The organism is Microbacterium sp. BE35, assembly GCF_031457705.1.
Lineage (GTDB): Bacteria > Actinomycetota > Actinomycetes > Actinomycetales > Microbacteriaceae > Microbacterium > Microbacterium trichothecenolyticum.
Map to the genome: position 1 here is coordinate 1 of NZ_JAVDXD010000007.1, position 56,973 is coordinate 56,973.

53 protein-coding genes and 1 pseudogene (1 of these 54 only partly in view) are annotated in these 56,973 nt (G+C 69.8%); 31 read left to right on the forward strand and 23 right to left on the reverse strand.

Annotated elements, in window-relative coordinates; genetic code table 11:
- Positions 1-132: 132 nt before the first annotated feature.
- Positions 133-588, reverse strand: a complete 456-nt coding sequence (locus J2Y46_RS19520) for an aldo/keto reductase (protein ID WP_310244715.1) — start codon at positions 586-588, stop codon at positions 133-135.
- Between the two features lie 232 nt (positions 589-820).
- Between J2Y46_RS19520 and J2Y46_RS19525 the strand changes: the two genes are divergently transcribed.
- The 13 genes from J2Y46_RS19525 to J2Y46_RS19585 all read left to right on the forward strand — a co-directional run bounded on the left by J2Y46_RS19525 (position 821) and on the right by J2Y46_RS19585 (position 15,741).
- Positions 821-1,492, forward strand: a complete 672-nt coding sequence (locus tag J2Y46_RS19525) for a GntR family transcriptional regulator (RefSeq protein WP_084695408.1) — start codon at positions 821-823, stop codon at positions 1,490-1,492.
- Between the two features lie 119 nt (positions 1,493-1,611).
- Entirely contained in the window at positions 1,612-2,904 is a 1,293-nt protein-coding gene (locus tag J2Y46_RS19530) for an amidohydrolase (RefSeq protein WP_310244717.1), read from the forward strand.
- A 47-nt stretch (positions 2,905-2,951) separates the two neighbouring features.
- Entirely contained in the window at positions 2,952-4,520 is a 1,569-nt protein-coding gene (locus J2Y46_RS19535) for an ABC transporter substrate-binding protein (protein ID WP_310244719.1), read from the forward strand.
- A gap of 73 nt (positions 4,521-4,593) precedes the next feature.
- The gene (locus J2Y46_RS19540; protein WP_310244721.1) at positions 4,594-5,619 is read left to right on the forward strand and encodes an ABC transporter permease; all 1,026 of its coding nucleotides are present in this window, start codon (positions 4,594-4,596) and stop codon (positions 5,617-5,619) included.
- On the forward strand, positions 5,616-6,578 hold the full coding sequence (locus J2Y46_RS19545) for an ABC transporter permease (protein WP_310244723.1): 963 nt from the start codon (positions 5,616-5,618) through the stop codon (positions 6,576-6,578). Before J2Y46_RS19540 ends, J2Y46_RS19545 begins: the two co-directional genes overlap by 4 nt.
- Positions 6,575-7,468, forward strand: coding sequence for an ABC transporter ATP-binding protein (locus tag J2Y46_RS19550; RefSeq protein WP_310244725.1), 894 nt, complete (start codon positions 6,575-6,577; stop codon positions 7,466-7,468). The genes J2Y46_RS19545 and J2Y46_RS19550 overlap by 4 nt, the downstream gene beginning before the upstream one ends.
- Positions 7,465-8,331 (forward strand): ATP-binding cassette domain-containing protein, encoded by an 867-nt coding sequence (locus tag J2Y46_RS19555; RefSeq protein ID WP_310244727.1) that lies wholly within the window; start codon positions 7,465-7,467, stop codon positions 8,329-8,331. Before J2Y46_RS19550 ends, J2Y46_RS19555 begins: the two co-directional genes overlap by 4 nt.
- The gene (locus J2Y46_RS19560; protein ID WP_310244729.1) at positions 8,328-9,395 is read left to right on the forward strand and encodes a TIM barrel protein; all 1,068 of its coding nucleotides are present in this window, start codon (positions 8,328-8,330) and stop codon (positions 9,393-9,395) included. Before J2Y46_RS19555 ends, J2Y46_RS19560 begins: the two co-directional genes overlap by 4 nt.
- Before the next feature lie 15 nt (positions 9,396-9,410).
- Entirely contained in the window at positions 9,411-10,856 is a 1,446-nt protein-coding gene (locus J2Y46_RS19565) for an FAD-binding oxidoreductase (protein WP_310244730.1), read from the forward strand.
- The gene (locus tag J2Y46_RS19570; protein ID WP_310244732.1) at positions 10,853-11,911 is read left to right on the forward strand and encodes a TIM barrel protein; all 1,059 of its coding nucleotides are present in this window, start codon (positions 10,853-10,855) and stop codon (positions 11,909-11,911) included. Before J2Y46_RS19565 ends, J2Y46_RS19570 begins: the two co-directional genes overlap by 4 nt.
- A 25-nt stretch (positions 11,912-11,936) precedes the next feature.
- Entirely contained in the window at positions 11,937-13,202 is a 1,266-nt protein-coding gene (locus J2Y46_RS19575) for a M24 family metallopeptidase (protein WP_310244734.1), read from the forward strand.
- Complete coding sequence (locus J2Y46_RS19580; RefSeq protein ID WP_310244736.1) at positions 13,199-14,449, forward strand: amidase; 1,251 nt, start codon at positions 13,199-13,201, stop codon at positions 14,447-14,449. The genes J2Y46_RS19575 and J2Y46_RS19580 overlap by 4 nt, the downstream gene beginning before the upstream one ends.
- The gene (locus J2Y46_RS19585; protein WP_310244738.1) at positions 14,446-15,741 is read left to right on the forward strand and encodes an amidohydrolase family protein; all 1,296 of its coding nucleotides are present in this window, start codon (positions 14,446-14,448) and stop codon (positions 15,739-15,741) included. The genes J2Y46_RS19580 and J2Y46_RS19585 overlap by 4 nt, the downstream gene beginning before the upstream one ends.
- A gap of 77 nt (positions 15,742-15,818) precedes the next feature.
- On the opposite strand, the gene J2Y46_RS19590 is transcribed toward J2Y46_RS19585, so the two are convergent.
- The 9 genes from J2Y46_RS19590 to J2Y46_RS19630 all read right to left on the reverse strand — a co-directional run bounded on the left by J2Y46_RS19590 (position 15,819) and on the right by J2Y46_RS19630 (position 23,917).
- A complete protein-coding gene (locus tag J2Y46_RS19590; RefSeq protein ID WP_310244739.1) occupies positions 15,819-16,922 on the reverse strand; it encodes an acetamidase/formamidase family protein in 1,104 nt (367 codons plus the stop codon).
- Complete coding sequence (locus J2Y46_RS19595) at positions 16,915-18,090, reverse strand: AtzH-like domain-containing protein (protein WP_310244740.1); 1,176 nt, start codon at positions 18,088-18,090, stop codon at positions 16,915-16,917. Before J2Y46_RS19595 ends, J2Y46_RS19590 begins: the two co-directional genes overlap by 8 nt.
- A gap of 262 nt (positions 18,091-18,352) precedes the next feature.
- Positions 18,353-19,354, reverse strand: a complete 1,002-nt coding sequence (locus J2Y46_RS19600) for a HoxN/HupN/NixA family nickel/cobalt transporter (protein ID WP_310244742.1) — start codon at positions 19,352-19,354, stop codon at positions 18,353-18,355.
- A 21-nt stretch (positions 19,355-19,375) separates the two neighbouring features.
- Positions 19,376-20,107, reverse strand: a complete 732-nt coding sequence (locus tag J2Y46_RS19605) for an urease accessory protein UreD (RefSeq protein ID WP_310244744.1) — start codon at positions 20,105-20,107, stop codon at positions 19,376-19,378.
- Positions 20,108-20,119: 12 nt separating this feature from the next.
- Entirely contained in the window at positions 20,120-20,902 is a 783-nt protein-coding gene (ureG, locus tag J2Y46_RS19610) for an urease accessory protein UreG (protein WP_310244746.1), read from the reverse strand.
- The gene (locus tag J2Y46_RS19615) at positions 20,895-21,539 is read right to left on the reverse strand and encodes an urease accessory UreF family protein (RefSeq protein ID WP_310244748.1); all 645 of its coding nucleotides are present in this window, start codon (positions 21,537-21,539) and stop codon (positions 20,895-20,897) included. The genes ureG and J2Y46_RS19615 overlap by 8 nt, the downstream gene beginning before the upstream one ends.
- A 29-nt stretch (positions 21,540-21,568) precedes the next feature.
- Positions 21,569-23,272, reverse strand: coding sequence for an urease subunit alpha (locus J2Y46_RS19620; RefSeq protein ID WP_310244750.1), 1,704 nt, complete (start codon positions 23,270-23,272; stop codon positions 21,569-21,571).
- Positions 23,272-23,604: an urease subunit beta gene (gene ureB, locus J2Y46_RS19625; protein WP_310244752.1), complete on the reverse strand. Its 333-nt coding sequence runs from the start codon at positions 23,602-23,604 to the stop codon at positions 23,272-23,274. The genes J2Y46_RS19620 and ureB overlap by 1 nt, the downstream gene beginning before the upstream one ends.
- Before the next feature lie 10 nt (positions 23,605-23,614).
- Positions 23,615-23,917, reverse strand: a complete 303-nt coding sequence (locus tag J2Y46_RS19630) for an urease subunit gamma (protein WP_310244753.1) — start codon at positions 23,915-23,917, stop codon at positions 23,615-23,617.
- Positions 23,918-24,192: 275 nt separating this feature from the next.
- On the opposite strand from J2Y46_RS19630, the gene urtA reads away from it, so the two are divergent.
- From urtA to J2Y46_RS19670, 8 genes are all read left to right on the forward strand, one after another.
- On the forward strand, positions 24,193-25,494 hold the full coding sequence (urtA, locus tag J2Y46_RS19635) for an urea ABC transporter substrate-binding protein (protein ID WP_310244755.1): 1,302 nt from the start codon (positions 24,193-24,195) through the stop codon (positions 25,492-25,494).
- Between the two features lie 101 nt (positions 25,495-25,595).
- Positions 25,596-26,480: an urea ABC transporter permease subunit UrtB gene (gene urtB, locus J2Y46_RS19640; RefSeq protein WP_310244757.1), complete on the forward strand. Its 885-nt coding sequence runs from the start codon at positions 25,596-25,598 to the stop codon at positions 26,478-26,480.
- Positions 26,477-27,613, forward strand: coding sequence for an urea ABC transporter permease subunit UrtC (urtC, locus tag J2Y46_RS19645; RefSeq protein ID WP_310244760.1), 1,137 nt, complete (start codon positions 26,477-26,479; stop codon positions 27,611-27,613). The genes urtB and urtC overlap by 4 nt, the downstream gene beginning before the upstream one ends.
- Complete coding sequence (locus J2Y46_RS19650; protein WP_310244762.1) at positions 27,610-28,431, forward strand: ATP-binding cassette domain-containing protein; 822 nt, start codon at positions 27,610-27,612, stop codon at positions 28,429-28,431. The genes urtC and J2Y46_RS19650 overlap by 4 nt, the downstream gene beginning before the upstream one ends.
- The gene (gene urtE / locus J2Y46_RS19655) at positions 28,431-29,111 is read left to right on the forward strand and encodes an urea ABC transporter ATP-binding subunit UrtE (protein WP_310244763.1); all 681 of its coding nucleotides are present in this window, start codon (positions 28,431-28,433) and stop codon (positions 29,109-29,111) included. Before J2Y46_RS19650 ends, urtE begins: the two co-directional genes overlap by 1 nt.
- A gap of 60 nt (positions 29,112-29,171) precedes the next feature.
- Positions 29,172-30,890 carry a hypothetical protein gene (locus J2Y46_RS19660; protein WP_310244765.1) on the forward strand — a complete coding sequence of 573 codons (1,719 nt, stop codon included), beginning with the start codon at positions 29,172-29,174 and terminating at the stop codon, positions 30,888-30,890.
- Positions 30,890-31,453, forward strand: coding sequence for a helix-turn-helix domain-containing protein (locus J2Y46_RS19665; protein ID WP_310244767.1), 564 nt, complete (start codon positions 30,890-30,892; stop codon positions 31,451-31,453). Before J2Y46_RS19660 ends, J2Y46_RS19665 begins: the two co-directional genes overlap by 1 nt.
- A complete protein-coding gene (locus J2Y46_RS19670) occupies positions 31,453-32,043 on the forward strand; it encodes a helix-turn-helix domain-containing protein (RefSeq protein ID WP_310244769.1) in 591 nt (196 codons plus the stop codon). The genes J2Y46_RS19665 and J2Y46_RS19670 overlap by 1 nt, the downstream gene beginning before the upstream one ends.
- A 173-nt stretch (positions 32,044-32,216) precedes the next feature.
- Here the strand turns inward: J2Y46_RS19670 and J2Y46_RS19675 are convergent, their stop codons facing one another.
- Complete coding sequence (locus J2Y46_RS19675; protein ID WP_045296593.1) at positions 32,217-32,897, reverse strand: DUF2461 domain-containing protein; 681 nt, start codon at positions 32,895-32,897, stop codon at positions 32,217-32,219.
- 229 nt (positions 32,898-33,126) lie between these two features.
- Here J2Y46_RS19675 and J2Y46_RS19680 point away from each other — a divergent pair, with 229 nt between their 5' ends.
- Together J2Y46_RS19680 and J2Y46_RS19685 are read left to right on the forward strand one after the other, a co-directional pair.
- Entirely contained in the window at positions 33,127-33,951 is an 825-nt protein-coding gene (locus tag J2Y46_RS19680) for a sugar phosphate isomerase/epimerase (protein ID WP_157005297.1), read from the forward strand.
- Positions 33,948-35,072, forward strand: coding sequence for a Gfo/Idh/MocA family oxidoreductase (locus J2Y46_RS19685; protein ID WP_310244775.1), 1,125 nt, complete (start codon positions 33,948-33,950; stop codon positions 35,070-35,072). Before J2Y46_RS19680 ends, J2Y46_RS19685 begins: the two co-directional genes overlap by 4 nt.
- Before the next feature lie 117 nt (positions 35,073-35,189).
- On the opposite strand, the gene J2Y46_RS19690 is transcribed toward J2Y46_RS19685, so the two are convergent.
- From J2Y46_RS19690 to J2Y46_RS19700, 3 genes are all read right to left on the reverse strand, one after another.
- On the reverse strand, positions 35,190-38,348 hold the full coding sequence (locus J2Y46_RS19690) for a M14 family metallopeptidase (RefSeq protein ID WP_045296596.1): 3,159 nt from the start codon (positions 38,346-38,348) through the stop codon (positions 35,190-35,192).
- Between the two features lie 201 nt (positions 38,349-38,549).
- Entirely contained in the window at positions 38,550-39,455 is a 906-nt protein-coding gene (gene ppk2 / locus J2Y46_RS19695) for a polyphosphate kinase 2 (protein WP_045296597.1), read from the reverse strand.
- 49 nt (positions 39,456-39,504) lie between these two features.
- Positions 39,505-40,698, reverse strand: a complete 1,194-nt coding sequence (locus J2Y46_RS19700) for an MFS transporter (RefSeq protein ID WP_045296599.1) — start codon at positions 40,696-40,698, stop codon at positions 39,505-39,507.
- 40 nt (positions 40,699-40,738) lie between these two features.
- Between J2Y46_RS19700 and J2Y46_RS19705 the strand changes: the two genes are divergently transcribed.
- The gene (locus J2Y46_RS19705; protein ID WP_045296601.1) at positions 40,739-41,359 is read left to right on the forward strand and encodes a hypothetical protein; all 621 of its coding nucleotides are present in this window, start codon (positions 40,739-40,741) and stop codon (positions 41,357-41,359) included.
- Between the two features lie 95 nt (positions 41,360-41,454).
- Here the strand turns inward: J2Y46_RS19705 and J2Y46_RS19710 are convergent, their stop codons facing one another.
- On the reverse strand, positions 41,455-42,669 hold the full coding sequence (locus tag J2Y46_RS19710) for an MFS transporter (protein WP_045296602.1): 1,215 nt from the start codon (positions 42,667-42,669) through the stop codon (positions 41,455-41,457).
- 622 nt (positions 42,670-43,291) lie between these two features.
- Here J2Y46_RS19710 and J2Y46_RS19715 point away from each other — a divergent pair.
- Positions 43,292-43,495 (forward strand): cold-shock protein, encoded by a 204-nt coding sequence (locus tag J2Y46_RS19715; RefSeq protein ID WP_045296627.1) that lies wholly within the window; start codon positions 43,292-43,294, stop codon positions 43,493-43,495.
- Between the two features lie 188 nt (positions 43,496-43,683).
- Positions 43,684-44,790 (forward strand): acyl-CoA desaturase, encoded by a 1,107-nt coding sequence (locus J2Y46_RS19720; protein WP_045296604.1) that lies wholly within the window; start codon positions 43,684-43,686, stop codon positions 44,788-44,790.
- On the opposite strand, the gene J2Y46_RS19725 is transcribed toward J2Y46_RS19720, so the two are convergent.
- Together J2Y46_RS19725 and J2Y46_RS19730 are read right to left on the reverse strand one after the other, a co-directional pair.
- Complete coding sequence (locus J2Y46_RS19725) at positions 44,775-45,923, reverse strand: RNA polymerase sigma factor (RefSeq protein ID WP_045296605.1); 1,149 nt, start codon at positions 45,921-45,923, stop codon at positions 44,775-44,777. The two genes, J2Y46_RS19720 and J2Y46_RS19725, sit on opposite strands and share 16 nt — an antisense overlap.
- Positions 45,920-46,327, reverse strand: a complete 408-nt coding sequence (locus tag J2Y46_RS19730; RefSeq protein ID WP_045296628.1) for a YciI family protein — start codon at positions 46,325-46,327, stop codon at positions 45,920-45,922. The genes J2Y46_RS19725 and J2Y46_RS19730 overlap by 4 nt, the downstream gene beginning before the upstream one ends.
- A 150-nt stretch (positions 46,328-46,477) precedes the next feature.
- Here J2Y46_RS19730 and J2Y46_RS19735 point away from each other — a divergent pair, with 150 nt between their 5' ends.
- A complete protein-coding gene (locus J2Y46_RS19735; RefSeq protein ID WP_310244780.1) occupies positions 46,478-47,647 on the forward strand; it encodes an MFS transporter in 1,170 nt (389 codons plus the stop codon).
- Between the two features lie 174 nt (positions 47,648-47,821).
- Here the strand turns inward: J2Y46_RS19735 and J2Y46_RS19740 are convergent, their stop codons facing one another.
- Positions 47,822-48,973, reverse strand: a complete 1,152-nt coding sequence (locus J2Y46_RS19740; RefSeq protein ID WP_310244782.1) for a hypothetical protein — start codon at positions 48,971-48,973, stop codon at positions 47,822-47,824.
- Positions 48,974-49,131: 158 nt separating this feature from the next.
- Here J2Y46_RS19740 and J2Y46_RS19745 point away from each other — a divergent pair, with 158 nt between their 5' ends.
- Positions 49,132-49,875 carry a hypothetical protein gene (locus J2Y46_RS19745; RefSeq protein WP_310244783.1) on the forward strand — a complete coding sequence of 248 codons (744 nt, stop codon included), beginning with the start codon at positions 49,132-49,134 and terminating at the stop codon, positions 49,873-49,875.
- A gap of 6 nt (positions 49,876-49,881) precedes the next feature.
- Here J2Y46_RS19745 and J2Y46_RS19750 read toward each other — a convergent pair whose 3' ends face one another.
- Positions 49,882-50,130: a hypothetical protein gene (locus J2Y46_RS19750; protein ID WP_310244785.1), complete on the reverse strand. Its 249-nt coding sequence runs from the start codon at positions 50,128-50,130 to the stop codon at positions 49,882-49,884.
- Positions 50,131-50,133: 3 nt separating this feature from the next.
- Between J2Y46_RS19750 and J2Y46_RS19755 the strand changes: the two genes are divergently transcribed.
- Complete coding sequence (locus J2Y46_RS19755) at positions 50,134-50,937, forward strand: hypothetical protein (protein WP_052676654.1); 804 nt, start codon at positions 50,134-50,136, stop codon at positions 50,935-50,937.
- A 6-nt stretch (positions 50,938-50,943) separates the two neighbouring features.
- On the opposite strand, the gene J2Y46_RS19760 is transcribed toward J2Y46_RS19755, so the two are convergent.
- From J2Y46_RS19760 to J2Y46_RS20705, 3 genes and pseudogenes are all read right to left on the reverse strand, one after another.
- Positions 50,944-52,026, reverse strand: a complete 1,083-nt coding sequence (locus tag J2Y46_RS19760) for a DUF998 domain-containing protein (RefSeq protein ID WP_310244787.1) — start codon at positions 52,024-52,026, stop codon at positions 50,944-50,946.
- Between the two features lie 68 nt (positions 52,027-52,094).
- A complete protein-coding gene (locus J2Y46_RS19765) occupies positions 52,095-52,724 on the reverse strand; it encodes an antibiotic biosynthesis monooxygenase (protein WP_084695413.1) in 630 nt (209 codons plus the stop codon).
- A gap of 134 nt (positions 52,725-52,858) precedes the next feature.
- Positions 52,859-53,611: pseudogene (locus tag J2Y46_RS20705) on the reverse strand (hypothetical protein); the annotation flags it as partial.
- Positions 53,612-53,888: 277 nt separating this feature from the next.
- Here J2Y46_RS20705 and J2Y46_RS19770 point away from each other — a divergent pair.
- Entirely contained in the window at positions 53,889-55,559 is a 1,671-nt protein-coding gene (locus tag J2Y46_RS19770; protein WP_310244790.1) for a DEAD/DEAH box helicase, read from the forward strand.
- Between the two features lie 199 nt (positions 55,560-55,758).
- Here the strand turns inward: J2Y46_RS19770 and J2Y46_RS19775 are convergent, their stop codons facing one another.
- Entirely contained in the window at positions 55,759-56,421 is a 663-nt protein-coding gene (locus J2Y46_RS19775; RefSeq protein ID WP_045296612.1) for a TetR/AcrR family transcriptional regulator, read from the reverse strand.
- A 70-nt stretch (positions 56,422-56,491) separates the two neighbouring features.
- Here J2Y46_RS19775 and J2Y46_RS19780 point away from each other — a divergent pair, with 70 nt between their 5' ends.
- Positions 56,492-56,973: the 5' portion of an alpha/beta hydrolase gene (locus tag J2Y46_RS19780; RefSeq protein WP_310244794.1), read on the forward strand. The gene runs 445 nt beyond the window's last position; 482 of the gene's 927 nt are visible here — the first part of the coding sequence; the start codon lies at positions 56,492-56,494; its stop codon lies off the right edge, out of view.

Genomic DNA, 56,973 nt, shown 5'->3' on the forward strand with positions numbered 1-56,973 from the left:
GGGCCCGGCCCGCCCCGGGCCCCCCCCCACCCCCCGCGCGGGGGGCGGGGGTTTGGGGGGGCGCGCCCCCGGGCGGGGGGGGGGGGCCGGGGGCGGGCGCCCGGCCCCCGCCGACCCGGGGCTGTTCGTTCCCTACGCCTCGGGGATGATGCGACCGAAGGCTTCGAGCGTGATCGCCTCGGGTTGCGGGCCACCGCGCTTGACGGTGTCGAGGGCGTCGATCTGCGAGAGTTCGTCGAGCGTGAGGTCGAAGTCGAACACATCGAAGTTCTCCGCGATGCGTTCGGGCCGGATCGACCTGGGGATGACTTGGATGCCCTTCTGGATGTGCCAGCGGAGCATGACCTGCGCGGCGGACTTGCCGTGCTTCTCACCGATGGCCAGCAGCACCGGGTCATCGAAGCTGCGTCTGGCGGAGTCCCGGTACGACGTGATCCAGCCGATCGGCGACCATGCCTGGGTGAGGATGCCGTGTTCCCGGTCGAGAGCCTGCAGCTGCGTCTGCTGGAAGTACGGGTGCACCTCGATCTGGTTCACGACCGGAACCACGGACACCTCGTCGAGCAGTCGGGAGAGATGCTCAAGCATGAAGTTGCTCCCAGGCGTGCAGCGTCTGGTCGTACCCGTAGTCGCTGATCCAGACCTTCGTCTCGATGAAGACGTCCTCCCGCTTCACCCCCGATTCTCGGATGCCCGGCACCGACACTCATCCTCTGGCTGAGGCACGCAGCGACACCTTCGTCGATCGGTGGAAACAAAAGGCGCAGGCGTGGTTGGCATACTGTAGGCACTCTTCGCTCACCGCCCTGAAAGGTTGCTCATGACGTCGGACATTCCGCTCGGTCTGGCTGATCAGCCGCTATCGGCCAAGATCTACGAACTTCTGCGTGAACGGATCATCGAAGGGGTTCTACGGCCGGGGGAACGGATTCGTGAACGCGAGCTCGCCGCGGAGCTGAACGTCTCCCGCATCCCGATCCGGGAGGCGATGCCTCGGCTGGAGGCGGAGGGCTTCATCAGAACCCTTCCGCGGCGGGGCGCCGTCGTCACGGAGATGACCCTCAACGATGTCGAGGAGCTGTTCGCGGTGCGGTCGAGCCTCGAAGTGCTCGCCGCGAAGCTGGCTGCGCAGGCATGCGCCGCGGGACGCTCGCCGGAAGAGCTGTTCGATCGACTGGCTGCCTCCGAAGCGGCGTTGGAGGGTGCTGACGACGCGGCGATCGCTGCCGCGAACTCCGCGCTGCACGAAGAGATCCTGAACCTGTCGTCGAACTCGTTGCTCATAGGCCTGATGGGGCCCATCAATGGGCGCGTGCGACGGCTGTTCCGACTCGAGGCGGAGCGGGATCAGCGAGTTCTCTGCGCCGAGCACAAGAAGCTGTGCGACGCCATCGCGGAGGGCAACGTGGAATGGGCCGGCGCTCTCGCCTACGCACATGTGGAGCACAGCCGCGTCGATTCGCTCCGGCTCATCCGCGAGCGCCTGGAGTAGCTCGTGAAAGCGGTTTGGTCTACCAGATAGGCGAAACATTCAATTTACGTCCGCGCTGATCCGGCGAAACACGGGAATGGAATCTTGTATACCAAGTTCCTCCTCCCGAAGGGTCACCGGTGTACGAATTGCTCCACCTCCTCGACGGCACGCTGCCGGACGGCTCCCGCGTCGATCTGACGATCGCTGACGGCCGCATCCGCTGCGTCGCACAGGCGAAGGAGCCGTCCGAGCGCGGGTCCCTCGCTGTCGCGTCGGCCGGTTTCGAGGATGCGGTGCGAACCGGCGCGGTGTCACGCGAGACCACCATCGACCTCGGGGGGCGGCTCGTCCTCCCGGCGCTGGTCAACGGCCACGCCCACCTCGACAAGACGTTCGTCGGATCGGGATGGCAGCCGCATCGCCCGGGGACGACGGTGGGGGAGCGCGTCACCGCCGAGCGGGCGATCCGCGACGAGCTCGACGTGCCGGTAGCGGAGCGGGCCGATGCCCTCGCTGCCGCCATGATCGGCTTCGGCACCGGCACGGTGCGCACGCACGTCGACATCGATCCGGCCGTCGGGCTCGCATCGCTGGAGGCGATCCTCGATCTTCAGGATCGCCTGCGCGACACCCTCCGCGTTCAGGTCGTCGCGTTTCCGCAGAGCGGGATCATCGCGTCCCCCGGGGTGGGCGCCCTCCTCGAAGAGGCGCTGCGCGCTGGTGCGGATGCGATCGGCGGCCTCGACCCGCTGGGCTTCGACCAGGACGCAGAGGGCCACCTCGACACCGTGTTCGATCTCGCCGCGCGCTACGACGTCGGCGTCGACATCCACCTGCACGACCTCGGTGAGCCGGCGCGGCGCCAGTACGCCATGATCGCCGAGCGGACGCGACGTCATGGCCGGGCGGGACGGGTGGCCGTGAGCCACGCGTACGGGCTCGGATCGATCGGTGTCGACCAGGCCCGACGCGTCGGTGCCGAGTTCGCAGCCACCGGTATCGCCGTCATGACGAACGGCCCGGCCGGGCCGATGCCGCCGGTTCTGGCGATGCGCGCCGAGGGCGCGACGGTGTTCTCGGGCTCCGACAACATCCGCGATGCCTGGTGGCCCTACGGCGACGGCGACATGCTCGCCGTCGCCCGCCAGGTCGCCTACCAGTCCAACTTCCGCACCGACGAGGAGCTCGGCGTCGCACTGGATCTGGTCACTGCGTCCGCCGCGCGGGCCCTCGGTGTGCACGACTACGGCGTGCACGAAGGGGCCGTCGCCGATCTTCTCGTCATCGACAGTCCGTCTCCGGCCGCCGCTGTCGCCGCCCACCCCGCATCCCGGCTCGTGCTGCACGGCGGACGCATCGTCGCCGCCCAGCTCGCGTCGGCCCACGTACTCGCGCCGATCACGCTCGACGCGATGGCCACCCGGCCCTGATCCACCCCGTTCCTGCAGCACCCGACCATCCACAACCCGGAGTGAACATGAGAACCAACAGGACCCGAGTACTCGGCGCCATCACGGCAGGACTCGCCGTGGGTGCGCTCGTCACCGCCTGCGCGAGCGGCTCGGCGACCCCCTCGTCGTCGAGCGACCGAGACGACACCGTCATCATCGGCACAGGAGCCACGCCGCAGACGCTCGACCCGATCCTCGCCTCAGACGTGCAGACCGACTTCACGGTCGGCGGCGCCTACGACAAGCTCATCGACTACGACGACGACGGCGCGATCGTGCCGCTGGTCGCCACGGAGTGGACGTACAACGGCGACGCGACCGCCGTCACCCTCACCCTTCGCGACGACGTGGTGTTCCACAGCGGGAATCCGCTCACGGCAGCCGATGTCGTGTACACGCTCGACCGCATCGCTTCCCTGGGGATCGGGGTGTCATCTTTCCTCTCGTCGTATGCCTCGAGCACCGCGGTCGACGACACGACGGTGGAAATCGCGCTGAACGGCACCAACACGACCTTCGTCGGAGCCCTGAGCAAGGTGTACATCCTCGACTCGGCGCTCGTCTCCGAGAACGAGGGCAGCGACCAGGGTCAGGCGTGGCTCGCCACCAACGACGCCGGCTCCGGGCCGTACGTCATCACCGACTACACCGCCAACCAGCAGGCCACACTCGAGCGCTTCGAGGATTCGTGGCGCTTCGACGAGCACCGTCCCGACAGCCTCGTCTACCGCTACATCACCGAGAGCTCCACCCTGCGCGACGAGCTCAAGTCCGGCGGCGTGGACGTGGTGACCGGGCTCACCGGCACCGACCTCGACGCCCTCGCCTCGCAGGACGGCGTCTACCCGCAGGAGCTGTCGAGCATGCTCCAGCTGTTCGTCATGATGAACACGCAGGACGGCATCACGGCCGACCCGAAGGTACGTGAGGCGATCCAGCTCGCCTACGACTACGACGGGCACATCTCGTCGATCCTGAGCGGGCGTGGCCAGGTCGCCACAGGCCTCACCGCCCCGAGTGTGTCGTGTCGCGTCGACACCGGTGCCGCGAAGCAGGACGTCGCGGCGGCGAAGGCGCTGATCGCCGATGCCGGCGCCGAGGGCCAGACGCTGACGCTCGCGTACCAGTCGCAGATTCCCGAGCACCAGAAGGCGGCGACGCTGCTGCAGTCGAACCTCAAGGACATCGGGATCACGCTGGAACTCAAGACGGTCACGTACCCGGAGTACGTGGCGATGATCGAGTCGCCTGAGACGACCCCCGACCTGGCGCTGCTGTGGGACTTCCCCTACTACCCGGAGATCGGTCCCATGCTCTACCGGGTCTACGACTCGCAGTTCATCGGCCAGACGAACTACGCGCAGTACTCCAACCCGAATGTCGACGCGCTGCTCGAGCAGGGGATCGCGACCGTCGACCCCGACGCCGCATGCGACCTCTTCACTCAGGCGCAGGAGTTGATCCTCGCCGACGACGTCAGCGTGAACATCTCCAACCCGACCACGACGGTCATGCTGCGGGACGGCATCGAGGGCCTCGAGTACGCCCCGACCTACCAGCTCTTCGACCCGAAGATGCTCGTCCTGGCCGACTGACACGCCAGGTGGCTCCGTCCGTCGACCGATGGACGGAGCCACCCCCCCGACAACCCGAACCGAGGAGGCCCGCATGGCGACGTACATCGCGAAGCGGCTGGGGCTCGCCCTGCTGAGCGTGTGGGGCATCATCACGATCGTCTTCTTCATGACCAAGCTCATCCCGGGCGACGCCGCGCGCGTGGCGGCGGGTCGCACGGCCACAGCCGAGCAGATCGAGCAGGCGCGCCAGCGCCTGGGGCTGGATCTCCCGGTGATCGAGCAGTACTTCCTGTTCCTCGGCAAGGCGCTCCGCGGCGATCTCGGCCAGTCCGCGTCGACCCACCAGAGCGTGGTCGGCGATCTGGCCAACACCGTTCCCACGACGCTCCAGCTGGTGGTCGTCACCATGTTCGTGACCATCGTCGTGGCCGTGCCGCTGGGTGCGCTGTCGGCGGCGCTGCGCGATCGGGCGCCGGACGTCTCGGCGCGCATCCTCTTCGTCCTGGCCGGCGGTGTTCCCGTCTTCTGGCTGGCGATCCTCCTGCAGTGGGTGTTCGCGTCGAATCTCGGCTGGTTCCCGATCTCCGGAGCGAACTCGTTCGGGATGGCGCCACCGGACGTCACCGGCTTCACCCTGGTCGATTCGCTCATCGCGGGCAGCCCGGCGATGTTCTTCGACTCCCTCGCCCACGTGATCCTGCCCGCGCTCGCCCTCAGCGCGCCGTTCATGTCGACGATCGCCCGCAACGTCCGTTCCAACCTGATCGGCGCACTCGACACCGACTACGTGTCGTTCGCGATCTCGAAGGGCGCGGGCCCGTACCGCGTCGTCGTCCACCACGGACTCCGCTCCACGATGGGATCGACGCTCACCCTGCTCGGCATGCAGTTCGGCTGGATGATGGGCGCCGCGCTGCTGGTGGAGAGCGTCTTCGCGCTCCCCGGCATCGGCACCTACCTGAATCAGGCGGTGCTCAACCAGGACACCTTCGCGGTGCTCGGGTGCGTACTCGTCATCGGCATCGTCTTCACCGTCGCCAGCCTGGCCGTCGAGCTGCTGCAGATCTGGACCGATCCCCGGGTTCGCGAGTCCCACCTGACGGGAGCACAGGCATGACACTGACATCGACCCCGCCCGAAACGGAAGCGCCCGACCTCGACGGAGCCACACCGGCGTCCCGCGCGACCCGGGCCTCCGAGTGGCTCTCGCCCGCCGGCCTCGGCGGCGGCATCTCACGCGGACTCCGCGGTCTGTTCGGGCACCGCGCGGCGGCGCTCGATCGGGTGGCCGTCGTCGTGTCGATCCTCCTCGTGGTGATCGCCGTCATCGGACCGTTCATCGCCCCGTACGACCCCTACCTCGCCAACCCGGCCGACGCGCTGCTGCCGCCGAGCGCCGCGCACTGGATGGGCACCGACGACGCCGGCCGGGATGTGCTCTCGCGGCTCTTGGTCGGGGCCGCCACGACTCTGCTCGCGGCGGTCGCGGTCGTCCTCATCTCGACCGTCGTCGGGGTCCTCATCGCCTGCGCGGCGGTGCTCTCCCCGCGCGGCGTGGACGCGACGATCATGCGCATCTGCGACATCTTCATGGCGCTGCCTGCGATGGTCCTGGCGCTCGGGATCGCGGCGGCGCTCGGTCCCTCGCTCGGCTCCGTGGTGCTGGCCATGGTCATCGCCATGTGGCCGGGCACGACCCGTCTGGTCCGCGGCATCCTCCGCGTCACGATGAATGCCGCCTACGTCGAGTCGGCCCGCGTGAACGGCATCAGCCGGTTCTGGACGCTCGTCCGTCACGTGCTGCCGAACTCGCTCGACTCCGTCTACGTGCAGGCGAGCATGGAGATCTCGGGCGCCGTCGTGCTCATGGCGGGCCTCGCGTATCTCGGCGTCGGCGCCCCTCCCCCCAGTGCCGACTGGGGCGCGATGGTCGCCCAGGGACGCGAGTACATCACCACCGCATGGTGGGTGGCGACGTTCCCCGGCCTGGCCATCACCGTCGCGGCGATCGCCTTCGGACTGCTCGGCGACGCCATCCGCGTCCGGCTGGACCCGAGCCTTCGGAGGAAGCGATGACCCCGCCTGTTCTCGAGATCACCGGCCTGACGGTGAGCGTCCCCGACTCGACGCGTACCGACGGCGGTCGCGGCGCCTTGACCCTGGTCGACGGCGTGAGCCTCACCCTCGAGCGGGGCGAGCGCGTGGCCCTCGTGGGCGAGTCGGGGTCGGGCAAGTCCATGACCGCGAAGGCCGTGATGCGACTCGACCCCACGGTGGACCTCGCGGGCTCGATCCGCGTCGCCGGTCACGAGGTGATCGGCGCACCCGAGCGCACCGTGCGGCGGCTGCGCGGCTCCGCGGTGTCGATGGTGTTCCAGGACCCGATGACCGCGCTCAACCCGGTGCTCACGATCGGCGATCAGGTGACCGAGCCGCTTCGTCTGCGGGGAGTGCCGCGCCGCGAGGCGCGGGCGAGAGCCATCGCGATGCTGGACCGCCTCGGCGTGCCCTCGGCCGCTTCCCGCATGGACGCGTACCCGTACGAGTTCTCAGGCGGCATGAGGCAACGCGTCGTGATGGCCGCGGCCCTCATCGGCGGCCCCGACGTCCTCATCGCCGATGAGCCGACCACCGCGCTGGACGTGCGCGTGCAGGAACAGGTTCTCGACCTGCTCGAGGAGCAGTCGCGCGAGCTGGGTCTCGCGGTACTCCTCATCACCCATGACCTCGCGATCGTCGCCGGCTTCGCGCATCGCGTCGCCGTCATGCGTCACGGGCGCATCGTCGAGGACCGCACGGTCGACGACCTGTACGCCGCGCCGCAGCATCCCTACACCCGCGGTCTGCTCGCTTCGATCCCGAGCGTCGACGACGACCCGACGGCTCGCCTTCGGACGGTGGACGACGTGATGAAGGAGGATGCTGCGCTCGCGGCGTCCGCGACCGCTCTGGAGGTGCGGCGATGACCAGCCCTGTTCTGCCGGTCGACGGCGTCGACCTGCGCGTCGAGGACCTGACCAAACGATTCGGGCGCGGCGCGCGCGAGTTCACCGCGGTGGATCGCGTGTCGTTCCGGCTCGGCACCGGTGAGACCCTCGGCCTGGTCGGCGAATCCGGCTCGGGCAAGTCGACCACCGTGCGATGCCTCATGGGCCTCGAACGGCCGCAGGCCGGCACCCTCACGTACAACGGGCTCAATCTGCGCCGCATGACCTTCAAGGCCGAGCGAATCTTCCGTTCGCAGGTGCAGATGGTCTTCCAGGATCCGTACTCGAGCCTCGACCCCCGCATGACCATCGGGCAGATCGTGGCCGAGCCGCTGCGGGTGCACACCGACCTGGACGTCGCGCAGCGTCGTGCCCGCGTGGGGGAGATCCTCGAGCGGGTGGGGCTCGAGCCCGCCCACATGAAGCGGTTCCCGCGCAGCTTCTCGGGTGGCCAGCGCCAGCGCATCGCCATCGCCCGCGCGCTGGTCGTGCGACCCCGCGTGCTCGTGTGCGATGAGCCCGTCTCGGCGCTGGACGTGTCCGTCCAGGCGCAGGTGCTCAACCTCATCAAGGACATGCAGCAGGAGTTCGCGCTCTCGGTGCTCTTCATCGCGCACGACCTGGCCGTGGTCCGGTACCTCTGCGACCGACTCGTGATCCTCGAGAAGGGTCGCGCGGTCGAGCAGGGCACCCGCGACCAGGTGTACGGCGATCCGCAGCACCCGTACACCCGATCCCTGCTGGAGGCCGTCCCGCGGGCCGATCCCGCCGGCGAAAGGGAGCGCCGCCTGCGGCGCCGCGAATCCACCATCACCCCATCAGAAACGGAGACCGCCGCATGACGCGCATCGGAACCGACGTCAAGTTCATCGACGGGGCGACCCATTTCGGGGGACCGCTCGAAACCCTCCGCGACGTCGCCGCGCTCGGCCTCGAGGGCGTCAACGTGCGCACCCTCGACGAGATCGCGCCGACGCTGGACCGGGCGTTCCTGACCGACTTCGCCCAGCTCGCAGCCGAGCTCGAGCTGTACGTGGAGATGGGCGTCGGCAAGGTCAACCCGTATATGACCGCTGAGCTGCCGCGCGTGCGCGCCCTCGGCGACGGCAGCTACCTCGCCGGCATGGAGCGACTGCTCACCACGTGCGCCGAATTCGGCTGGACCGAGACGTGGACGGCGGTCGGCGGCTTCAAGCCGTACCCGGGCATCTTCTTCACCGACCGGTTCCGGACGGATGCTGCGTGGGAAGACCAGCTCGCCGCGATCGAGCGCTTCCTGCACCGCCTCGCACCCGTGCTCCGCGACACCGGCGTGCGCCTGAACCTCGAGACGCACGAGGAGATCACGACCTTCGAGCTGCTCCGGCTCATCGAGTCCGTCGGCGACGACGTGCTGGGCGTGTGCCTCGACCCTGCCAACCTCGCGGTCCGGGCCGAGGTGCCGCTGGAGGCGATCGCGCGGATCGCGCCGTACGTGCGTACGACGCAGTTGCGGGATGCCGCGCTGTGGCGCACCGACGTCGGCCTGTCGCGCTTCATCGCGCCGTGCGGCGAAGGGGTGATCGACTGGCCGGCGGCGCTCGGCCTGGTGCTGGAACACCACCCCGCCCTGAACCTCACGATCGAGCCCATCGGGCGCGTCCGCGCCGAGATGGCCCTGCACACGTCCGACCCGACCTGGCAGGCGGGCCATCCCGATCTGACCGATGCGGCGCTCGGCGAGCTGTTCGCGCTCGCCGAGGCCTACGAGGCCCGCGCGGCGCGCGGCGAGGCCGAGACCCTCGCGCAGTTGCGCGCACTCCGGCCGGACGCGGAGCTGGTCTCGTTCCTGCTGGCATCCGCCGACCACCTGCGCGCGGTGCTCGCCGAGCTTCCGGTGGCTGCGGCCGTCGGCATCCCGAACTGACAGAAGGAGAACCTCATGACACTCACCCAGCCCGCCGAGACCGTCGTGCTCGACGAACTCGCCACCGCCGTCGCCTGCGACGTCGTGCTGCCCGGCGACGAGGGATACGACCTCCTCCGCCGCGTCTGGAACGCCGACATCGACCGTCACCCCGCGGCGATCGTCCGCGTCCGCACCGCGCAGGACGTGTCGGACGCGCTGCAGTGGTGCGTCAGCCGGGGCCTGGCCGTGACGGTGCGGGGCGGCGGCCACAACCTCGCCGGCACAGCAGTCGCCGACGCCGCGGTGCTCATCGACACCGCGCTCCTGAACGACGTGGTGTTCGACTTCGAGGCCGGTACCGTCTCGGTCGGAGCAGGATGCCGGTGGGGCGACGTCGATCGGGCGGCCCAGCCGTACGATCTCGCGGTGCCGGCGGGGGTCGTCTCGCACACCGGAGTCGCGGGGCTCACGCTCGGCGGCGGCTTCGGCTACCTCGCCCGAGTCCACGGCGCGACGGTGGATCACGTGGTCGAGATCGAGGTGGTCGTCGCCGACGGCCGCATCCTCACCGCGAACGCCGAGCAGAACCCCGAGCTGTTCTGGGCGCTGAAGGGCGCCGGGCACAACTACGGCATCGCGACGCGCTTCACCTACCGCACGGTTGCGCTTCCTGGACTCGCCACGGTACGGCAGGCGCTGTATCCGGCGTCGGATCGCAAGGGCATCCTGCAGTTCTTCCGGCAGTGGGGTCCTGACGCTCCGGGCAACATCGGCACCTACATCCGCCTGCTGCGCGCGCCCGAGTACTGGACCCAGATCCCCGCGGAGCACCGCGGAGAGCCGATCATCTCGGTCGCCACCGTCTACTACGGAGACCCCGTCGACGAGCCCGCCGAGACGGCCGCCATGTTCGCGCACGGCACGGCGATCTACGAGAGCCTGCGCACGATGCACCACGCGACGCTGCAGCACGCCACCGACGATGAGTTCCGCTACGGCGTCGCGCACTACTGGAAGCACCTGTTCCTGCAGGACCTCTCCGACGACGCCATCGACACCGTCATCGAGCACAGCGACGCCTACACCGGCCGCGCCCTCAACTCGAGCGCCCATATCGCGCACCAGCTGATGTGCCCGTTCGAGATCCTCGCCGGCCGCCGCGAGCCGCGCGACTCGTCGAACGACTCGACCGCGGGCGTGGGATCGCCGTTCGCCGCGAACATCGGCGCCGACTGGGAGTACCCGGGCGAGAAGGCGCCGCTGGTCGCCTGGGCGAAGGCCTTCGACCGGGCGCTGGCGCCGCACAAGGCGGGCACGTACATCAACTTCACATCTGTCGCCGGCGACGAGTCCGTCGCGCGCGCCGTCTACGGCGACAAGTACGACCGTCTGGTCGCGGTGAAGACCGAGTACGACCCGGCCAACGTCTTCTCGCGCGGGCTCGTCGACCTCAGCGACAACGCCGGAGAGCTCGCGTGACCCGCAGGGTCGGCACCGACACGAGCAAGTTCCCCGGTGCCGCGGAGCTGGGCGCGATCGGCACGCTGGAGAGGATCGCCGCGCTGGGACTGGAAGGCGCGTTCTTCCGCAGCGCGTTCGAGCTCAGCCCGACGCTGGACGCGGGGGAGCTGTCGGCGGTGGCGGATGCTGCGGCCGACCTGGACCTCTACCTCGAGGTCGGCGTCGCGAAAGTGAACCCGTTCGCGACGCCGGAGGCGCCGCAGATCCGGGCGCTCGGCGAGGGGGACTATCTCCTCGGAATGGCGCGGATCATCCGCGCCGTGACGGCGGTGGGCATCAGCGAGCTGTGGACGGCGACTGCCAACTACCAGTTCCGCATCCGCGGGATCTACGCGTGCGACCGGTTCCGCACCGACGTCGACTGGGCGGACCAGCTCGCCGCGACGGCCAAGGTGCTCGACCGTCTGGCGCCGCTGCTGCGCGAGACCGGGGCCCACCTCAACATCGAGACGCACGAGGAGATCAGCTCGTTCGAGGTGGTGCGGCTCGTGGAGGGCGCGGGTCCGGACGCGTTCGGCATCACGTTCGACACCGCGAACGTGCTCGTCCGCGGCGAGGACCCCATCGCGGCCGCGCGCAGGGTCGCTCCGTACACGCGCTCGACGCACGTGCGCGACGTCGCACTCCATCGCACTGATGACGGCATCGGCCGTTTCCTCGCCCCGGTCGGGCGCGGAGTCATCGACTGGGACGCGCTGCTGGGCGAGCTCGACCGCGGAGGCGCCATCAGCAACCTGTCGATCGAGGGCGTGATCGGGATGAACGCCGAGATGCCGCTGTTCGTGGACGACCCACGGTGGTGGGCCGCTCACCCCGATCTCACGCGCGCGGAGTTCTCGGTCGTCGAGTCGCTCACCGCCGACTACGAGCAGCGTGCGGGGGCGGGCGACGTGCCCTCGCTCGCCGAGCTGCGCGGGCCGGTCGATTCGCGCCAGGCGCTCGCCTTCATCACCGACAGTGCCGCCGGGCTGCGCGCCGCGCTCGCCGCACGACAGCCGGCGATCGCCGGCTGACCGCTTCACACCCCCGAGGAGAGAAATGACCCTGACCATCGTCCCCAACTCCGTCGCTGTCGACAGCGACTACTTCCCGACCCTGAGCCTGGCCGAGCGCGATCGCCGCTGGGCGAACGTGCGGGCGTTCCTGTCGGACAACGGCCTGGACGCGCTCGTCGTGTTCGGGCAGGGCCGCAACGCCAACGACTCGTACCTCACGAACGAGGACGCCCACGCCACCGTCGTGTTCACGCCGACCGACGAGCCGCTGTCGCTGCTCGGTGACGTGCCGATCAACCGCTACGACGGCGCCGGCGCCCGATACGAGCGCTGGACCGACAGCTGGCTGCACGGCAACCCCATCGCCAACCTGACAGCGGTGCTCAAGGAGCGCTCGCTCGACGCCGCCACCATCGGGGTCGTCGGGCTGACCAGCCGTGCCGTCGGCCAGTGGAACGGCGTCATCCCGTTCCGGACCTGGAGCGCCGTGCTCACCGCCCTTCCGTCGGTGGTCTGGGTCGACGTCTCGGATGCCTTCGAGACGCTCACGCAGTTCAAGAGCGAGGAGGAGCAGGAGATGATCCGCAAGGCCGCCGCCCTCGGCGAGGCGGCCTGCGCGGCTTATGTCGACGCCGTTCGGGTGGGGGTGCGCGAGAGCGTGCCGACGGCGGCCGCGGTCAACGCGATCATCGCGGGAGGCGGCTGGATCCGCGCCCCGTTCATCCTTGAGCGCGCGGGCTCGCACCGGTTCGGCTGGGGCCAGCCCGAGTGGTTCGGCATGGGCGGTGCTCCCTACGCCCTGCAGAAGGGCGACAGCATCGCCTCCGAGATCTTCGCCTACTACGGCGGCTTCGAGTCGCAGCAGCAGATCGACGTCGTGCTCGGCGAGCCCGACAAGCTGCTGCGCGAGCTCGAGGACGTGTGCCTGGAGTCGTACCACGCGGGGCTCGCGGCGCTCCGCCCTGGGCTCCGGTTCGCCGAGCTCGCCGCGATCATGGACGAGCCGCTCAAGCGCTCCAAGACGTGGAACACCGGCCCGATGGTGCAGACGGTGTCGGGGGTGCTCTACAACTCCGCCACCCGGATCGACCCCAGCGTCGACCCCGCACTCTCGCACCTGCCGAAGCTGCCGTCGGGCGTGGGGCTGGACGGCGACTTCGAGATCGGCGAAGGCGTCGTGTTCGCGATCGAGCCCAACGCGCTGCGCGATGGCAAGCGCGTCTGCATCGGAGGCACCGTGATGCTGAGCAGCCGCGGCGTCGAGGAGCTCAACACGATCCCCAACCGCCTCGTGGTGGTGGACGCGTGAGCACCGTGAACCTTCCGTCCGCCGATGACGCGGCGGCGACCGGCGCCCTGCGGGTGGGCCCGGCGGTCCTGGCCGCGGGCGCCGCGACGGGTCCGCTGGCCGGAACCGTCACGGTCACGAAGGACCTCTTCGACGTCGCCGGCCAGCGCATCGCGGCTGGAAACCCCGACTGGCTCGAGGACGCCGAGCCGGCGGCTGCGAACGCGGTGGCCGTGCAGCGCTGGGTCGATGCCGGTGCCACCGTCGTCGGCATCTCCCACACCGACGAGCTGGCGTTCAGTCTTTCCGGCACGAACGTGCATTACGGCACTCCGCGCAATCCCCACGATCCCGAACGGATCCCGGGCGGTTCGTCGAGCGGATCCGTGGCGGCCGTCGCCGGCGGCCTCGTCGACTACGCCCTCGCCACCGACACGGGCGGATCGACCCGCGTGCCGGCGTCGTACAGCGGTGTCTTCGGCATCCGCACGACGCACGGCCGCGTGCCGATGGCTGGTGTGGTGCCGCTGGCGCCGCGCTTCGACACGGTAGGCGTGCTCGCGAGCACGGGCGCGATGCTCGAGCGGGCGACGCGTGTGCTGCTCGGCACCCCGGCTGCGCAGACGGATGCCTCCACCGCCGCCCCGGTGACGCGCATCGTGCTCGCCGACGACGTGCTCGCCCTGGCCGATCCCGACACGGCCGACGCCGTCGCGGCGGCGGTGCGGCGACTCGGGGAGGATCTGGACGTCGACGTCGCGAACACCGAGCTCGCCGGACCGCAGCTGCTCGGCGACTGGCGCGCGGCATTCATGGCGCGGCAGATGCCCGAGATCTGGCAGACGCACGGCGCGTGGGTCACGCGGCGGAATCCGTCGTTCGGCCCCGGAGTCGCCACGCGCATGAACGATGCCCGCAACGCGTCGCGCGACGGCATGCATCTCGCCGACGACGCACGCGTCGAGGTGCTCGCGGGCCTGGACGCCGCGCTCCCCGAAGGTGCCGTGCTCGCGTTCGCCGCAGCATCCGGTCCCGCCCCTCGCGTGGATCTCGACGCGGCGGCCAAGGGATCCCTCCGCGGCCGCACCATCGCGATGACCTGCATCGCAGGTCTCGGGGGACTGCCCGCCGTATCGCTGCCGCTGGCCGAGGTCGACGGTCTTCCCGTGGGGGTCTGCCTGGTCGCGCGACCCGGGGAGGACGAACTGCTCCTCGCCGTGGCCCGCGCGGTCGACGCCCTCGTCGCGCACGCCGAGTACGCGGCATGACCCGGATCGGCGATCTCGCCGCGGCCTCCGCGAGCATCGTGCTCACGGATGCCGCGGCGCCGGGCATCAGCGGACGCGTCGACGTCCGCATCACCGGCAGCGTGATCGCCGACGTCTCGCCGGCCGGCGCGACGGTGCCTCCTGCCGACGCGACGGTCGTCCCGCTCGACGGACGCGTCGTGGCCCCTGCGTTCGTCGAACCGCACCTGCACCTCGACAAGGCGCTGCTCGGCACGCCGGCCGAGGGTGGCGACCTCGGCGCGGCCATCGCGTTCACGGCGGAGCGCAAGCGCGCGTTCACGCACGCCGACGTCGAGGCTCGCGCGGAGCGCGTCCTCGCCGCGGCACTCCGCGCCGGAACGACCGCGATCCGGGCGCAGACCGAGGTCGATCCGACAGTGGGGCTCTTGAGCATCCAGGTGATGCGCGAGCTCGCCCAGCGCCATCGAGCGTGGCTCGAACTGCAGATCGCGGTGTTCCCGCAGGAGGGCATCCGCGCACGCCCGGGAACGCTCGCGCTGATGCGGGAAGCCCTGACGCTGCCGGGCACGATCGTGGGCGGCTGCCCCTACACCGAGTCCGACGCGGCGGACGCGCGCGCACACGTCGACCAGGTCCTCGATCTCGCCGCCGAGTTCGGCACGCACGCCGACCTGCACCTCGACCTCGCCGACGACACGAGCGACGAGCGTTTCGCTCTCGCCGGGTACGTCGCACGGGCCACGCGCGAGCGCGGTCTCGAGGGCCGCGTCGCGATAGGGCACGTCACGACGCTGGCGGCCATGGAGCCGGGCGAGCGCGGGCGGGTGCTCGACGACCTCGCGAGTGCGGCCGTTTCGGTCGTGGTGCTTCCCGCGACCGACCTGTATCTGATGGGGCGGTCGGATGCCGCGAATGTGCGACGCGGCATCGCCCCGGTGTCCGACCTCTGGGCGCACGGCGTGCGCACCGCACTGTCGTCGAACAACCTTCGCAACGCGTTCACCCCGACGGGCCGCGCCGATCCGCTCGACATCGCGCTCCTTGCCGGCCGGGTCGGTTTCGCGTCGAGCCGCGAGGACTTCCTCCGCCTCCACCGGGCAGTGACGACGGATGCCGCTGCGGTGCTGGGCTCCGAGCGGGCTCGCGGTCTCACCGCCGGGGCGCCTGCCGACCTCGTCGTCTTCGACAGCACCGAGCCCGACACCGTGGTGCTCGACCAGCCCGCGCGGCTGCTCGTCCTCGCCGGAGGCCGGCCCGCTTACTCCGCGACGCTCGAGGAGTCGTTCCACGACGTGCCGCTGCCCGCGTAGTGGCCGCGGGCTCGCTGAGAGGCCGTGGCCGTGGCCGCCTTCGGAGCCTGTGCGTCCCCGGCCGTGGCGAGTCGTCGCTAGCTCCGCCGCACGCGCGCGAAATCCGAGGTGCGGATGCGGGCGTGCACCCCGGAGACGAGGTCGACGACCTGTGTGACCTCGAAGTCGGTGGCCGCACTGAGATAGGCGAGCGCGAGCTGCGGGGCCATGCCGTAGCGCGAGCCCAGGAGGGCCACGGCGGCGCGGACGCACTCCCGCATGGCCTCGTCGAGGTCGGCATCCAAGCCCATGGGCACCAGGTGCTCGGCGGTCTCGGCGACCGGAGCGACCAGCTCGCCGAAGTCGCGCAGTGCGGTCTCGGCGGGGATCGCCGTGATCTCGAGCGTGACACGCAGCGATGCCTCGAGCGCCGTGAGCGCCACCTCGCCGCCGCCCTGCGCGAAGTGGGGATCGCCGACGTACGCCCCGGCACCCTTCACCTGCACGGGGAGGTACAGCGAGGCGCCTTCGACGAGCAGGTTGAGATCGATGTTGCCGCCGTGCCGCCCCGGGGGAACGCTGTGGGGGCGCGTGTCGGTGTCGGAGGCGACGCCCATGATGCCGAGGAACGGAGCGAGCGGGAACCGGACGTCACGGTCGCCGCCCTCGACGAGGGGGAGTCGCCCCGTCCAGATGCCCTGTTCGTCGCGTGCGATCGGCGTGAACACGCTCACGTTGCCTGGTGCGAGCGGGAACTCGCCGGCCAGGGCGCCGCGCCCGTGCCTGTTGGAGATCACGCCGTAAGGCACACGGGGAGTCGTGTCGAGCACCGTGATGCGCAGCAGATCGCCGGGTCGCGTGTCGGCCACATCGATCGGCCCCGACACGATGTGCGGGCCATGCCGGGACGGATCGCGCTCGTCACGTGAGCCCGCGAGTGCGACCGCTTCGTCGAGCAGGAGGTCGGCGCCGATACCGTGCGAGCCGAACCACGCCCGCGGGTCGCGGCCCTGATCCTCGAGCAGACCCTCGTGGCTGAGGGTGTCGACGACCACGTGGTCACCTGACGAGAGACGGATGCGGGCGGCATCGCCCCCGATCGGCAATTCGCCCCAGTACAGGTGCTCCGGCTCGGGTGCGAGGTAGGCGACGTCCGCCGGCAGCCGCTCGCCCGCCCGGAGCACACCCCGGTACTCACTCACCGCGAGCTCCTGCCGGCTCGGGCCGCGCGACGTGGCCGACGATCGCGACCAGGATCGTGATGAACGCCGGCACGGCGATCCCGAACCACAGGCCGACGTGAAGCGTCAGCGCACCGAGCGCGGCGCCGGCCCCGATCAGCGCGATCGCGCCCAGGCGGCGTGCCCAGGGGTGCCCCGCGCTTCGTCCGCCGAAGATCGAGTCCGCGGCGAGGCCCGTCAGCGTGGAAGTCACGACCACCGTGGTGACGTCCTTCACCGCCAGATGGCGCGCAGCCCCCGCCTGAAGCCCCATCGCCACGGCGAGGACGCCCGTGATGACGGCGAGGAGGGGCTCCCCAGGCGACGGGAGCACCAGCGTCGCGAGGCTCGTCAGCGCGAGGGTCGTCCCGACGGCCGCGAACGCGACGGTGCTGCGGATCGTCCATCCTGCCGCGAGCCCCCGCAGCAGCCGGCCGGCGAAGGCCGCGCCCACCGCGAACCCGAGCAGCGCGACCGCGGGGCCGATGATGGGCAAGCCGTCCGCGCCGACGAGCGCCATCCCGAGGATCACGACGTTGCCCGTCATGTTGGCCGTGAAGACACGGTCGAGGCCGAGGTATCCCACCGCGTCGATGACGCCCGTCGAGAAGGTCAGCGCGAGCATCATCGCCAATTGCACACCGGCAGGGTTGCGACGCAGGGCGGCCAGGCCTTTCGGCCGTCCGACCGGGTCCTCTCGTCGCGCTCGGACATCGCGCGGCTCCGCCTGTTCGCCGCCGCCTCCTGCTCGCTGCGCGAGAGTCCCGTCGTTCGCGCGCGGCGTGATGTGGGCGGCGAGGATGCGCCAGCCGGCTCGGCTGCGGATCCACACCTGCGTCTGTACGCCCATGCCGCCGGCCGCGTAGTCCGACACCGAGCTGACGACCCAGGCGTCGGAAGACAGTCTGCGTGACTGCATCGCGCTGATGCTCCGCTGGGCCACCCCGCCGCGCACCCGTCGGAACTGCGAGATCGTCGAATGGCCGACCAGCAGCCCGGCGGCATCCGCACGCATCGGCTCGTCGCCCTCCGCGAAGAGTTCGTCCATGACGCCCAGATCGTTCTCGACGACCGCGCGCTCATAGCGCCAGAACTCTGTCGACAGATCCCGGGGCAGCATCTCGGTGTGGCGCGTCGATTCGGTGTCCATGGATCTCCTTGCGTGGTCCGCAGATGGTATACAGAATGCCACCTGCGGTCGGATCCCTCCGCGCGCGAAATCGAAAGTTAACAATCGGATCCCGTATCTCGGCCGCGGCCGCGGCCGCCCCCGCCCGCCCGGCGCCTGCGAGCCAGCGGGTACGCGAGGCTCCGCCGAGCTGCGGGAGCCGAGGCGGCACCGTCTCAGCCCGTGGAGCGGAGCAGCGTCGCATGACCGCCGGCGACCGGTGCCCCCGAGACGCCGCGCCGGATCAGGCCGCCGCTGCGCGCTGTGACCGGGCGAGGATCCAGCTCGTGAGCCCCGTCAGGAGGAGGACGGCGACGATGATCAGCCCGAACGAGTCGAGATTCGTCGCCGCGATGGTCTGCACCGGCGCCCACTGCACCCCGGCGGAGTCGACCAGCACGCCGCACAGTCCGACCGTCCCGACGATGAAGGCGACCGCGACCGACAGCGAGAGGAGCGCCGCGTTGTAGCGCCGTCGCCGCTCCGGGTCACCAGCCGACCATCGATAGAGCCTCGCCGTGACGATGCTGTTGATCCCGTCGCACGCCACCATCCCGGCGGTGAACAGCAGTGGCAGAACCATCGCGGCGTACCAGGGCATGACGATGCCCGCCCCGCCGGCGATGAGGAGCAGCGCGATCGTGGATGCGGTGTCGAATCCCAGTCCGAAGAGCAGGCCGACGATGAACATCTTCCACGGCGCGTCCAGGGTCGCCGAGGTGCGCGCGATGAGCAGCGAGACCGCGCCGCCTGCAAGCACCGTCTCCGCGCGCGCGGAGGCACGCCCGCGTGCGCGACGAAGGAGGCGGACGAGGATGACGAGGTTCGCCGTCGCCATCGCGAGCAGGAACAGGCTCGACACGGTCGGCCCCCAGACTCCGGTGAAGATCGCCAGGGGCGAGTGATCCGTTCCGATCTGGGCGGTGAGCGCGCCGACACCGGCGGTCACGAGGCCGACGGCGACCAGTACGACCGTCGAGTGCCCCAGCGCGAACCACAGGCCGACGCTCGACGGGTCCTCGCCGTCCGCCACCAGCTTGCGGCTCGTGTTGTCGATGGCCGCGATGTGGTCGGCGTCGAAGGCGTGGCGCATGCCGAGCACGAACGCGGTGATGGCGAGACCGATCCCGAAGGTGGAGGTGCCCGCCCGATAGTCGGCGGGCGCCACCACGACCGCGAACAGCACCCAGCTCAAGACGAGCAGCGCGCCCGCCAGGATCAGCACGCCGCGCGCGGACAGGGTCATTCGATTCATTGGATGCTCCGTTCAGGCGACCTGCGCCGGCTCCAGGGCGGGCTGGGCGGCACGGGCGAGCTCCCCGCTCAGCGGACTGTCATGGGCGGCGTCGCCGAGGTAGCGCAGCACCGCACCCCCGCGTTCGAACTCGAGACGGGTCGCTCCAGCGACCTCGTCGAGCCCCGCGTGGTCGCCGACCGCGATCCTGCTGTCGACGACCCGCGCCGGACCGAGGACGCCGGGCACGCGCATGTCGCCGCGCACCTCGAGCGTCTCTCGCAGGAGGGGACCCCGCTCGTCGCGGATGTCGGTCTCGGCGGTCAGCTGCCCGCCGCGCTCGCCGGCGCGGCCGAGCACGAGGGTCTCGCGCAGGATCGCCGACGAATCGGGGGCGAGCGTCATGGTGAGCGACCGCGTCAGGCGACCGGCATCCGTGATCACGGTCGGAAGGCCCTCCCACACGAGGTGGGCGTCGCGTGCGAGGTCGGCACGAGCGTGCCACTGCGAGGCTTCGCCGAACTCGCCCGGCCGTCCGTAGACGACGAGGCCGCCGATGTCGACGAGGCGGAGCGTGCAGCCTTCGCCGACGGTGATCCCGATACGCACGTCGTCTCCGGGCAGGAGCATCGCGCGTCCCGCGACCAGCGCCACCTCGACGGATCGGCCGTTCCGGCGAACCAGCCGCGGCACGACGAGCTCGCCCGCGAGGGTGCACGACGCACCCGCCCCGCGCGGGGAGACGTCGACGACGGTGGGGTTCACGGGATCACGGGTTCAGGGGTGCACGTGATCGGCGTGGCTGTGCGCGGGCTCGCCCGCGGCGTGCGCGTGCGGCGCCTCGCCGTCCTCGTGCGTGTGGAGGACGCCGTTGCCGTCCTCATCGGCGTGGAAGTGGGGTGCCATGGGGCCGGGGTCCTGAGGGATGTGGGAGCCGGCGCGGTGCGCGGCCAGCATTGCCAGAACCCACTGGCGCAGTGCGGCCACCGACGGTCCGTCGGTACGCGAGAGCGCGAGGACCGGTCGGCCATCGCGCGCGGCGGTGGCGTCGGCGACCATCAGCGGGACGTCCACCCCGACGTAGGGGGCGAGGTCTGTCTTGTTCACGACCAGGAGATCCGCGCGGCCGATGCCCGGTCCGCCCTTGCGTGCCACGTCGCCGCCGCCGGCGACGTCGAGCACGAAGATCTGCGCGTCGACGAGGGCGGGCGAGAACGTCGCGGTGAGGTTGTCGCCACCGGATTCGATCACCACCATGTCGAGCGGCGCGAAGGCACGCTCGAGGTCTTCGGCGGCCAGGAGGTTCGCCGTGACGTCGTCGCGGATCGCCGTGTGCGGGCACGCGCCGGTCTCGACCGCGATGATGCGCTCGGGCTCCAGCACTCCCGCCGAGCGGAGGAAGCGGGCGTCCTCGTCGGTGTAGATGTCGTTGGTGATGACGCCGATGCGGATCTCGTCGGCGAGGGCGCGGCAGATCGTCGCGATGAGCGACGATTTGCCGGTGCCCACGGGGCCGGCGACGCCGAGGCGCAGAGCGCGGGATGGGGTGGATTCAGGCACGGAAGAGCCTCCTGGTGGATCGTGCGTGGACTTCGGCCCACGCTTCGGACTGTGGTGCGGTGAGTGCGGGGATGCCGTCAGGATCGGTGACCGCGGCGACCTCGCCGAGGCGGTCATCGATCGCGGCGCACAGCTCGGCCACGAGCGACACGAGCTCGAGCGGGTCGCGCGGCTCGAGTTTGAGCACCGCGGCGGCGGCGGCCTGCATGTCTTCGTAGACCACGAGCCGGGCCAGCTCGAGGGCTGGCACGTCGAGCCCGGCGGCGATGACGCCGAGCACGCAGGGCCTCGGGGGCGGGGTGGCGCGCTGGCGCCAATCCGCGATCACCCCGTCACCTGGGAGCATCGTGGCGCCGACGCGCAGGTAGCCGCGGGCGAGCACCCGCGCGGCATCCCGTTGCGCACGGCTCGGAGTCCGCGCCGCCCACGCGGTCTCGACGGCATCGAGGTCGCCGCGCGTGAGGCGTGCGTGCCGCGCGGCCACCGCGGTGCCGGCCTCGACGAGCGTGGTGGTCGTGACTCTGCCGCGCAGGAACGCGGGCAGATCCGCCGGGTCCACGCCGGCGCTCACCGCGGGCTCGACGCCGGCGGAATGCGCGTGCCCGCCCGACGGCAGCCGGGCGTCCGCCAGCAGCATGGCAGCAGTGGAGGAAGCGAGCGGAGGCATCAGAACAGCTGGTACAGCTGGGCGAGGGGGAGGCGTGCGGCCGGTGCGGGCTCCACGCGGTCGCCGTCGATGGAGATGTCGAAGGTGTCGGGCCGGATGTCGATGGTCGGGAGTGCGTCGTTGTTGCGCATGTCGGCTTTGCCGACCTCGCGCGTCGACCGCAGCGGCAGCAGCCGGCGCGTGAGTCCCAGGCGCTCCTCGAGCCCGGCATCGAGGGCCGCGGGGGCGACGAACGAGACCGAGAGGGAGCCGCCGATCGCGTCGGCGAACGACGGACGCATGAGCACGGGCTGCGGGGTCGGGATGGAGGCGTTCGGATCGCCGAGCGCCCCCCACACCAGCCCGCCGCCCTTGACGACGACGCTCGGCCGGAACCCGAAGAAGCGCGGGTCCCACAGCACCAGGTCGGCGAGCTTTCCTGCCTCGACCGATCCGACCTCGCCGTCGATGCCGTGCGCGATCGCCGGGTTGACGGTGTACTTGGCCACGTACCGGCGCGCTCGCTCGTTGTCGGCGGGAAGACCTCCGCCGAGGGACCCGCGGCGGGCCTTCATCACGTGCGCGACCTGCCAGGTGCGCGTGATCACCTCGCCGATGCGCCCCATCGCCTGAGCGTCGGACGACGTGATCGAGATCGCTCCCATGTCGTGGAGGATGTCCTCCGCGGCGATGGTGGTGGCACGGATGCGGGACTCGGCGAACGCGAGATCCTCGGGTACGCCGGGGTTGAGGTGGTGGCACACCATGAGCATGTCGAGGTGCTCGGCGACCGTGTTCACGGTGTGCGGAAGCGTCGGATTGGTCGATCCGGGGATCACGTACGGCAGGCTCGCGATCGACAGGATGTCGGGGGCGTGACCGCCGCCGGCACCCTCGACGTGGAAGGCATGGATGCTGCGTCCTGCCATCGCCGCGATGCTCGACTCGACGAACCCCGCCTCGTTGAGGGAGTCGCTGTGAAGGGCCACTTGCAGCCCCCACTCCTCGGCGGCGCGGAGACTGGCGTCGATCGCTGCGGGCGTGGATCCCCAGTCCTCGTGCACCTTGTACCCGGCCGCGCCGGCGAGCGCCTGCTCCTCGAAGGCCGCCGCCGACACCGTATTGCCTTTGCCGAGCAGCAGGACGTTCACCGGCAGACGGTCCAGGGAGCGGTGCATCTGCTCGAGATGCCAGGCACCCGGGGTCACCGTCGTCGCCTTCGAGCCCTCGGAAGGCCCGGTGCCGCCGCCGACGACCGTCGTGATCCCCGAGGCCAGCGCCTCGTGGATCTGCGAGGGGGAGAGTAGGTGCACGTGGGAGTCGATGGCGCCCGCGGTGAGGATCTTTCCTTCGCCGGAGATCACGTCCGTGGAGGGGCCGATCACGAGCCGCGGGTCGACCCCGTCGGCGATGTCGGGATTGCCGGCGCGCCCGATGCCGGCGATGCGGCCGTCACGGATGCCGACATCCGCGCGCACCACACCCCACCAGTCGAGGATGACCGCGTTGGTGATCACGGTGTCGAGCGCTCCATCGGCGCGGGAGACCGTGCTCTGCGCCATCGACTCGCGGATCGACTTCCCGCCGCCGAACACCGCCTCCTCGCCGCCGACCGTGAGATCGTCCTCGAGCTCGATCCACAGGTCGGTGTCGCCGAGCCGGATCTGGTCTCCCGTGGTCGGACCGTAGATGGCGGCGTACCGCTCGCGGTCGATGCGCACCATCAGGAGACCTCCGTCGATCGGATCTGGATGCCGGGCACACGGCGGTGACCGCGCAGCGCCACCGCGGGGACGCGCTTGGAGACTCCGGGCTCGAACCTCTCCGAGGTGCCGGAGGGGATGTCGAGCCGGAAGCCCGCTGCGGCCGCGCGATCGAACTGCAGCGCCGCGTTGACGTCGGGCAGGTGGATGTGCGAGCCGATCTGCACCGGCCGGTCGCCCGTGTTGAGGATCACCAGCTCGACGCGCTCATCGCCGGCGCGATCTGCGTTGAGCTCGATCCAGCCGGGTCGTACCCGGATGGCGCCGGGTCCGGATGCTGATCCTGATGCCATCGCTGCTCCCTCAGTCGATCGGGTGGTGAAGGGTGACGAGCTTGCGTCCGTCCGGGAAGGTCGCCTCGACCTGCACGTCGGCGAGCATGTCGGCGACGCCGTCCATCACGTCGCCGCGGGTCAGCACCGTGCGCCCTTCGGTCATCAGCTGCGCCACCTCCGCGCCGTCGCGGGCGCGCTCGATGACCCAGGTCGACAGCAGCGCGACCGCCTCCGGATGGTTCAGCTTGACGCCGCGCTCTCTGCGATCGCGCGCCACCATGCCGGCCACAGCGAGCAGCAGCTTCTCCGTGTCAGCGGGTGACAGGTGCATAGGTGCTCCCTCCTCGTCGATGCGTGTCAGAAGTCTGCCATCGCCTGGAAGCGAGGATGTTCTTCCGCGCGCGCGTAGTTCGCCCGAAACCCCGGAAAATCAAGGAAGCCGGCGACTCCGACGGTCGCACTGTTTACACGCTGGATACGTTCGAGCAATGGCAATGTAATGCCGCGGCTCCATCGTTGGACCACCTGCAGCGCCCGTGCGCTCGGTTCGCACCTCACCGCATCACACCCGAAACGCACCGCATCACCCCTGAAACGGAGCACAGCATGATCACCACCCACAGGAAGCGCCTCCGGGCGATCCTGGCAGCGGGTGCGCTCGTCACGAGCGCCGCCCTCGTCCTCTCCGGCTGCGGCAGCCGCGCCGGCGACGCGGCCCCGACCGAATCCGCTGCGGCCGCCGCGAGCTGCGTCGACACGTCCGGCGACACCATCAAGCTCGGCTTCCTCAACTCCCTCACCGGGGGCATGGCGATCTCCGAGAAGACCGTGTCCAACGTCCTGCATATGGCCGCGGACGAGATCAACGCCGACGGCGGCATCCTCGGCAAGCAGATCGAGTACATCCAGGAGGACGGCGCCACCGACTGGCCGACCTTCGCGGAGAAGACCGAGAAGCTGCTCACTCAGGACTGCGTCGCCGCGATCTTCGGCGGCTGGACCTCCTCCTCGCGCAAAGCCGTCAAGCCGGTCGTCGAGGAGCACAACGGGCTGTTCTTCTACCCCGTGCAGTACGAGGGCCTCGAGGCGTCGCCCAACATCTACTACACCGGCGCGACGACCAACCAGCAGATCATTCCGGCGATGGACTTCCTCGCCGCCCAGGGCGTGAAGACGCTGTTCCTCGCCGGCTCCGACTACGTCTTCCCGCGCACCGCGAACGCGATCATCAAGCTGTACGCCGAGGAGCTCGGCATCGAGATCGTCGGCGAGGAGTACGTGCCGCTCGACAAGGACGACTGGACCACGCAGGTCGCGAAGATCGCCGCGGCGAAGCCGGACTTCATCTTCAACACGATCAACGGCTCCTCGAACGTCGGCTTCATCAAGGCCTACTACGACGCCGGCCTCACGCCGGAGACGACCCCGATCATCTCGGTGTCGATCGCCGAGGAGGAGGCTCCCGCGATGGGGCACGAGGTCACCGGCAACTACGCCTCGTGGAACTACTTCCAGTCGCTGGACACCCCCAACAACCCCGCGTTCATCGAGGCCTGGAAGGCCTACCCCGGCTCGAGCGGCGTGACCAGCGACCCGATGGAGGCCGCCTACATCTCGCTCTATCTCTACAAGGCTCTCGTCGAGGCCGCCGGCTCGTTCGACGTCGACGCGATCAACGACGCGGCGGTCGAGAACGAGATCACCGTCGACGCACCGGAGGGCGTCGTCACGCTGGACGGTGAGAACCACCACATCTCCAAGCCCGGTCATATCGGCAAGATCAACGCCGAGAACCAGTTCGACATCGTCTGGGCGTCCGACGAGTTCATCGAGCCGGACCCGTACCTCGAGGAGTACGACTGGTTCCCCGAGGACGTCCGCAAGTCCCTCGTGGCTGCCGCCGGCTGATCCTCGCAACGGATGCCGAGACCCCGTGCCGGTCGCACGGCACGGGGTCCCGGCATCCAGCCCCCTCTCCACACCGCATTCGCACAGAAGGGAGCCGCCGCATGGATGCACTCATCCCCCCGCTGCTCAACGGCAGCGCCGTGGGTGCGCTGCTGTTGCTGGCAGCCCTCGGGCTCACGCTCATCTTCGGTCAGATGGGGGTGATCAACATGGCGCTCGGCGAGTTCATCATGGTCGGCGCCTTCGTCACCTACCTGACCCAGCTGGTCGTGCCCTCCAGCGACATCTCGATCCCGCTCGCGCTGCCCGCCGCGTTCGTCGTGGCCGGCCTCCTCGGGCTGCTGCTCGAGGTGAGCATCATCCAGTGGATGTACCGCAGGCCCCTCGACACGCTCCTGGCCACCGTCGGCGTCTCGCTGATCCTGCAGCAGGTCGCACTGCAGCTCTTCCCGGCCCAGGGCGTCCCCGTGGAGAATCCCGGATGGCTCCAGGGCCAGATCGACGTCTTCGGCTACGCGTGGCCCCTCCGCCAGGCGTTCACGATCGCGCTCGCAGGAATCTGCGTCGCCGCGCTCGCCGCCTGGCTCAAGTACACGTCCTTCGGTCGCCGCATCCGCGCGACCGTGCAGAACCGCGACCTCGCCGAGACGGTCGGCGTGCGCACCCGAAACGTCGACCGCATCACGTTCTTCGTCGGGTCGGGACTCGCCGGCGTGGCGGGAGTCGCGGCGTCGCTCATCGGCGGCACGAACTCGCAGATGGGCGTGCAGTACATCATCCCGGCCTTCCTGGTCGTCGTGGCCGGTGGGATCGGGCAGATCAAGGGCACCGTCATCGCTGCGTGGGTGATCGGCGTCGCCATGGCGTTCTTCGCCGACTGGACGAGCGGGAGCCTCGCACAGGTGCTCGCCTTCGTGCTCGTCGTGGTCTTCCTCCAGCTCCGCCCGCAGGGGCTCTTCACCGTCCGCACCAGGGGGTTGGCATGACCGAGCTGACGAAGATCGAACTCGCGAGCCCCGATCTCGCGAAGCCGGAGGCGCGCAACCTCAATCCGTGGTTCTCGCTCATCGGCATCGCCGTGTTCGCGGTGCTCCTGCTGGTCGTCGCCCCTTCCGTGCTCTCGATGCACTGGATCAACAACCTGGGCAAGTACTGCGCCTGGGCGATCGTCGCGGTGGGCATCGGCCTGGCGTGGGGTCGAGGCGGCATGCTCGTCATGGGGCAGGGCGTCTTCTTCGCGCTCGGTGCCTACTCGATGGCGATGCACATGACCCTCGAGACCGCCGGGCCCGATGCGACGCCCACGTTCATGATCCTGTACGACCCGCTGGCTGCCGTTCCCGCGTTCTGGGAGCCGTTCCGCAGCGAGTGGTTCACGGTCGTGGCGATCGTGCTGCTGCCCGTGATCGTCGCCGGGGTTCTCGGCTTCGCGCTGTTCAAGCGCCGCGTCAAGGGCGCGTACTTCGCGATCCTGACGCAGGCGCTCGCGGTCGCCCTCGCAGTCCTCGTCAGCTCGACGATCCGCGAGACCGGCGGTGATACGGGGCTCAGCGGCTTCAAGTACTTCTTCGGCTACGTCCTGAACGACGACGCGAACAAGATCATGATCTACATGATCACGGTGGCACTGCTCATCGTGTGCATGCTCGTGGCCTGGCAGCTCTACCGCAGCCGCTTCGGAGAGCTCCTGCTCGCGACTCGTGACGCGGAGGATCGCGTCCGGTTCCTCGGATACGACCCGGCCAACATCAAGCTCGTCGCATTCGTCATCGCCGCCGTGATGGCGAGCATCGGCGGGGCGATGTTCGTGCCCCTCGTCGGCATCATCACGCCCCAGGAGATCGGCGCCTCCGCGTCGATCCTGTTCATCGCCGGTGTGGCCCTCGGCGGGCGCGCTTCGCTGTTCGGCCCCGTGCTGGGCGCGATGGCGATCGGCTGGGGGCAGTCCAGCCTCGCCTCGAGCTGGCCCGAAGGGTGGATCTACATCCTCGGACTGCTCTTCGTCCTGGTGACGCTGTTCCTGCCGAACGGGCTCGCCTCGCTCTTCAGCAGGATCGGCTCCGGGCTGCGGGCCGGCACCGGCAAGCGCACGAGGACCGACAGGAGGTCGGCCGCATGAACGGGACCGACGCGACGCTTCCCCTCGCCGGCGCCGGCGAGCCGCTGAAGCCTGACACCGAGACATCCGTGAAGGTGTCGAATCTCACGGTGCGCTTCGACGAGTTCACGGCCGTCGACGACGTGAGCCTGCTCATGCTCAAAGGGCAGGTGCACTTCCTGATCGGGCCGAACGGCGCCGGCAAGACGACTCTCGTCGACGCGCTCACCGGCCTCGTCCCCGCCACCGGCACGGCGATGCACGACGGCATGGACCTGCTGTCCATGAAGACCAACAAGATCATCCGCGCGGGGGTGGGGCGCACGTTCCAGACCGCGACGGTGTTCGACGAGCTCTCGGTGCTGCAGAACCTCGACATCGCCGGCGGCCTGCATCGATCGGCGTGGCGGCTGCCGCTGACCCGGCGCGGAGTCCCCGCGTACGTCGAGGAGGCGCTGGAGACCATCGGGCTCACCGCGCAGCGTGACAAGCCGGCCGGGACCCTCGCGCACGGCCAGAAGCAGTGGCTCGAGATCGGCATGCTGCTCGTGCAGGACGCGAAGGTCATGTTCCTCGACGAGCCCGTCGCCGGCATGAACGCCGACGAGCGCGACGAGACCGGGCAGCTCCTGCGCCGCATCGGCGACGAGCGCACGATCATCGTCATCGAGCACGACATGGACTTCGTCCGCAGCTACGCCGAGTGGGTCACCGTCATGCACACCGGCAAGCTCCTCACCGCGGGAACGGTCGAGCAGGTACAGGCGGACAAGCGCGTACAGGAGGTCTACCTCGGGTCCGCGGCGGACGCCGCCGTCGAAGGGAAGGGCGACCACTGATGCTCGAGATCAAGGGTGTCACCGCCGGATACGGGCGCACCAAGGTGCTCCACGACGTCACCGTCGAGATCCCCACCGGCCGAGCGGTGTCGGTGATGGGCCACAACGGTGCCGGCAAGACGACTCTGCTCCGCGTCGCCACGGGGCTGATCCCCGTGATGAGCGGCCAGGTGCTGCTCGACGGCGAGGACGTGACACGGATGCCTCCCTCCAAGCGGGTGCAGCGCGGACTGGGCTACGTCCCCCAGGGCCAGCAGTCGTTCCCGCAGATGACGACGCTCGAGAACCTCCAGCTGGTGGCGAAACGGCAGTCCGACATCGACGAGGTGTTCGACCTGTTCCCCGTCCTCAAGGAGCTGCTGAGCCGACGTGCCGGTCTGCTCTCCGGCGGGCAGCGCCAGCAGCTCGCGATCGCCCGCACGCTGCTGACGAAGCCGCGGCTCCTCGTGCTCGACGAGCCCACGGAGGGGATCCAGCCGAACATCGTCGCCGACATCGAGCGCGTCATCATCGACCTCACCCGCCGCGGCGACCTCTCGGTCCTGCTCGTCGAGCAGCATGTCGGGTTCGCACTGCGGTCCACGAACACCTTCTACGTGCTGCAGTCCGGCCGGATCACGATCACCGGGGAAGGAGGAGCCGGCGCCGTCGACACCGTGCGCAACGCGATGGCGATCTGAATCAGATCGATTCCCCGCCGCAACGCGCACGAAACACCCACACGGCAGAATCCAGACATCGTGGATGTACTGGAGGTGAGCGTGGTTGCGCCGGGCGTGAAGGCCGGCGTGCGAGGCGGGGATGCGCGCGCTGCGGCCGAGGACAGCCTGGAGGACTATGCCTTCCGCTATGTCCCGCGCTCGTTCCGGCGCTGGAGTGCCCTGTCCGTCGGAGGCACCGCGCTCGGATCCATCGCCTTCCTCGCCGACTTCTCGATCGGCGCGAGCGTCGGACTCGAGCACGGCACGACGAACGCCGTGCTCGGCATCCTTCTCGCCTCCGTCATCATTTTCCTGGTCGGATTCCCCGTCGCGTACTACGCGGCGCGGTACAACCTCGACCTCGACCTCATCGCCCGCGGCTCGGGCTTCGGCTACCACGGCTCGATCATCACGACCGTGGTGTTCGCAGGCTTCACGTGCATCTTCTTCGCGCTCGAGGGCGCGATCATGGCCCAGGGCCTGGAAGTCGCGGTGGGGATCCCGCTGCCCGTCGGCTACGTGATCTCCACGGTGGTGGTGGTCCCGATCGTGATCTACGGCATGCGGGCGCTCGAGCGGCTGCAGTTCTGGACCACGCCCCTCTGGCTCGCCCTCGCGCTGCTCCCGCTCATCTGGGTCGTGTTCACCCAGCCTGACGCGGTCACCGAGTTCATCGGGTTCACCGGCGCCTCCGACGGCACCGTGAGCTTCAGCGCCATCGTCGCGAGCGCGGCGGTGTGCTTCGCGCTGACCCCGCAGCTCGCCGAGCAGATCGACTACATCCGGGTCATGCCGCCGCGTACGGCCGCGAACTCGCGGTCGTGGTGGACCGCGTTCGTCTTCAGCGGCCCCGGCTGGGTGATCTTCAGCGGCACGAAGCAGGTGATCGGGCTCTTCCTCGCGGTCTACCTGGTGACCAAGGTGGATCCGACGATCGCCGACCGCGCCGTCGAACCGGTGAAGCAGTTCCTCGGCATGTACCAGTCGCTGCTGCCCGACTGGACCGCGCTCGCGCTCGCCCTCCTGCTGATCGTCATCGCGCAGGTGAAGATCAACGTGACGAACGCCTACTCCGGCTCGCTCGCATGGTCGAACGTCTACACACGGGTGAAGAAGCGCTACCCGGGCAGAACGGTCTTCGTGCTCTTCAACCTGGCGATCGCGCTCTCACTCATGCTGATGGACGTCTTCAGTCTCATCTCCTTCGTGCTCAGCCTCTATGCGAACGTCGTCATGGCCTGGCTCGTGACGATCTCCGCCGACATCGTGATCAACAAGCACCTGCTGCGCATCTCCCCGTTGTTCCCGGAGTTCCGCCGCGGAATGCTCCACAACTGGAATCCCGTCGGCCCCGTCTCGGTGGGGCTCGCTTCGCTGCTCTCCCTGCTGTGCTTCGCCGGCGCGTTCGGCCCGGCGATGCAGCCCTTCTCCGTGCTCGTCGCCATCGGCGTCGCGGCCGTGGTCACTCCGCTGGCGGCGATCATGACCCGTGGCCGCTACTACCTCAGGCGCACGTCGGACGGCATCCCCACCCCGATCCTCGACCGTGACGGCAACCCGTCGGGCGAGCGGCTGCGCTGCCACGTGACCGGCTACACGTTCGAGCGGCCGGATATGCTGGCCTCGGCCGAGTCGGGACCGCGCGGCGAGCTTCAGTTCGTCTCGTCCCTGGCCCTGACGCTCGACGACTCCGACCGATATGTCCTCCCGGCGGAGCCGGTCACGCCCCATCGGGATGGGCGGGGAAGGATGCTGTGATGGACGAGGCCGCCGACACGCCGTCGGTCATCCTCGCGAGCGCCGCCCTGCTGCTGCGTCAGCGTACCTTCGAGGACGTGTCGTACCTCGAACTCGCCGAGCAAGCCGGGGTCTCCGAACGCACGATCTACCGTCGCTTTCCGACGAGGTCGCACCTGCTCGAGGCACTCGCACGCTGGATCGAGGCCGAGCACTTCCCGCTCCCGGACTTCCGAACCGCAGATGAGTTCCGCGAAGCGGTCCGCGCGCGGTTCCGCGCGTACGACGCCGAACCCGCCTACGCCTTCGTCGCGGCCCGCGGCAGTGCCCTCTCACCGACCGGCGACGACTCGGCCGCACCGATCACCGAGGCGATCGTCGCGATGATCGACGCCACCGCGCCGAGCCTCAACCGCCGCGACGCGCGCCGCGCCGCAGCATCCCTCCGCTATTTCGCGTCCCCGATGTTCTGGGCGCGGATGCGGACCGGATTCGAGATGAGCGCTGACGACACCTACGGGGTGTTCGATCTCGCTGTGCGCCGGGTTCTCCCCGCGGCGACCGAGGCGAATCGAGCAGCCTAGTGGGCGCGCCCGTGCCGCCGTCGGAGCTCTCGGGAACGCAGTCGGCGATCCTCGCCGCCTACGCCGAGCTCATTGAAGAGGTCGGCACCGACGATGTGTCCTTCCGGCTGGTCGCTCTCCGCGCAGGCGTCGGCGAACGCACCGTCTTCCGTCACTACCCGACGCGGGCCGACCTTCTGCTCGCGACGGCGGCGTGGATCGAGCGCACCGTCTTCACTCGCGCCGATTCCGACTCGATCTTCGACGTGCCGATCGCCATCCGTGAAGCGATGGAGGCATACGACCGACGTCCAGAACTGGCGTACGTCGTCGCCGAGACGGCGATGCGCGGCGTCAACGGCTCGGACCCCGCGCCGCATCGTGAAGAATTCGACGGGATGCTGCGCAGAGAGGCCCCGTCGCTCACAGGCGATGACCGGCGAGCCGTCGTCGCCGCGCTGTCCCACCTCGACTCCTCGGCGACGTGGGTGACCATGCGGCGCGAACTCGGGATGAGCGGCCGCGACATCGCCGATGCTGCGACCTGGGCGGCCGAAGCCATCCTCGACCCGATCCGCGATCTCGGCGGTACCGACGGCCAGCGGCCGTGAGGCTTCCGTGTGCGCTTACGGGGTGAAGAGGACCTTCAGCGCCGTGCGCTGGTCCGTGCCCTGGGCCTGCTCGTAGGCCGACATGTACCCGACCGCGCCGAGCACCGCGTGGGTGCCGGATCAGCCCGGTGATCGGCTACGACTGATCCGCGGCCGACGGCGGGAGCCAGTCGTCACGTGCGGTCGCCGCGGCCCCGCCTCGACGACTGGGCGGCCTCGAGGAGCTCGGCGCCCACCGTCTCGGTGAGCCAGGTGCACCAGGTCGAGACCGTGCGCCAGTCGTCGGCGATGATGTCGTACGCGTCGGGCGTCCACATCCAGTCGGCCGGCGGCTCTCGCCTGCCGACCGCGAGTCGCTTGAGCTGAAGCAGCTGCAGGCGCGGGTGGTCGGCGCGGTAGCCGCGGGGTGCGGTCTTGAGGGCATCTTCGCGGCGCAACTCGAAGCCGGCGCTGCGCAGCTCCTCGAGCAGCGCATCGAGATCCTCGGCGGTGCGCGGATCGTCGACCGCTTCCCGGAAGCGGGCCAGCGCTGCGGGCGGCACGTCGTAGATGCCGCCACCCAGCATCAGGCCCTCCTCGCTCAGCTGCAGGTAATGCGCCGGGGTCGCCTGGGAGACCATGCCGATGTGCAGCTTGTAGGGGGTCTTGTCGGCGCTGAAGCGGACGTCGCGATAGGGGCGGAAGATCTTCAGCGCGCCGAACTCGGGCTCGAGTTCCGCGCCGAGCGCCTCGAACGGTCCGCGAACGGCCGTGTCGTAGCGAGCTCGGTTGACCGTCCACCACGTCTTCGTGTTGTCGGCGCGGAGCTCGGCGTAGAACGAGACGGCGTCGCGATCGAGTCCTTCGAATCCCACTCGCCGATCGTATCGACCGGATGCTGCGACAGCGGTCGTGCGCGACCGAGACGTCCTCGGCGACGATGCGGACGACGGCGAGAAGACTCCTCTCGGCTCAGCCCGCCCGCACATCCGCGTCATCCGGAACAGACGCAGGAAGTGCAAAACCTCCATGTGGAGGTTTTGTGCTAGTCTGCCCTGGCACGATCCAGTCGATCCGCACGACGATGTACGAAAGGTGTCCGAAGTGACTCGACCCGAGAGCTCGGTGCAGCTCTACACCCTGGCCGCCGCCTTCTCCGCCGACATGTCCGGCTCGCTGGACAAGCTCGCCGCGATCGGTCTGAAGAACGTCGAGGCCTTCGACTTCGTCCGTCGTCCGCAGGAGATCCGCGCCGCACTCGACGCGGCCGGCCTCGCGTCGCCGACCGGTCACGCTCCACTGCTGTCGGACGAGCTGTGGACGCCCGACGGCTCGATCCCGACCCCCGCTCCGCAGGTCGTGTTCGAGGCCGCCGCGACGATCGGCGCGACCACGGTCATCGACCCGATGGTGCCGACGGACCGCTGGCTGACCGAGGAAGGCGTCGCCGACACCGCTCGCCGGCTGAACGACCTCGTCGACATCGCCGCCGGGTTCGGTCTCACGGTCGGCTACCACAACCACGCGCAGGAGTTCCTGGCCTCGTTCGACGGCCAGACCGCGTTCGAGCGCTTCCTCGAGCTGACCGACGACCGTGTCGCCATCGAGCTCGACCTGTACTGGGCCGCCGTCGGCGGACAGGACGTCACGGCGCTGACCCGCGCCATCGGCGACCGCCTGGTCGCGCTCCACATCAAGGACGGACTGGTGCCCGCCAGCAACCCGTTCGCTCCCGACGCGCCGGCCTTCACCTCGAAGAGCCTGCAGCAGACCCACCCCGGCGATGGCGTCGTCGCGCTCTCCGACGCGCTCAACGCCGCCACCTCAGTGAAGTACGCCGTCATCGAATACGACAACGCGCCCGGCGACGTCTTCGCCGACATCGCAGCGTCGTACGCGTTCCTGCAGAACGGCGGCTTCGTCCGATGACCCGCGTCGGAGTCGGCATCATCGGCGCCGGCGTCATCAGCGACACCTATCTCAAGAACCTCACGTCGTTCCCGGACGTCGAGGTGCTGGCCGTCGGCGACCTGCTGCCCGACCGCGCGCAGAAGAAGGCCGAGGAGTACGGCGTGCCGGTGCACGGCGATGCCTCTGCGGTGCTCGACCACCCGGACGTCCAGGTCGTGGTGAACCTCACCATCCCGGCGGCGCACGTCGAGGTCTCCGAGGCCGCGATCAACGCCGGCAAGCACGTGTGGACCGAGAAGCCGGTCGGGCTCGACCTCGCCGACGTCTCCCGCATCCTGGCGGCCGCGGACGCTGCCGGACTGCGCGTCGGCTCGGCGCCCGACACGATCCTCGGACCGGGCTTCCAGACGGCCAAGCGCGCGATCGCGGAGGGCGTGATCGGCGAGCCGCTGTTCGCGCAGACCGCGTTCCAGACGCAGGGCCCCGACTTGTGGCATCCGGATCCCGCGTTCCTCTTCAGCACGGGCGCCGGCCCGCTGCTGGACATGGGCCCGTACTACATCAGCGGCCTCGTGAGCCTCCTCGGGCCGGTGGCCCGCGTGTTCGCGGCAGGCCTGCGTGCTCGCGACGAGCGGACGGTTCACCTCGGCCCCATCGCCGGCACGAACTTCGCCGTCGAGGTGCCGACGACGGTTCAGCTGACCACGGTGTTCGAGGCGGGCCAGCAGGCGCAGAGCCTGCTGAGCTTCGACTCCGCCCTCGAGCGCCATGGCATCTTCGAGGTGCACGGCACCGAGGGCACGATCGTGCTGCCCGACCCCAACCAGTTCGAGGGTCGCATCGCCTACGTGAAGCCGCTCGGCGTGCTGCGCGACGGTGCGAAGTTCGAGCAGGAGTGGATCGACGTCCCCCAGCAGGGTGCCGTCGTCGGTCGCGGGCTCGGCCTCCTCGACATGGTGCGGGCCATCGCCGAGGACCGCCCGCACGTCGCGAGCGGCCGGCTGGGCCTTCACGTGCTCGACGTCATGCTCTCCGCCGAGCAGTCCGTCGAGTCCGGCCAGTCCGTCGAGATCGAGACCACCGTCGCTCCCGTGCCGTCGGTGCCCGCGGACTTCGACCCGTTCGCAGCGACGCTCTGACACCGCATACGCACAAGAGGCCGCGTCGTCCCGTCTGGGGCGGCGCGGCCTCTTGGACATGGGGACGGATGCCGCGGCGAAGGGCGAACCCCGGGCCGCAGCATCCGTCACGGACGGCTATCCGGCGAAGTGCGCCAGGATCCTCGCGACGACGTCGGCACGAGCGGCATCCGACTCGAGCTGCTCGAGGCCGAACCCGAAGAGCAGCGTGTCGGGCGTGGCCGTGACGGCCACGACGTCGCCCAGGCCGTCTGCGATCTCGAAATCGCCGGCATTCGCAGGACTTCCGTCGGGCGCGCCGAGTACCGACCAGGCGCCGAAGCCCGCTTCGAAGCCCTCGGCCTGCGTCGGCGCTCCCGCCACGACGAGCCTGGTGTCATCGACGATGAGGCCCGCGCCGCCGGTGGACGGGTCGGTGACGTAGCTCACGACCACCTCGATGTCCTTGCCCGCGTACGCGCTGAGATCGAACGCCACGGGGATCCAGCCACCGGAGGCGCCGGTGAAGGAGTTCCACTGGCCCGTCGTGCCGGTGGGCACGCACGGGTCGCCGAGGGTCAGGTAGTGCTCGAGCTGCGGATGCTCTCCCATATAGAAGCCCGCCTCGCATTCCGTCGGTACGGCGGTGGAGGTGTTGCCGTCGAGGTCGGGAAGTGTCGTCCAGTCATCCGACCCCACGGGGCGCACCTCGACGATCACGTTGTCGTAGCCCTCTTCGAGGTCGTAGGCGATCTGCGCCTCGAAGGTCGGGGCGTCGGCGGCGGTGACGCCGGTCAGATCGAAGGTCCGGCCCAACCGCTGGTAACCGTCGTCGACGTGCGTCGCCGCCGCTGCCAGGGCTCCTTCCGCCGCGACGAGCCTGCCCGTCACGTCGGTGTAGTCCGCCGCTGCCCAGCTCTCGAACTGCGGGAAGTCGGCCACCGGGAGCCGTTCGCTGGTCGGCGTGAAAGCGCCGACCTCGTCGATCGGATTGTCCACGGTGGCCGGTCCGCCGAAGATGGCCTCGAAGCCGTCGAGCGGCTCAGCGGTGCCTGCCACGCCCTCGGCTGCCAACGGAATGCGATCGTACGCGCCCATCCAGTACTGGGTGAAGTCGTCGGCCAGCAGCAGGCAGTCACCTCCCGGATCGGTGGTGACCACGCACTCCTGATCGGGGTGGCCATCCAGACCGTAGTAGATGCCGCCGAATTGGCTCCCGCCGAGGCCGTAGTAGGCCGTCGTCTCACCGGCGTAGGCGACCTTGCCGCCCTCGTTGAGGTAGTCCCTCATGGCGATCGTCAGGTACTGCTGGCGCTCGGCCACCGCGAGGTCGGGAAGCTGCGCAGAACCGTACTGCGTGAGCTCATCCTCGGGATCCTGCGTCAGCCTGTTGTCGCCGAGGTACCAGAGCACCGTGTCGTAGTGGCCGAGCACGCCGAGGTCGTGGGGCACACCCTGCGCGTCGACATCCCACACGTCAGGGGTGACGCCGTTGGCGAGAAGGGCATCGGCGTACTCGTCGATGTACTTCGGTGCGTCGGTGCCCGCCGGGTAGGTGGGGTTCACACCCGTGTAGTCCTCGTTCGCGACGATCAGCACGGAGTTTCCGGTGTCTTGCGCGACCTCGTACGTGAAGTGCTCGCTCTCGCGGGGGCCCGCCCCCTGCTGACCCTTCGGGATGTCCTTGCCCGTGGCCGTGCCCTTGAACCACACCTCGACGTGATCGCCCGGTCTCGCGCCCGTCACGACCCCGCGGTACTCGGCGTAGTAGTCCACATTCTCGGAGCCGTAGCGCTCGCCGCCGGCCCACTCGGTGACGTCCACGGTCTTGGGGCGTCCGCCGTTGATCGTGTAGGTCATCTTCTTGGCCTTGAGCGCCTTCTTCGCCCAGACCGCAACGGTCTGCGGGTCGCCGTACGACACCGTGAACGAGTCGACGCGGAAGTCCTCGGCGTCGCGGCCCACGACGGACACCGGGTCGTCGGGGTCGATCGCCGACTCGGCGACGGCCAGCGCGAAGGGGATGTTCTTCTCGAATTCGGCCTGGATCAGAGCCTCATCGTCGGGGAAGTCGAAGCCCAGGAACTGGCAATCGTCTTCGGTCCATTCGTCGTCGGGGACGGAGTTCACGGCCGCCTCGCACGTCGACATCTCCGGAGTGAAGCCCAGTGTCCCGTGCGCCTCCTGCATGTGCGAGTCGAGGTCCCCGTTGGTGGTGTAGAGCTCCGCCGAGATGTCGGGGTCGTAGCCGGGAACGGCAGGGTTCTCGTCGTCGCCCACCATGGCCTCGTAGATCACGTCATCCGGAGAGGGCGTGGCGACCTGCCATCCGATGCCGTGCAGCAGAAGTTCGGCGGCGGAGTGGTAGTTGATCATGAACTGCGGCGTGATGTCGGCGAACAGCCCGTCGAGCGCCTGCGTCTCAGGCTCTGATGCCGGCGAGGGCCCACGGTAGGTGTCGCTTGCCGGGTTCGGAGAGGAGCCCTCGTTGTCGTAGCCCCACCGCGTCGCAGAGTTGCGGTTCAGATCGACGCCGTCACCCACCGTGATCTCGCCATTGCCGTCGTTGTCGCGCAGGTTCTTGCGCCACAGCCGCTGGCCGTCTTCGAACGTGAAGTCGTAGCCGTCGGGGTTCGCAACGGGGACGAACCACAGCTCGGTGTCATCGACCAGATCCGTGATGCGATCGTCGGTGCCGTACTCGCTCAGATAGAGGTCGAGCAGCCGCCGCACCATCTCCGGCGTGATCCACTCCCGCGCATGCTGGGCGGCGACGTACACGGTCGCCGGCTTCTTCCCGTCCTTCGCTTTCGCGACGTTCTTCGTCACCCGCACGGCGCCGATCGGCGTGCCTTGGACGGTCTCGCCGATGACACGGAACTCGGCGATCTTGGGGTGCGCCGCAGCCTGCGCCTGGAGCTCCTTCAGAATGCCGTCGTCGCCGATGTACGTGCGGAAGACGCCGCCGGTCCGCTGGAGTGATCGACGCTGACGCGAAGGGTCCGCCTGGACCTGGAGATCCGTGCCTCCGGCGGCGAGTGCGTCGACCTGTCCGCCGCTCAAGATGACCTGCACGTCGACGAGGCCGGATCCGTCAGCGCTCGGCGCCGTGACGATCTCACCACGGTCGACGCCGAGCTCGACGATGGCGGCGAGTCCATCGGAGTCGACGGTTCCCGAGTACACCGCGAGTCGGTCGTCGCCGCTCGGCGTGGGTGGACTCGCGACACTCGGCGCGGCAGCCAGCCCGGTCAGAACGAGGGCCGCCGCAGTGGCGACAGCAACCTTACGGAACATCTCTACTCCCTTGTAGCTGACGTGTCCGACCGAGGAGATCCTCGGGGAGGTCGGCGCGAAACCCTCAAGCCGCCGAACGGTCCCCATCCTGGACCCGCGTTCGAGGGCGGTCAACAGGGGTCGTGACGCCCGTTGTCGGCGCCCCTGCGTGGTCGGCCGCGGATCGCAGGGTGGACGCCGCCGTGGATGTGCTGTGCGTCGCTACTCGTCGGCGGTCTCGCGGATTCCACGCATCACCAGGCGTGGGTCGGGGGTGCCGATGACCTTGTCGTCGCGTCCGTCGTAGTCGAACTGGCGGAGGAAGAAGCGCATCGCGTTCAGGCGGGCGCGCTTCTTGTCGTTGGAGCGCACGATGATCCAGGGACCGTGCTTCTTGTCGGTGCGACGGAACATCTCCTCCTTCGCGCGGGTGTAGTCCTCCCACCGGTCCAGCGAGGCCAGGTCCATCGGCGACAGCTTCCACCGCCTGACGGGGTCGAGCTGGCGGATCGCGAACCGGGTGCGCTGCTCGGTGCGCGACACCGAGAACCAGAACTTGGTGACATGGATGCCGGAGTCCACCAGCATCCGTTCGAAATGAGGTGCCTGCACCATGAACTGCTCGTACTCCTCATCGGTGCAGAACCCCATCACACGTTCCACGCCGGCGCGGTTGTACCAGGAGCGGTCGAACATCACGATCTCACCCGCCGTTGGCAGGTGCTGCACATAGCGCTGGAAGTACCATTGCCCGCGTTCGCGCTCGGTCGGAGTGCCGAGTGCCACCACGCGAGCGGTGCGGGGATTGAGGTGCTCGGTGAATCGCTTGATGGTTCCGCCCTTGCCCGCGGCGTCCCGGCCCTCGAACAGGATGATCGCCTTCCGGCCGTTGTCCTCCAGCCAGTACTGGAACTTGAGCAGCTCGATCTGCAGCCGGTACTTCTCGAACTCGTACGCGTCGCGGTCCATCAGGTCGCCGTACGGGTAGCCCTCCTGCCAGGTGTAGACGGGGTTCCCGTGCGGGTCGATCAGATCCGGATCCGCGGTGTGCCCGTCGCGCACCGAGTAGCCCTGCTGACGCAGATGCTCGATGTACTCCCGCAGACCCTCCACCGGCACGCCATCCATCACCGTCAGCTCCCTTCAGGGCGGCACACCCGCGCCGCCTTGCACCGCATTATCCCGGGCGGTGATGACCGACCGATACGCCGCGTGCGCCGAGTGTCGCCCATCCGATCGTGCCGGCACCGAGCGTGACGCCGGCGAGCACGAGCAGCGCAGCCGGGAGCGTCCACGCGGTTGCCACGGCGCCGACGAGGAGGGGGCCGCCGGCGTCGCCGAGCTCGCGACCGAGCTCCGCGTTGCCCATGGTCCGTCCCATGCGCTCCTCCGGGGTGGCCGCGGCGAGGTGAGCGAAGGCGAGCGGCGTGACGGTTCCCACCATCACGCCGTACGCGACGGCCGCCGCGAACAACGTCAGCGACGAGGGGGCGAGCGCAAGGGGCGCCGTTGCCGCAGCCGCGATCGCGAGGCCGGCCGTCGCGCCGAGACGGGTGGTGAGGCGGCCGGAGTCTCGCAGTCGTCCGATCAGGGGCTGGGCGAGCGTGGAGACGAGCGCCAGCACCGCGACCGGGGCCGCTCCGGCCAGGGGGTGCAGGCCGAGGCGGGTCGCGAGCAGGGGCAGGAATCCGACGGCGACGCCGAGGACGGCGGTGCTCGTGGCCAGCAGGAGCGTGGGCACGAGGAAGCTGCGCTCGGTGGTCTGCCGGACGAGATCGAGGATCGTGTATCGGGGCCGCGGCACGACGGGCAGCGCGGGCATGGCGAGCAGCACCCACAACGCCGCGCCGGCGGCCAGGGCGCCGAATGCGATGTAGAGGGCCTCGATGCCGAGCGTATGGGCCAGCGCGACGCCGATGAGCGGACCCACCACGTATCCGAGGCTCTTCCACGCGCCGTACCGGCCGAAGTAGCTGCCGAGCCGCTCCTTGCCCGCCAACCGTGCCACGGCGGCGGAGGATGCCGGGGAGAAGGCGGATGCGGCGGCGCCCTGACCGAGCCGGGCCAAGGCCAGAACGAGCGGGGTGGGGCTGATGAGAGCGAGCAACGACGCCGCGACGAAGCCCAGAAGACCGCCGACGATGACCGGCTTCGCGCCGATCCTGTCGCTCAGCGCGCCGAAGATCGGCTTGAGGATCACCTCCGCGACGTCGTACAGCGCCAGCACCGCTCCGAGCCCCAGGAGCGAGAGGCCGATGTCTTCGGACTCGGACCCGAGGACGCTCGCCACACCATGCGCCCCGAACGCGGTCGTGAACCCGGCAAGATACAGCGGCGCCAGGGCTCCCCGCCGAGGTTCAAGGTCTGTCACGCGTGCAAATGTAACATGCGTTACATGGCTGGCGACGATATTGCCCTGGACGAAGACCGGGCCGACGTCCGCAGGCATCGCGGGTCAGCGCGACTCCGCCGTGCACCTCCCATCGACGGTGAGCCTCGCCGCGCGTACTCTGGCGCTCATCATGTGGGGAGGGACCGTGAAGAAGCGGCATTCTCAGCAGGCGATCACTGCGGATGAGCAGATCGCGCGATACGCGTACGTCCTGGGGAACGTGCCGGCGAGCGTCGCCGACAAGGCGTACGCCGCCGCCTATTTCCGGCTGTCCCGAGCGCAGCGTGAGGAGATCCTCGGCCAGCTGAGCGCGGAGCTGCCGGGCGCGCCGAGGGAGGCGGCATCCGTCGATCCCGCCGCATTCGCCATGCTCATGCGCGACCTGCGCGCCCGCGATGCGCTGGTGCGCATCCGCGATGGCGTCGTCGTGGCCGCTGCGTTCGTTGCGAGCGCTCCCGTCGCCGCGTACTTCACGACCGGGGCGGGGTCGGTGACGATGGAACAGCAGCCGCCGTGGATCCACCGGCTGGCCGGGCATGAGACGTCCCCCGTCGACGGCGGGAGGACCCACCACCGCCCCGGTGTGCCCGGCTTTCTGGGCTTGGACCACGACAACTCGGGTGATTCGCGGGAGTGGTGATCCCGCGGCGCGATGGCACACTCGGGCCCCGGCGTCCTGCCGCTGACTCCCACGCGACAACCGCCGAACACGTGCGATCCGGAACTCGTCCTGGCTTACTGGGGCGTCTGAGGGGTGACTTCGCGGGCGGTGTCGGCGGCAGGCTTCTGCGCGCGGCTCAGCACGACGAAGGGGACCGCCACAGCGGAGATCACGCCGCCCCAGACCAGCGAGGCGCCGTAGCCGCCGACATCCGCCACCCGTCCCAGCGCGGGTTGGATGACGACGCCGCCGCCGGAGCCCATGAGCGAATCGAACGAGAGCACGGTGGCGCGCTGCTTCGACGGGATCATGTCGTTGAGGTAGGCGCGATGCACGGGGTCGTCGATGGCCGAGGCCACGCCCCAGAGCGCGACGAGCACCACCGCGACCCAGAAGTTGCGCACCAGTCCGATGCCGATCAGCACGACCGCGCTGGTGATCGTCGCGAGCAGGATCGTCGAGGTGCGCCGGTGGAAGAGCTTGCGCACCCAGGGTGCGAGGGTGCCGCCGAGGATGGCGGTGCCTGACACCAGCGCCGCCGCGAGCCCGGCGACGGTGTACGCCTCCTCGTCGCCCCACAGCTCCAGCAGATAAGGCTGGAGTGCGTAGAACACATAGATGCCGACGCCTGCGGTGAACGGGCTCGCGAGCATCAGCCAGCGCACGGGTGGATCACCCAGGCCGTAGCGGAGCGAAGCGCGCAGGACGGTGCGCGTCGCGCGCAACGGGCTCTCGCTCCGATCCGGCGTGAAGCCCAGGTCCCGCATCAGCAGCGCGGCGACGACGAACATCACCAGCAGGATGGCGCCGCGGAGCAGGAAGGGCACACCGAGATTCGTCATCTGGGCGATGACACCCCCCAGCACCGATCCCGACAGCATCGCGACGCCGCCCACGATCTGCGCCCGGCCGAAGACGGTCTCGAGGCTGCCCTGGTAGCTGGTCGCCTTCAACGCGTCGACGAGCCACGCATCGACGGCGCCCGAGAAGAACGTGAAGCCGAGACCGAGCAGCACCGACACCACCGCCCACGCCCAGAACGGCGATTGCCAGACCCACAGCATCCAGTACAGGATCGTCGTCACCGCCAGCGTGACCGTGCCGAGCAGGTACGACGCGCGGCGCCCGACGGTGTCCGCCACGACGCCCGTGGGGATCTCGAAGATGAGCATCCCGGCGCTGAAGAAGGCATTCGCCGCGAAGGCCTCGAGGTTGGAGAGACCGGCATCGAGCAGGAACAGCGTATTCACGCCCCAGATGAGCGACGCGGCGAGCGTGTTGCCGAGCATCAGCGTGTAATACGTGCCTTGGATCCTGCGCGGACTGGGCAGGGAGACCGTGGCATCAGGCCTGGAGATCGCGGCACCGCCTCTCTCCGCCGGAATCGGACGACACCGTGACCGTATCCCTCGCACGCTCGGACGGCTACCCGATTTCGGTGATCGGAGATGCGCATGGTACAGTTGCTAGTTCCCTCCTGGGAACGCGCGTTCATCTCTCTGCCTCATCGTGGAGACGCAGATCCGAACGCCCCGAACCTCTCTGCGGCTTCTGCACGCCGCCCGCCGCGAAAGCTCTCATCGCTTCGCGCCACGACGAACGAAACACACGATCATGCACTCCCCTCCACAGGCGCTCGCCTGGCGACAGGCCGACGACGACGTCTACGTCGCGACGCGCGCCGACGAGTACGCCGGCTTCATCGACACGACGCTGCGCGGCTTCCGCGCGCACGGACCCCGTGGCGAGGATCTCGGGCTCCACGCGACGCCGGATCAGGCGCGTGCGGCGGTCGCAGCATCCGTATCCTCACCGTTGTCGACTCCGGCACCGGTCCCCATCCGTCCGCACCGCATTCGTCGGCGCGGCACCCCCGGTCGCTCCGGCGGCCCGAAGAATAGGAAAGACACGATGGCCACTGGCACCGTGAAATGGTTCAACTCCGAGAAGGGCTTCGGCTTCATCGCACCCGATGACGGCTCGGCCGATCTCTTCGCACACTTCAGCGCGATCGCAGGCAGCGGCTTCAAGGAGCTGCGCGAGGACCAGAAGGTCGAATTCGACGCCGAGCAGGGCCCCAAGGGCATGCAGGCGGCGAACATCCGTCCGCTCTGACGCTCCCGCGTTCACAGGCGCCCGCCCCGGCTTCGGCCGGGTCGGGCGCCTGCTGTTCACCTGGGCATCACCTACGAATCAGGGTGTATTCCCCCCGGATCATGTGGGTCCACGTAGCCTGAGGGCAGCGATGGGCAACCGCCTCTGGCTGTCAACGGCCAAACGGTCCCCATCGGAACTGGTGCATCATCTCCTCCACCGCTCTCGAGTCCCGGCTCGGTCCCGTCCGCCAGACGTATGCAGGCACCGCCGAGTTCCCCCCGATGGCCCGCGCGTACACCGAGGTCTCGCAGGTCGTCCGCGAGACCGGGCTCCTCCGCCGTGCCGAGTGGTTCTACGCCCTCGTCGGCGCCGGCCTTCTCCTCGGCTTCGGCGGAGTGATCACCGGCTTCATCCTGCTCGGCGACACCTGGTACCAGCTGCTGATGGCCGGTGCCCTCGGAATCCTGTTCACGCAGGTCGCGTTCCTGGCGCACGAGGCTGCGCACCGTCAGATCCTCGCCTCCGGCCCGGCGAACGAGCGGCTCGCGCGCTTCCTCGCCGCCGGCATCGTGGGCATCAGCCTCTCCTGGTGGAACAACAAGCACAACCGCCACCACGCGAACCCCAATCGGGTGGGCAAGGATCCCGACATCGAGATCGACACGATCTCATTCCTGGAGACGGATGCCGCCTCCGCAGGTCGATTGCGCGCTCTGGTGACCCGCAAGCAGGGATGGCTGTTCTTCCCGCTGCTCACGCTCGAAGGCCTGAACCTGCACGCGCACGCGTTCCGGCACCTGTTCTCCCGCCAGGACGTCAAAGATCGCTGGATCGAGCTGGGGCTCATCGCCGCGCGCTTCGCGGTGATCTGGACGCCGGTCTTCCTCTTCCTTCCGCTGGGCATGGCGTTCGCGTTCCTCGGCGTGCAGCTGGCCGTCTTCGGCGTGTACATGGGCGCATCGTTCGCGCCGAACCACAAGGGCATGCCGATCATCGCCGCGGATGCGAAGCTCGACTTCTTCACCAAGCAGGTGCGCACCTCCCGCAACGTCACAGGCGGCTGGTGGGCGACCTGGCTGATGGGCGGTCTGAACTACCAGGTGGAGCACCACCTGTTCCCCAACATGCCCCGCCCGCACCTGGCACGTGCCCGCGAGATCGTCATCGAGCAGTGCCGTACCCTCGGCGTGCCGTACACCGAGACGACATTGTGGCGCTCCTACGGAATCGTCATCGACTACCTCAACCGCGTCGGCCTGGCCGCGCGCGACCCGTTCGACTGCCCGATGGTCGGGACCTACCGCCGCGCCTGACGCAGGCGCTCCGCCTGACGCAGGAGATGCTGCTGCTCGAGGCTGCTGGTCGCGCGGCGGGCGGCCTCCGCGTATTCGGCGGCGGCAGCATCCGTTTCGCCGGCCCGTTCGTGCAGGTACGCGAGCGCGGCGTGGTACCGCGGCACATGCTCGCCCACGGGGTGGAGGGCGGCGAGGCCCGCTTGCGGCCCGTCAGCCTCCCCGATCGCGACCGCACGATTCAGGCGGATAACGGGCGAGTCCCCGAACGCCAGCAGCTCGTCGTACCACTCCACGATCTGCACCCAGTCGGTCTCGTCGGCCGTCGACGCATCGGCATGCAGCGCCGCGATCGCGGCCTGCGCCTGGTACTGACCTAGCCGGTCGCATGTAAGGGCCGCCTGCAGAACGGCGACTCCCTCCGTGATCGCGTCCACGTCCCAGAGAGCGCGATCCTGCTCGGCGAGCGGGATGAGCCGTCCACCGATCACACGAGCCGGCTGCCGCGCATGGTGCAGCAGCATGAGTGCGAGCAGCCCGGCCACCTCGGGCTCGTCGGTGAGCACAGCGAGCTGCCGGGTCACCCGGATCGCCTCGGCCGCGATGTCGATCTCGCCGGAGTAGCCCTCGTTGAAGAGGAGATAGAGCACGCGCATCACACGCGACATGTCGCCCGGCTGATCCAGCAGGATGCCGGTGAGCCGCTGCTTCGCGCGACTGATCCGCTGCGCCATCGTCGCCTCCGGCACGAGGAAGGCGTCCGCGATCTGCCTGGTCGTCAGACCGGCGACCGCCCGCAGGGTGAGGGCGATCGCCGACGTCGGGGTGAGGACGGGGTGCGTGCACAGGAAGTACAGCCCGAGCGTGTCGTCATGCTGCGCAACGGGGCCCGGTCCGGGCTCCCGCGCGAGCCGCTCCTCGCGGGCGGTGCGCGCCGTATCGCTGCGCACCTGATCGAGGAACGCACGCCAGGCGACCGTGACGAGCCACCCCCGGATGTCGCGAACACCCTCGGGGACCGGTCGCTCGAGTGCGCGCACGAGGGCGGTCTGCACGGCGTCCTCGGCCGACGCGAAGTCCGCGCCGCGCCGGACGAGGATGCCGACGACCTCGGGGATCGCGCGGCGCAGCGCCGCCGCATCCGCCTCGCTCATCCGACGTCGGCGGGCGGCGCGCTCATCACCTCACGAAGCTCGAGCCATTCGCCGAGCGGCGTGCCGCCGGCCCACGGCGCCGCCGACAGCTCGGAGGCGACGTCGAGTGCGCGCTGGTAGGAGTCGACCTCGATCATCATCCAGCCCGCGATGAGGTCCTTCGTCTCGGCGAACGGGCCGTCGACGACGGGCGGGCGGCCTTCGCCGTCGAAGCGGACCCAGGAGCCCTCCATGGCGAGCCCCTCGGACGAGACCAGTTCGCCCGAGGCGATGAGGCGCTCTTCCATGTCCTGCATGTACTGGATGTGCGCGGCCCACTCTTCCGGGGTGAGCTTATCCATCGGGACCGAGTTCACCGAGGGGCGCCCGCCCCGGTAGTGCTTGAGCATCAGGTACTTGGCCATGACAGCCTCCCGTTCGGTGCGGCCCATTCTGGCCGCTTCAGATAGGAGACGGAACCGACCCCGGCGATCTCTACATCGCCCGGTGAAGAAGATTCTCGATCCCGTCGTGGGCGGGCGATCTGCCGGGGCTGAGCGCCCTAGAATCCAGGGATGACCGCGCCGATCACCCTTGCGCGAGTAGCGGCTGCGCGGCGCGGGGTCTCGATGCTCTTCATCGCGAACGCGTTGGTGTTCGCGACGATCGTGACCCGCTACCCCGAGTTGAAAGATCGATTCGGCCTCGGTGAGCTGGCCTTCGGCCTGATGGTCGCGTGCGGGCCCGTGGGGTCCGTCGTCGGAAGCCTCCTCGCGGGCAGGCTGGTGAACCGTCTCGGCGCGGTGCCCGTCGCCGTCACGTCTTCCGCGATCCTCGGTGCCTTGCTGGCGGGGGCGGGCTTCGCCGACTCACCGGTCGTCCTCGCAGCTGTGCTGTTCGCGATCGGGTTCGGGGATGCCACGGGCGATGTCGGGAACAACGCCCATGGCCTCGCCATCCAGCGGCTGATGGGCCGATCGATCATCAACGGCCTGCACGGAGCGTGGAGTGCCGGAGCGATCGCGGGCGCACTGCTCGGCGCGCTCGCCCTTCAGTTCGCGATTCCGATCCACGTCCACCTGCCCGTCATGGGAGCCGTCATCATCGCCGGAAGCCTTGGTGCGCTCCCGCTCGTGCGGTTGCGCACCGAGCCGGCCCTGCGACCGGGCCAGCCGCACTCCCCACGCCACGGTCGGCTCAGTGCAATGCTCCTCGCGGCGTGCGCCATCGCTGCCATCGGTGCGTTCCTCGAAGACCTCGGATCGACATGGGGTGGGGTCTACGTGGTCGCGGAGACCGGTGCCGGTGTCGCCGAAGCAGCGATCCCGTTCGCCGCGCTGATGGGCGCGCTCACGCTGGGCAGATTCGCGTCCGACGCGCTCGTCGACCGGATCGGTGCGGTCGGCACGGTTCGGGTCGGCTCGGTCGCGGCCTTCGTCGGACTCGTCACCGCGGTGTTCGCCCCCGAGACCTGGGTCGTCGCCGTCGGCCTCGGCCTGCTCGGGCTCGGAATCGCGCCCATGATTCCGCTGGCGATGGACGCCTCCGAACGCGCGCCCGGCCTCGACCCCGGGACGGGCCTGGCCGCCGCTGCGACGGTGATGCGGGTCGGCCTCCTCGCTTCGCCGTTGCTCGTCGGAGCGATTGCCGAGTGGGCCGGGCTTCGGCTCGCGATCGCCGTGTGCCTGCTCGTCCCTGCGGCGGCGCTGATGCTCGCGGGGCGGCTGCGCCACCCCGAGGCGTGAACCCGGAGCCGCGTCGGCGGCGCTGACCCGTCCGCCGTCGAACACCCTGCGACGGTCACTGCTGCGCCGAGAACCAGCACGCTCATGACCACACGCGGTCGCACGTTCATCCGTCGCTCCAGTCAGTCAGCCATACGCGAGTCCTGCCGGCCACGCTACCGACCCCGATCCGGGTCAGGCGGCAGCGTCCGTGTCCGTAGCCGCCGAGTCCGCACGCTCTGCCGTGGCGAGCGTTCGGGTGAAGAGCAGCAGCCACCCGACGACGAGGCCCGCGCAGACCATCTCGTGCGTGGCGAGGGTGTAGTACCCGATCCAGAACAGGCTCGCGGAGAAGAAGATGCCGGCCGCCACCGTGTACGCGAGCGCGATCATCGGCCACCGCAGGCACGGCAGCACCCAGTGCAGGCCGAGCAGGAAGGCCCCGAAGATGATCGCCATGCCGATGGCGAAGATGTTGTGGCCGACCTGGCTGAAGGTGACCGGCACCAGCGCAGCGCCGAGGAAGCACGCCGCCAGCGCGAGGAACACGAAATAGACGATGAGCGCACTTGCGCGCGTCACTCGGGACTCGGTGCGCGCCCACGCCTGCAGACTGGTCAGGAGGTACATCGCGAGCAGCGCCGTCACCCCGCCCGCGAGGATCAGCGTCGCGTTGAACACGGCGGACGTGATCCCGCCCCGTCCGCCGAGTTCGCTGAAGTTGAGCCGGTACCACTCGTCGTCCTGCGTCGTCGCGACACTCACGGTGAACCCGGTCGCCACGACGGCGAACAGCAGCAGCACGAGCCGTGTCGCCGTGACGTGCGCGGCGAGCGCGAACGCCGTGTACCCGCAACAGCCGGCCACCAACGCGACGATCATCGTCGCCGTCAACGTGTCGACCGCGGCACCGGCCCAGATCATCGACGCGGCGTGGAAGAGCATCCACTGCACCATGCCGAACACCGCCGCCAGCGAGGCCGCCACAGCTGCGGTCATCCACGCCCGCCGAGCACGCGTGACACCTTTCAGCCATGCCTGCCGCGGATCGCGGGCAGCCAGGCGATAGCTGACGGACGCAGCCGCGAGCGTGACGGATGCCGCGACCACGATGCCCGCCGCGCCGACCGACGCCCCTTCCCACACGAGTGCGGTGCGGCCCCAGAATCCGAGAGCTCCCGCGGCGAGGCCGATGCCGAAAGCGAGAGCGGCGACGACGATCGCCCGGGCCTCGGTGCGCACGGCGAAGCGTCGCGCTTCGACCACGCCGTCACGGTGCAGCTGCTTCTCGACCCGTACCGCGGCAGCTTCGAGGCGTGCTTCCTGCGTCCACGCGCCGCGTGCCATGGCTTGATTGTCCACCCATCACGGGCCCTTCGGGCGGTGTCGGGATGCGCGATCATCCGTCAGGCAGACCTGATGGGACACGGATGCTGCGGGGGCCCGCAGCATCCGTCATCAAGAGCGTCGCCCCACCCGCGAGGGCGCGGGGGTACGTTGAGGCTGTGGATGGATCGCCCTCCGCACCAGACTCCCGCCCCGAGTCGCTCGAGCTCACGGAAGGAAGCTCGCGCCCGTCAGACACCGAACGCGAGCTCGACGAGCTGCGCGCACGGGCGTATGGTCCCGAAGCCGACATCGAAGGGGACCCGGCGGCGATGGCCCGGCTGGTCGAGCTGGAGGCGGCTCACCTGTCGGCCGTCACGGCGGTGCGAGCCGGCGGATCGGCTGCCGTCGCCGCGCCCGTCCCGGCAGCGACGCCGGCGGATCCTGCGGGAGGCATCACGCCGGCGACCGCCCGCCGAGCTCCGGGACGAGGATGGGCCATCGCAGGGGCGATCGTCCTCGTCGTGGTCGTCCTCGCGGTCGCCGCGTGGAACCTCGTGCCGCGTCCGGACGCGACGCTGAAACAGATCGAGGTCGAGGCGAACAGCGACATCATCCGCGTGCTGAGCGCCCAGGGGAGGGGGCCGGTTCCCTCTACGCTGCGCCGGTTCGAGCCATACCACGACGTGCGCGTGTGGTCGGTCGAAGACCACGCAGGAAAGGTCTGCTTCATCGTGTGGGACCTCGCCGTGAGCGGCAGGTTCTCCATCAAGTGCGCCCCGCCGGGGACAGAGGTCGCCCTGACGCTGAGCGTCGCGTCGGAGGGGGACGAGTTCGGGCGATGGCTGCTCGACGGGAGCGAGGTCGTCTTCCGATTCCGCGAGGACACGGTCGACGTCTTCGTCCGGCCTCCTGATCGCTGAGCGCCGTCAGCGTCGCTCGGCGATCGCCTGGACCTGCCAGTCGTGGGCGACGAGCCGATCCAGCGGCGCCGGCGGATCGGTGCGCGGGTCGTCGGGCGCGCGTCCGCCGCGCAGGGCCTCGACGTACGCGCGGTCCTCGGCGATGCGGGGGTGCAGCTGTCCGGGTGCCAGAGCACGTGGTCCCAGTCGGGGTGCGTCGAGAAGGCGGCGATGACGGGCGATCCAGCCCGCGGCCCGCGGCGTGAGACGATGCACGAGATGGATGCCGCGACCCTCGACGAGCTGCGCACGCTGCGCGCCCGCGCCTATGGCCCCTCCGCCGACATCGACCAGGATCCCGCCGCGCTGCGGCGACTCCACGAGCTGGAGGGGCGCCGGGGCGCGCCGGACGCCGCCGTGCCGGTCGAGCCGTCCGGGCATCAGGCGCTCGTCCAGTCCGAGCCCGTGGAGGCGCCGTTGCTGCCCACGGCCGACGACGGCGCAGAGATCTTCGCCGTCGATGAGTCGAGCGCGACCGAGCCGGATGTTCCCGTGTCCGCCCGGGCCCGAACGTCCCGCCGTCCATCGAGCCAGACGGTGGCGCTCTGGACGCTCTCGGTCCTCGGGGCCGCGGCCCTGGCCTCCGGGCTCACGTACTCGCTGACGTCCGCGCCGCCGGTCGCCGCCCCGAGCGGTGCGACGCAGATCGACACGCTCGAGCCCGATCCGTTCATCGAGGTCCCCGTGGGCTGGTTCGGCGCCGGGCCGAGCTCGATCGCCTTCGAGTACTACGGCCTCACCATCTTCGAGAGCACCGGTGGCTACGCTGCGGTCGGGACCGACTGCTTCGCCGTGGTCGCGACCGAGCAGATGCCCGAGCTCGACGCTGACACGAACTCGTGGTCGATGTCGGGGATCATGTACAACGGCTGCCGTGCGGGCGCGTTCCCCGCCACCGTGCAGTTCGTCGTCGACAGCAACGCGCCGCAGCAGCTCCGCGACCGCTTCCCCTCCGACAGCGCGCTGCAGTTCGTCTTCGACGGCAGCCGCGTCGGCGTCTTCCTCGCGCCCAGCGAGTCCTGACCCGCGTCAGTCCTTGCGGCCGGCGACGCCGAGGAAGCGGATGAACACGGCGATCCAGCCGAAGATCAGCGCGAACACGATGATCTCGAACGCGGTCAGCGAGAAGTAGCCGACGGCGGGGATGAACAGGATCACCGAGGCCGCCATCGCCGCGAGGAACGCCCACGACGCGACGAAGTAGGTGCGCGGCATCCCTCGGAAGAAGCGCGGCCCGCCGATGAGCAGCACCAGGTACATCACGGCCATGCCCGATGCCGAGAGGTTGTGTGCCGGCATGTTCACGTCGACGGGGAAGATGCCGACGCACGCGAGCATGATGCCCATGATGACGAAGAGCACCGGCACCGTCCGCATTCCGCGGGGGTTCTGGAGGATGCCGGCGTCGGTGAGCTCGCGCATGTCGTTGGCGACGTAGACCGCGAACGTCGTCACGAGAAGGCCGGCGGCGATCAGGGTGCCGTTGAAGACCCAGCTCGAGAGGTCGTCCTCGAAGGTGCCGAGGTGACTGAAGTGGATCGTCCACCACTTCGGGTCGGGCGTCGTGACCATGGCGGTGAGCGTGCCGATCGCGATGAACGTGAGCAGGAGCGACGACATGCGCTGCGTCGTCATCGCCGACACCGACAGATAGACGAACCACGTCGTGAGGCCGAGCGTGACCGCCATCAGCACGACTGCCCAGAACGTCACGATCGGCAGTCCGATGAAGCCCATCGCGAGCACGCGGTACAGCGCATACACGGCGACGAACGCGAGCGCCGTGTGCACGATGACGACCGACACCGTGTTGACGATGTACTTCCACGACGGCAGCGACTGCCGCCACTGCTGGCCGGGCCGGTCGCGGGAGCGCCAGTACTCGAGCGTCGACGCGACGGCGGCGACCACCGCGGCGCCGCAGGCGGCCCAGACCGAGAATGAGTCCGCGACGCCGGCGAGCTGCAGATCCGGGGCGAAGATCCCCACCAGCAGGCCGTAGATCGCGCCGAGGATGCCGGCGGCGAACGCGGCGTAGACCGCCTCGCATTCGGCCCGGCGACCGGGCGACGGCGCGGCGTCCGGCAGTGGCGAGGTGTTCACGGTGCTCACGAGGTCAGAGTACGACCGCGTGAGAACCTCGAGGGCGATCGGCGGAAGAAGATTCGGTCACAGAATCCTCAGGCCTCGCGCTGGAGCCACGGCCGCAGCATCCGTGTCACCCACGGGAGCACCGCGTACGTCATGACGGGGGTGAGCAGCACCGTCGAGAGCAGCACGCGAGCGATCAGCGGCCACTCCGCGAAGCCCGGGACGAACCCGAGAAGCCACGACGCGAGGAGGTTCGTGGGGAAGAAGCCGAGCCAGATCGTGACGGCCTGCTTCCAGCGCGGCGGAGCGGCCGGGATGGGCTGCTGCACCGGGCCGGTGACCGGTGGAGTCGCGTGACCCGGATGCCTCGACTCGACGTGAGTGGCGAACGGCGCGTCGAACCATCCCTCGATGCCGGTGCGTCGCTCGACCCTGACTTCGCTCGCGAAGGCACGGCCGGAGTCGAGCCACCATGACCGCTGCGGCGAATCCTCCCAGGCTTCGAGGGTCGGGATGTCGCGGAAGCGGTAAAGCATGTACCAGAGGTCGCTGCCTTCGCCGGCGCGTACCCAGCCGGAGCCGAGGAACCCCGCGAAGCCCGCGGCGAGATCGGTGCCGGCTTGCATCCAGCTCGTGGCTTCGACGGTGCGAGAGGGATCGATGCGCCGTTCGATCGCGACGGTGATGGGATGGGCCACGGGTTCTGCCATGCCATCCATTCTGCGGATGCCGGAGCGGTGGTGGTCACCTGGACGGGTGCGGGCGCGGGTGCGTAGGCGAGGGCGCGCGGCAGCGACAGCAGCCAGATGCCCATCGTGACGAACGCGACGAACTCGAAGAGCGCGAGCGTGATGAAGCCGGCGGTGAGCACGCCCATGCCGGCGACGAGCAGGGCGACGCAGAGCCCGGTGACCGCGCGGAACCGTCGGCTGCGACCGGGGATCGCAAGTCCCGTCGCGACGGTCGAGACGAAGGACAGCCCGAGCGCGGTGGCGATGAGGTCGTGCCCTACCGGGCTCACCGGGATCGGCACGAGCCCGACGCCGGTGAGGAAGAGTCCCGCGGACACGATCGATCCGCGGAACGCGCGTGATGCACGAGGACGGATGCCGCTGGGCAGGGCGACCGCGATCAGCACGCCGTAGACCGCGAGGAAGAAGCCGGAGAAGATCGTGATGCTGTTGAAGGTGCGGCCCGAGAAATCGGTGTGGGTGCCGAGCTGCGAGAAGTGGAGCTGCCACCACGTGGCGTCGTGCGTCGTCAGGATCGCCACGGCGACCCCCACCGGGAGCGACAGCACAGCGAGCCGGCCGATGCGGTGGGCGATGTACCCGTTGTCGCCATTCGACGCCGCGGGTCGGGCCGGGGTCGTGGCGACGGTGGTGGTCGTGACGGTGGTGGCTGTGGCGGTGGCCGCGAGGGCGGTGGTCGTCGTCGCGGACAGGGATGCTGCGTCCGTGCTGGTGCTCGTCGCGGCGTGCGAGAGCACCCGCGCCATGGCGGGGTCGGGGTCGACGCGGGTGAGCGTCGACGCGTTGACGGCCACCGTCGCGCGCGACGGCGAGACGATGACCGGTGGAGCGTCGGAAAGGGTCGTGGGAGGCATTCGACTCACGATCGGTTCTGCACGGCGTGCCCGAAGCCGGACATCCTCCCAAAGAACCCCCGGTCCGGGGCCCGTTGGTCAAGACGGCAATTCCCCAGTTAAGCGGCGAACCGCCTACCTGAACTGTATCCCGCCGAGCAGGGAAAGCGCTGGTCGATGGTATATGGCGTCTCCGCGGTGGAGGTATCGTGCCCCGGGTACGCTGGACGGGCCGGTTCACGCGCCGCGCCGCGTGGACGGCGCGGGGGTGCCGCGGACCCGCACCTGGAGGAGCCGGATGCCCAAGAACAAGAAGCCCGGCGGCGGCCGCGCGGCGAAGAACTTCGACCCCCGCTACAACCCGAAGTACCGCGCGGCGAGCGAGGGTCGCGACGCCCAGGGCGGCAAGCGCCGCCCTGGCGAGTCCTCGGCAGGCAAGCCCGGCAGCCGCAGCACCGGGCACCGCGGACACCGCGCGGAAGCTCCGGATGCCGCGGCCCCGAAGCGCCGCTGGAGCGAGCAGGAGCGCGCGGGCCGGGATGAGGCTCGAGCGATCCGGACCCACTCGCGGGACGACCGCGGGCGACCGGGGCGCGACCGCGACGACCGCCGTGATTCGGGACGCGGCGAGGCACCGCGCCGTGACGCCGCGCCGCGCCGGGACAACGCTCCGCGCCGGGAGGAGGGTGCGCGGCGGGATGCCGCGCCGCGCCGGGACAACGCCCCGCGCCGGGCGGAGCCGGCTCGCCGCGACGTGGTGCACGAGCGGCTCGAGGCCGCAGCGGTCGCGCCTGACGAGGTGGGGGGCGCGACGTTCGCGGACCTCGGCCTCGGGCAGAACATCGTCAAGACGATCGCGGAGCTGGGGGCGCAGCATCCGTTCCCCATCCAGGCGGCGACGATCCCGGCGATCCTTGCCGGTCGCGATGTGCTGGCGCGCGGGCGCACCGGGTCCGGCAAGACCATCGCGTTCGGCGCGCCGCTCGTCGAGAGCGTGCTGCGGTCGCAGGCGCGAGAGAAGCGCGACTTCGGCCGTCCGCCGCGCGCGCTGATCCTGGCCCCCACGCGCGAGCTCGCGCTGCAGATCGACGCGACGGTCCAGCCGATCGCCCGCAGCGTCGGCCTCTTCACGACGCAGATCTACGGCGGTGTGCCCAAAGCGCGTCAGCTCGGCGCGCTGAAGAGAGGCATCGACATCGTCATCGGCACGCCGGGGCGCATCGAAGACCTCGTGGAGTCGCGCGCTCTCGACCTCTCGCAGGTGCGCATCGCGGTGCTCGACGAGGCCGACCACATGTGCGACCTGGGCTTCCTCGAGCCGGTGCAGCGCATCATGCGTCGCACATCCCGTGACGCGCAGCGCCTGCTGTTCTCGGCGACGCTGGACGGCGAGGTGTCGTCGCTGGTGAAGGAGTTCCTCAGCGAGCCGGCGGTGTACGAGGTCGCCGGCGAGACCCAGCGCACCGGCACCATCGATCATCGTGTGCTCGTGGTCGACCATCGCGACAAGCGCGACATCCTGCGCACGCTGGTCGATCGCAGCGGCAAGACGCTCGTCTTCACGCGCACGCGCGCGTTCGCCGAGATGCTCGCCGACCAGCTGGACGACGTGGGCATCCGCGCTCTCGCGCTCCACGGCGACCTCGACCAGGCCCGCCGCACGCGCAACCTCGAGAAGCTCACGTCGGGCCGCATCGACGTGCTGGTGGCGACGGATGTCGCGGCCCGCGGCATCCACGTCGACGACATCGATCTGGTGGTCCAGGCCGATGCGCCCGACGAGTACAAGACGTACCTGCACCGCTCCGGCCGCACCGGGCGTGCGGGACGCTCGGGCACGGTCGTGACGCTGGTGACCCGCGCGCGCCGCGAGCGCCTCGCCGACCTGCTCGAGCGCGCCGACATCGAGGCGCCGTTCGACGAGGTGCGCCCCGGCGACGACCTGCTGGAGGAACTCGCCGGACGCTGACGTCACGCGCTCACCGCCCGGACCGGGCCGCGAACCCTTCGAGCAGCTCGGCCGCGGGCGGCGCCCCGCCGAGAGACCTGAGCTCTGCGGCGACGCGGGCGGCGGCATCCGTCCCGCCGGGGCGCCCGCTGCCGCTTCACCCGGGGCGGGCGCGGGTCGAACCGAGGGCGCAGCATCCGCGGCCGCGTCGGGCGGGGGATCAGGCGATGGGCGCCGCGCCGATCGAGGCGATGAGCTCTGGGTCGCCGCCGAGGGACGTGAGGCGCGCGCGGAGTGCGACCTCGGCGCGGCGGTAGGGCTCCTCGCTCGTGTGGAGCAGTGAGCGGGTGTTCGCCGCCTCGAGGAACGACACCATCTCGAACGTGAGCTGGCGCGCGTCGTCGAGGAGGGGCAGCTCGCCGGCGGCCATCGCGTGCTCGATGCTCACCGTGAGGTAGTCCTCCCACTCGCTCGACGCCGCGACGATCGCGTCGCGGACCACGCCCGGCTTCGCATCGAACTCCACGGAGGTCGCGGCGAAGAAGCATCCGCCGCGGAACACGCGATCGCGGGAGTAGGCCAGCCAATCGCCCAGCAGCGTGCACACGCGGACGAGGCCGCGGGGGGTGCGAGCGCGGGCCGGCGCGACGACGCGGTCGATGAAGACCTCGCGGGCGGCGGCCACGACGGCGAGCTGCAACTGCTCCTTCGAGCCGAACAGCGTCGCGATGCCGCTCTTGCTGTGGCCCGAGGCATCCGCCAGCCGCCCGATCGTGAGGCCGTCGAGGCCGTCGACCGTCGCGGTGTCGACAGCGTGCGACAGCACGGCGCGCCGCGACTCGTCGCCTCGGAGGCGGCGTCGGTCGATGGGGGCTTGTGTCACATATCGAGATTACCGTACGATCGTTCGTATTCATAAGTACGATCGTTCGTATTCTTCTGATCGGAGCATCATGAATCTCGCACTCGCCGCCGCAGGCACGTCCGTTCGCGCTGCGGCCGCCTTCTCGCCCCGGTGGGGAGCCGCCGTCGCCATGCCCCTCTTCGGTCATGTCGCGAAGCCGCGACCCGTGCACGCCGACGACGAGGCCACGCTGCTGCGCGCGCGCCCGAGTGCGGTGCGCATCGCCGGCATCGACCGCCGCGGTGTCGACGTCGACACGTTCGCGTGGGGCGACGGCCCGCGCACGGTCGTGCTGTCGCACGGCTGGAACGGCCGGGCCAGCCAGTTCTCTGTGCTCGTGCGCGATCTCGTCGCCGAGGGGTATCGCGTCGTCTCATTCGATGCGCCCGCCCACGGGGGATCGCGAGGTCGTCGCACCTATCTCGTCGACTGGCTCGACGTGTTCGCCGCGCTCCAGGAGCGCCACGGCGGGTTCGACGCGATGGTGGGCCACTCGTTCGGCGGTCTCGCGACGCTCGTGGGTGTCGCGGG

Excerpts from the sequence above, each read along its gene's own strand:
- J2Y46_RS19600 (WP_310244742.1), bottom strand. The coding sequence starts at position 19,354 with ATGACCCTGTCCGCGCGCGGCGTGCTGATCCTGGCGGGCGCGCTGCTC.
- J2Y46_RS19710 (WP_045296602.1), bottom strand. The coding sequence starts at position 42,669 with ATGCTCGGCAACACGCTCGCCGCGTCGCTCATCTGGGGCGTGAATACG.
- J2Y46_RS19555 (WP_310244727.1), top strand. The coding sequence starts at position 7,465 with ATGACCAGCCCTGTTCTGCCGGTCGACGGCGTCGACCTGCGCGTCGAG.
- ureB (WP_310244752.1), bottom strand. The coding sequence starts at position 23,604 with ATGGCATCAGGATCAGCATCCGGACCCGGCGCCATCCGGGTACGACCC.
- J2Y46_RS19665 (WP_310244767.1), top strand. The coding sequence starts at position 30,890 with ATGGACGAGGCCGCCGACACGCCGTCGGTCATCCTCGCGAGCGCCGCC.
- J2Y46_RS19560 (WP_310244729.1), top strand. The coding sequence starts at position 8,328 with ATGACGCGCATCGGAACCGACGTCAAGTTCATCGACGGGGCGACCCAT.
- urtC (WP_310244760.1), top strand. The coding sequence starts at position 26,477 with ATGACCGAGCTGACGAAGATCGAACTCGCGAGCCCCGATCTCGCGAAG.
- urtE (WP_310244763.1), top strand. The coding sequence starts at position 28,431 with ATGCTCGAGATCAAGGGTGTCACCGCCGGATACGGGCGCACCAAGGTG.
- J2Y46_RS19730 (WP_045296628.1), bottom strand. The coding sequence starts at position 46,327 with ATGGCCAAGTACCTGATGCTCAAGCACTACCGGGGCGGGCGCCCCTCG.
- J2Y46_RS19525 (WP_084695408.1), top strand. The coding sequence starts at position 821 with ATGACGTCGGACATTCCGCTCGGTCTGGCTGATCAGCCGCTATCGGCC.
- J2Y46_RS19585 (WP_310244738.1), top strand. The coding sequence starts at position 14,446 with ATGACCCGGATCGGCGATCTCGCCGCGGCCTCCGCGAGCATCGTGCTC.
- J2Y46_RS19770 (WP_310244790.1), top strand. The coding sequence starts at position 53,889 with ATGCCCAAGAACAAGAAGCCCGGCGGCGGCCGCGCGGCGAAGAACTTC.
- J2Y46_RS19550 (WP_310244725.1), top strand. The coding sequence starts at position 6,575 with ATGACCCCGCCTGTTCTCGAGATCACCGGCCTGACGGTGAGCGTCCCC.
- J2Y46_RS19545 (WP_310244723.1), top strand. The coding sequence starts at position 5,616 with ATGACACTGACATCGACCCCGCCCGAAACGGAAGCGCCCGACCTCGAC.
- J2Y46_RS19615 (WP_310244748.1), bottom strand. The coding sequence starts at position 21,539 with ATGCTGCTGGCGGACGCCCGGCTGCCGTCGGGCGGGCACGCGCATTCC.
- J2Y46_RS19575 (WP_310244734.1), top strand. The coding sequence starts at position 11,937 with ATGACCCTGACCATCGTCCCCAACTCCGTCGCTGTCGACAGCGACTAC.
- J2Y46_RS19520 (WP_310244715.1), bottom strand. The coding sequence starts at position 588 with ATGCTTGAGCATCTCTCCCGACTGCTCGACGAGGTGTCCGTGGTTCCG.
- urtB (WP_310244757.1), top strand. The coding sequence starts at position 25,596 with ATGGATGCACTCATCCCCCCGCTGCTCAACGGCAGCGCCGTGGGTGCG.
- J2Y46_RS19740 (WP_310244782.1), bottom strand. The coding sequence starts at position 48,973 with ATGGCACGCGGCGCGTGGACGCAGGAAGCACGCCTCGAAGCTGCCGCG.
- urtA (WP_310244755.1), top strand. The coding sequence starts at position 24,193 with ATGATCACCACCCACAGGAAGCGCCTCCGGGCGATCCTGGCAGCGGGT.
- J2Y46_RS19685 (WP_310244775.1), top strand. The coding sequence starts at position 33,948 with ATGACCCGCGTCGGAGTCGGCATCATCGGCGCCGGCGTCATCAGCGAC.
- J2Y46_RS19735 (WP_310244780.1), top strand. The coding sequence starts at position 46,478 with ATGACCGCGCCGATCACCCTTGCGCGAGTAGCGGCTGCGCGGCGCGGG.
- J2Y46_RS19690 (WP_045296596.1), bottom strand. The coding sequence starts at position 38,348 with ATGTTCCGTAAGGTTGCTGTCGCCACTGCGGCGGCCCTCGTTCTGACC.
- J2Y46_RS19650 (WP_310244762.1), top strand. The coding sequence starts at position 27,610 with ATGAACGGGACCGACGCGACGCTTCCCCTCGCCGGCGCCGGCGAGCCG.
- ppk2 (WP_045296597.1), bottom strand. The coding sequence starts at position 39,455 with ATGGATGGCGTGCCGGTGGAGGGTCTGCGGGAGTACATCGAGCATCTG.
- J2Y46_RS19565 (WP_310244730.1), top strand. The coding sequence starts at position 9,411 with ATGACACTCACCCAGCCCGCCGAGACCGTCGTGCTCGACGAACTCGCC.
- J2Y46_RS19620 (WP_310244750.1), bottom strand. The coding sequence starts at position 23,272 with ATGGTGCGCATCGACCGCGAGCGGTACGCCGCCATCTACGGTCCGACC.
- J2Y46_RS19765 (WP_084695413.1), bottom strand. The coding sequence starts at position 52,724 with ATGGATGGCATGGCAGAACCCGTGGCCCATCCCATCACCGTCGCGATC.
- J2Y46_RS19540 (WP_310244721.1), top strand. The coding sequence starts at position 4,594 with ATGGCGACGTACATCGCGAAGCGGCTGGGGCTCGCCCTGCTGAGCGTG.
- J2Y46_RS19535 (WP_310244719.1), top strand. The coding sequence starts at position 2,952 with ATGAGAACCAACAGGACCCGAGTACTCGGCGCCATCACGGCAGGACTC.
- J2Y46_RS19725 (WP_045296605.1), bottom strand. The coding sequence starts at position 45,923 with ATGAGCGAGGCGGATGCGGCGGCGCTGCGCCGCGCGATCCCCGAGGTC.
- J2Y46_RS19595 (WP_310244740.1), bottom strand. The coding sequence starts at position 18,090 with ATGGACACCGAATCGACGCGCCACACCGAGATGCTGCCCCGGGATCTG.
- J2Y46_RS19630 (WP_310244753.1), bottom strand. The coding sequence starts at position 23,917 with ATGCACCTGTCACCCGCTGACACGGAGAAGCTGCTGCTCGCTGTGGCC.
- J2Y46_RS19715 (WP_045296627.1), top strand. The coding sequence starts at position 43,292 with ATGGCCACTGGCACCGTGAAATGGTTCAACTCCGAGAAGGGCTTCGGC.
- J2Y46_RS19755 (WP_052676654.1), top strand. The coding sequence starts at position 50,134 with ATGGATGCCGCGACCCTCGACGAGCTGCGCACGCTGCGCGCCCGCGCC.